The following is a 56,724-nucleotide window of genomic DNA, read 5'->3' as shown; positions in this document are numbered from 1 at the left end:
CACCCCGGTCGCAGGGCGTGCGGCGGCGCTGGAGCGGACCCGGCAGCGGCTGACCGCCGAGCAGACCTGGCCGTACGACGCCGCGACCGCCACCGGGCTCGGCAGCCTGCTGGTCTGCCTGGACTGGCCGCGCGAGCCGGTGCCGCCGACGCCGTCGGCGCACCGCAAGCTGCCCGACGTGCCGGTGCTGCTGCTCGGCGGCGACCGGGACCTCTCCACGCCGAACGAGTGGCTGTACCAGCAGGCCGCGTCGGCCCACGACCCGCAGATCGTGATCGTGCCCGGGGCCGCGCACTCGGTGCAGACCCGGGCGGCGAACCCGGTCGGGCGGCAGGCGGTCTACGACTTCCTGCTGAAGCAGGGGTGAGGTAGCGGGAGACCGGGGCCCGGGGAGACCGGGGCCGAGGACCCGGCGACGGTCCGTGCCACACGGGGGTGGGGACGGGGCGCCACCGGGCTTCCACGGACCGGGCGGGCGGACCGGGGGGGGGGGGGGGGGGGGGGGGGGGGGGGGGGGGGGGGGGTGCCCCCCCCCCCCCCCGCGCCCGGTTCAGCGTTCGGTCGCGCCCCAGCCGTCGTCCGGCAGCGTGCGGTCCGGTTCGGGGCAGTCGACGTGCTCGTAGCCCCACAGCATCGCCTTGTGCAGCACCCACTCCTCCAGCGGCGGCTGGTCGTAGGCCTCCCGGTTGGTCAGGACCAGCTCCACCCGGACCTCCTCGGCCGGCGAGAACAGCAGGTTCCGCTGGTGCGGGAGGTTCTCGTACGTCACCGTCTGCCAGACGCAACCGGCGGCGGTGAGCGCGGCCGTCAACTCGGCCTCGGTCACGCGGGTGTCGAGCGTCACCGACTCGCCGCCAGGCCGCGGGAGTTCCAGCTCTCCGTGCCAGACCGGCAGGGACAGCGAATGGAGCTGCCGGCAGCGGCAGAACACCGTCTGCACGTCGCCCCAGCCGAAGCCGTGCGGCCAGCGGTTGTCGCGGCGGATCCGGCCGCCGTCCCAGGGATCGCCGTAGCGGGCGGCGAGTTCGGGCAGCGAGGCGCCGTGGCGCAGGTCGCCGAGGCCGCCGGTGGAGACCAGGCCGGTGAGGACGGTGAGGAAGTCCGTCATCCCAGGCACCCGCGTACCGCGTCGATCAGCCGGTTCGCCCGGGCGTCGCCGTGGCCGATCATCCGGTTGGCGACGTAGGCGAAGCCGACGCCGAACTCGTCGTCACCGAAGGCGAACTGGCCCCCGGCGCCGTCGTTGCCGAAGCTGCGCCCACCGAGCAGCGGACGGAACGCGGGGGAGTCGAGCAGCACGCCGGAGCCCCAGCGGGCGCCCATGTCGAAGCCCAGGAAGCCCGCGCCGGAGGAGACTTCGCGCACCGCGTCGGTGACCGTGTCGGGGGAGAGCAGCCGCTCGCCGCCGTCCAGACCGGTGACCGCTGCCGCGTACAGGCCGGCCAGCCCGGTGGCGGAGGCGACGGCACCCGCGCCGGGCAGCTCGATCGCGTGCAGGGCCGGGTCGTTCCAGCCGTGCGGCACGTCCAGGCCGGGGAAGACCAGTGCGCCGTTCATCGTCACGATCCTGGTGAGCAGGTGCTCCGGGCCGGGCATCGGGCGGCGGCCCTCGGCCTCCACCAGCCGTGCCAGGCGCGGGAGTTCGCTCTCCGGAAGGCCGATCCAGACCGGCAGGCCGAGCGGATCGGCGAGCTCCTTGCGCAGGAACGCGCCGGGGGTCAGACCGGTGATCCGGCGGATCACCTCGCCGACCGCGAAGCCGAACACATGGCCGTGGTACTCGTAGGTCGTGCCCGGCTCCCAGAGCGGCTCCTGGGCCTCGATCGCCCGGATCACCGGCTCCCAGGCGGCGACCTCCTCGAAGGGGAGCACCGCGTCCAGCGCCGGCAGGCCGGCCCGGTGGCCGAGGACCATCCGGGTGGTGACGGACTGCTTGCCGTGCTGCGCGAACTCGGGCCAGTAGCGGGCGATCGGCGCGTCCAGGTCGAGTCGGCCCTGCTGGGCGAGCAGGTGCGCACAGATGCTCACCGCGCCCTTGGCGCACGAGAAGACCGGCACCACGGTGTCCTGCGTCCAGGCGCGGCCGGTGCGCTCGTCGGCCGTGCCGCCCCACAGCTCGACCACCTTGCGGCCGCCGGCGTACACCGTGACGGCGGCGCCCAGCTCGGGGAACTCCTCGAAGTTGGCGGCGAAGACGTCCGCGACTGCGCCGTAGTGCTCGTCCGCCCACCCCTGGTACTGCTGCATGGTGCGTGTCTGCCCTTCCCTGGTCAAGATCACCGACCGGTCCACGGTACGGCGTCGGCGCGGCCGCGACGAATGATTTGACCGGGGCTGGGGCGGGTGGGGCAAATGTGACGGTCCGACATGCCCTCCTGCTCCGAGGGGACCTGTTGGTACAGCGGGTTCTGCCGGCCTCCCGCGGTCGGTACTGCGGTGTCGAGGTGCGACGGTGCAGCGGTGCTCCGGGTCCGCACTATGCTGTCCGGCGGTCCTGGGACCGACGGGACCGGACACCGGGGGAGGAACATGAGCGACGAACGTGCCGGGACGGGCTTCGGCGCCCATCCGGCGAAGCCCGGGGCTGCAGGGTTGCCGCAGCAGCGCCGGGGGGTGTGACGGTGGCCGACCACGATGCGCACCCGCTGGGGGAGAAGCCGGGTAGTCAGCGCCAGCAGGTGGAGCGGTTGAAGAAGACGATCGACGAGTCGCACGGCATGTGGGGCGCCGGCGATCTCAAGTACGCCGTCCATGACGCCCTTCAGCTGCCCGCTCCGAAGGGGGACGCGGGCAAGCTCGGCGAACTCGCGGCCGCCTACGCCGCGGCGGTCGGGCAGATCGACCAGGTCCAGATGAAGGTGGAACGCGTCGGCTCCCAGCATCTGCCCGACGCCTGGACCGGCCAGGTCGGCGAGAAGGCGGCCGAGGTGGTCAAGGCCTCCGCCGACGACCTGACGCGCTGCCGGGACGCGTTGGACAAGGGGCGGCTGCACCTCACGGCGCTGGCCACCGCGCTGAGCGAGGCGCAGACCCTGCACGGGCAGGGGGCCGCGCCGCTGGGCGAGGCACTGAGCCTGCTGCACGAGATCACCGTCGCCGGCGCGCCCGACCTCGTCCACTGGGACGACGACACCATGCACACCGCGCACGCGAAGGCGAAGGACGGCATCAAGTCGATCTTCGACGCGGCGGTGAAGGCCGAGACCGCCGGCCGCGCGGCCGCCCGCGAGCTGAACGCGCTGGCGGGCAAGGCGCTGGCGGGCAAGTTCACGAACAAGGGCCTGGGCGCGACCCCGCCTGGCTGGCCGAGCGGATCTCCCCGGTGCAACTCGACGCGGCCTCCCCGGACTTCGCACCGACGGGCTACCAGGGCGTCAGGTGGGACCAGGGCAACCGCGGGACCTGCGTGCCCGCGTCGACGGTGACCGCCCGGGCGATGGTCGACCCGCTGTTCGCCTTCCAGCTCACCACCGGCGGCCACCCCGGCGACCCGAAGTTCGACAACGGCAAGGCCGCGTACGAGCGTTGGCTGTCGGAGACGGACCGCGTCCACGACAAGCGCGGTTGGTGGCACAAGTGGACCGACGGCATGCTGGACTACGAGTCCAAGGACGTCGCCGACGACGAGATCGGCGCGCACACCGGCGCCGGCTACAAGAACGTCGACCTCGACAGCCGGGACCAGCGCCAGAACGCGCTGGCCGAGATCGAGCGGAAGGTCGACGAGGGCAAGCCCGTGCCGATCTCGGTGGACAGCGGCCACTGGTACCAGTCCGGCAGCCACCAGATGGTGATCATCGCGCACCGCGGTGACCTGCTGGAGCTCTACAATCCGTGGGGCGCCACGGTCTGGGTCAGCGAGAGCGACTTCGTCGACAACCACATGCAGGGCGCGTCCGACGACCGGTTCCCGGCCGTGTCGAGCGTCCGAATGCCCAAGTGAGGCCCGAAGTGACCACCCCGCAGCCCCGGAGCGGCCGCGTGACGCGCCGCCGGATCCTCCTCGCCCTGACCGCGGTGCTGGCCGTCGCGATCACCGTGGGAGCGGTGGTCGTGCACCGGATGACCACCGGCAGGCTCGACCACGGCACGGTGTTCGGCGCGACCTCGGACCGGCTCACCGTCAGGCCCGGCGAACTCTTCTCCATCGAGGTGTTCGGGTACCAGGGGTCGCGCGACGCCTGGGCGGTGTCCGACCCCGGTCCCGACCCGGCGGTCGTGCGGGCGTCCGGGGACGAGTACGTCGACAATGTCGGCATCGAGGACCTGGCCGCCCACGTCTTCGTCGGTTCCCTCGGCTCGGGCGGCCACTACTACTTCACGTTCCGCGCCCAGAGCCCGGGCCGGACCACCGTCACGCTGCACGACGGGGCCCCCGGCCACGGGGGCGGGAAGTTCGCCCACGGCGCCGACCGGGCCGAACGGCAGTTCACCGTCGACGTCCGCTGAGCCTCCTCCTCCGGTTCGGGACGGCTAGCGGAGCGCGGGTGTGGGCAGGCTCGGTCGGAACGTCCGCACACGCTGCACCGGACGGCACGAGCCGCACCGGACGAAGGAGCCCAGGATGACCGCAGTGCACGAATCCGTCCTCGACGCGATCGGCGGGACGCCGCTGTTCCGGCTCGCCCGGCTCGGTGCCGGCCTCGCCGCGCCGGTGTACGCCAAGGCCGAGTTCCTCAACATCGGCGGCAGCGTCAAGGACCGCGCCGCGCTGTCCATGATCCTCGCCGCCGAGCGGGACGGGCTGCTGAAGCCGGGCGGGACGGTCGTCGAGGCGACCTCCGGCAACACCGGCATCGGCCTGGCCGTCGTCGGACGGCAGCGCGGGTACCGGGTGATCGCCGGGGTGTCGGACAGGTCGGCCGCCGAGAAGTCGGACATCCTGCGGGCGTACGGCGCGGAGGTGGTGCTCGCCCCGACCGCCCTGCCGCGGGAGGACCCGCGGCACCTGTTCAACGTGGTGCAGCGGCTCGCCGAGGAGATCCCCGGTGCCTGGCTCGCCAACCAGTACGACAACCCGGCCAATCCCGATGCCCATGTCCGGACCACCGGCCCCGAGGTCTGGGAGCAGACCGGCGGCCGGGTGACCCACTTCGTGGCGGGCGTCGGCACGGGCGGCACCGTCACCGGCACCGGCGGGTACCTGAAGCAGGTGTCCGGTGGCACGGTGACCGTCGTCGGCGCGGATCCGGAGTCCTCCTCGTACGGGGGCGGGGACGGCAGCCCCTGGTACGTCGAGAGCATCGGGCACTTCCTGCACCCCGGGACGGTCGAGGACCGCTTGCCGCAGGCCTACCGCCCGGAGGTGGTCGACTCCTTCGAGCGGATCCCGGACCGCGAGTCGCTGCTGACGGCGCGCCGGCTCGCCCGGGAGGAGGGCATCCTGGCCGGCCCGTCCTCGGGTGCTGCGGTGGCGGCGGCGCTGCGGGTGGCGCGGCGGCTGGGCCCGGACGACCTGGTGGTCGTGCTGCTGCCGGACTCGGGCCGCTCGTACCTGTCGAAGGTGCACAGCGACGCGTGGATGCGGGAGTGGGGCTTCCTGGAGGAGCCGGGGGAGACCGCGGTGCGGGAGGCGCTGGCGGCGGCCGGCCCGCTGGTGGCGGTTCCCGCCGACGCGACGGTCGGCGGGGCGGTGGAGGCGCTGCGCGACGTGCCGGGCGGCGTGGCCCCGGCGGTGCTGGCGCGGGCGGCGCGCCCGTACGGGGTGAGCGCGACCGAGGTGGTGGGCTCGGTGTCGCGGGAGGTGCTGGTGGCGGCGCTCGCGGACGGCGGCGCGAAGCCGGGCGATCCGCTGGGCGGGCTGCTCGGCCCGGCGCTGCCGACCGTGGGCGTCGGGCAGTCGGCGGCCGAGGCGCGGGCGGCACTGGCGGGCGGGCACCCGGCCGTCCTGGTGCTGGTGGACGGGCGGGTGGCCGGGCTGCTGCCGGGCGGGGCGGTTACGACCTGACGGACCGTCAGGAGTTCTATGTGGGGGCCAGGATGGCGGAGATCACCCGGTCCAGGGTGCGGTCGAAGGCCTTGTCCGGATCGGCCGGTGGGCCGGCGGTGGCGAACGCCTGGGCCAGGTGCGGGAAGTCGCCGCTCGCTGCCGCCTGGCCGAGGTAACCGACCAGCTCCGCCTGCCACTTGGCGCCCGCGGCCGCCGTCTGTTCGTACTGGGCGAACTGGGTGATGAACCCGTTGAACAGCGCCATCGCCTCCATCCGGGCCCCGCCGCCCAGGCCGGTGGGGGCGGTGACGGCCAGGAAGTGGTCGGTGTAGCGCAGCGCGTTGGGGCCCAGGCTGGGGCGGGCCAGCAGCAGTGCGGGCAGCCAGGGGTGGCGGCGGCAGATGCCGAGCTGCTGATGGGCGAGGTCGGCGAGGTCGGCCCGGACGTCGCCGCTCGGCGCGGGTGGCAGTCGGTACTCGCCGGTGACCGCGTCGAGCATCAGGTCGAGCAGGTGCTCCTTCTTCGGCACGTAGTTGTAGAGCGACATGGTGCCCGCGCCGAGCGCCGCCGCGACCCGGCGCATGGAGACCGCGTCCAGGCCCTCGGCGTCGGCGATCCCGATGGCCGCGGCGGCGATCGAGTCACGGCTGTGCGCCGGGCGCGGGCCGCGACCGGTGCGCTCGGGGCGCAGCCAGATCAGCTCGGGCGCCTCGGGGGGAGTGGGCCTGCCCGGCTGCTGTGGCGCGTCGGGGCTCAAGTGGCTCTCGGAGCCGGTGGGGGGCTTGCTGGACGGCACTGGAAGATCACCTCGCGCTCCCATCTTAGATACGTACGGCGTACGTAGTACGATGGCGTCCACATGCGCTTCTACGTACGCTGTACCTAGAGAAGGGGCAGAGCCATGTCCGACACCAACCGGCCCGCCATCGAGATGGCGGGCGTGGAGAAACACTTCGGTGCCACCCGGGCCCTGCGCGGCCTCGACCTCAGCGTCCCGGCCGGCACCGTGTGCGGCCTCCTCGGCCCCAACGGCGCCGGCAAGAGCACCGCCGTCCGCGTCCTCGCCACCCTGGTCGCCCCCGACCGGGGCACCGCCCGCGTGGCCGGGCACGACGTCGTCCGCGCCGCCGAGGACGTCCGGCGCTCCATCGGCCTCGCCGGGCAGCACGCGGCCGTCGACGAGGGCATCACCGGCCGCGACAACCTCCACCTGCTCGGCCGGCTGCACCGCCTCGGCGCCCGCCGGGCCCGGGCGCGCGCCGACGAGCTGCTCACCCGCTTCGACCTCGACGAGGCCGCCGACCGGCTGGTGCGCACCTACTCCGGCGGCATGCGGCGGCGCCTCGACCTCATCGCCAGCCTCGTCACCAGCCCGCCCGTGCTCTTCCTGGACGAGCCGACCACCGGGCTCGACCCGCGCAGCCGCCAGGAGATCTGGGACACCGTCAAGGGGCTGGCCGACGACGGCACCACGGTGCTGCTCACCACGCAGTACCTGGAGGAGGCCGACCGGCTCGCCGACGACATCGTGGTCGTCGACCACGGCGCCGCGATCGCCACCGGGCCGCCGGACCGGCTCAAGGCGGCGATCGGCAGCCAGGTCTCCGTCACCCTGGCCGATCCGGTTCAACTCGCCCACACCGCCGTGGTGCTGTCCGCGCTGACCGGGGGTGATGCGCAGGTGGACGTGGCCGAGCGGACCGTCACGGTGCTGACGGCCCCGAGCGTGTCCGTCCTGCTGCCCTCGCTGGTACGGGAGTTGGACGGTGCGGGGGTCGTCGCCGAGGACGTCGCGGTGCGGGCGCCGTCGCTGGACGACGTCTTCCTGGCGCTGACGGACCGGGCGGCCGCGCAGTCCGTCGGGGGTGCGCAGGCCGCCGCGGCCGGGCAGTCCGTCGGTGGTGCGCAGTCGGTCGAGGGTGCGCAGGCCGCCGAGGCCGGGAGGGCCGCCTGATGGCCACCGTCGCGTACCCCGCTCCGCGCCCGTCCAACGTCGCCCGGCTGGTCTCCGACACCTGGACGTCCATGCTGCGCATCCTGCTCAACTACCGTCACTCGCCGGGCCTGTTGGCCGCCTCGCTGGGCGTGCCGGTGATCATGGTGGTGGTCTTCGGATACGTCTTCGGCAGCGCCATGCAGGTGCCGGGCGGCGGTGACTACCGGGAGTTCCTGATGCCCGGACTGTTCGCCATGGTCGCCACCAACGGCGTCATGCCCACCATGGTCGGCGCCGCCCGCGACGTCGGGCGCGGCGTCACCGACCGGCTGCGCTCCATGCCCGTCTCGCGCACCGGTCTGCTGCTCGGACAGACCCTCGCCGACCTGCTGGTCAGCGTGGCCGTCCTGGCCCTGATGGCGCTGGTCGGACTCGCCGCCGGCTGGCGCGCCCGGCACGGACTCGCCGACACCGCAGGGGCGTTCGCGTTGCTGCTGCTCTTCCGGTTCGTGATGACCTGGGTCGGCACGCTGCTCGGCCTCATCGTCGGGAAGGAGGAGGCCGCCGGCCAACTCGCGGTCGCGGTGTTCCCGGTGGCGATGGTCACCAACGCCTACGTGCCGACCCTCGGCATGCCCGGCTGGCTGCGCGCCGTCGCCGACTGGAACCCGATCAGCTCCGTCGTGCAGGCCTGCCGGGAGCTCTTCGGCAACCCCTCGGCGCCCGGCACCGCCTGGCCGATGCAGCACCCCGCGCTCGCCGCGCTGCTCTGGAGCGCGGTGCTGCTCGCGCTCTGCATGCCGCTCGCGGTACGGAAGTTCGCCACCCACGGGCGGTGACCAGGGGGCTCCGGCACGCCTGTGGAATGTACTGGACAGCGGGGCCGGTGTGGTCTTGGGTGGGGCGCCATGGAGTACACCCACCTCGGCCGCACCGGCCTGACCGTCTCCCGCCTCTGCCTCGGCACCATGAACTTCGGCCCGCACACCGAAGAGGCCGACGCCCACCGCCTCATGGACACCGCCCACGAACGCGGCATCAACTTCTTCGACACCGCCAACGCCTACGGCCGTGACAGCGAGGGCAACCTCAAGGGCCGCACCGAGGAGATCATCGGCCGCTGGTTCGCCCAGGGCGGCGGCCGCCGCGAGCGCACCGTCCTCGCCACCAAGGCCTACGCCGACATGGGCGACTGGCCCAACGAGGGCAAGCTCTCCGCGCTGGCCATCCGCCGGGCCGTCGAGGCCAGCCTCCGCCGGCTGCAGACCGACCACATCGACCTCTACCAGATGCACCACATCGACCGGGCCACGCCCTGGGAGGAGATCTGGCAGGCGATGGAGGTCCTGGTCGCCCAGGGCAAGATCATCTATGTCGGCTCCAGCAACTTCGCGGGCTGGCACATCGCCCAGGCCCAGGAGGCCGCCCGCTCCCGCCACTTCCTCGGCCTGGTCAGCGAGCAGTCCCTCTACAACCTGCTCGACCGCACGATCGAGCTGGAGGTCATCCCCGCCCTCCAGCACTACGGCCTCGGCCTCATCCCGTGGTCCCCGCTGCGCAGCGGCCTGCTCGGCGGCGTCCTCCGCAAGGAGCGCGAGGGCACCCGCGGCCGCAGCGCCATGGGGTACGCGAGCGAGCTCCTCACCAAACACCGCGACCGCATCCAGGCCTACGAGGACTTCGCCGACGAACTCGGCACCGACCCCGCCGACCTCGCCCTGGCCTGGCTCCTCTCCCGCCCCGCCGTCACCGCCCCCATCATCGGCCCCCGCACCGCGGCCCAGCTCGACACCGCCCTGGCCGCGCTCGACCTCACGCTCGACCGGAAGACCCTGGACCGCCTCGACGAGCTCTTCCCGGGCCACCAGCCCGCCCCGGAGGACTACGCCTGGTGACCCCCGCGCACCCTGCCGGGGCCCGGTGCGCGTCCGGGCCCCGGCAGGGTGCGAGTGAGGCGGTGGACGGGCGGGCCGGCGGGGTCGGCCGTACGGGGGTGGGTGCCGGTCGGCTGTGGTAGCAAGGCAGGCATGAGGGAGACGCGGGAGCGGGGGGCGTACCACCACGGGGCGTTGCCGGAGGCGCTGGTGGCGGCGGCGTTCGAGGTGCTGGACGAGCAGGGGCAGGAGAAGGTGAGTGTGCGGGAGGTGGCGCGGCGGGCGGGGGTGTCGGCGGGCGCGCCGTTCCGGCACTTCGCCGACCGGCAGGCGTTGTTGACCGCGTTGGCGGACCGCGTGCTGGCGGACTTCGTGCGCTGGCAGGAGGTGCAGGTGGCGGCCGCCGGACCGGACGGGGGGTCGGTGATGCGGGCGACCGGCCTGGGATTCGTCCGCTATGCGGTGCGGCACCCGCGGCGGTTCGAACTGGTGCGCTCGCGGGTGTTCACCGCCTCGCGGGAACCGGAGCTGCGCGAGCAACTGGACGGGATCGACCGGGCGTTGACGGATGTGATCGTCGCGGACCAGGAGGCCGGCCGGCTGCGCCCCGGGGATCCGGCGCTGGTCGGCCTGGCCGGGCAGGCGCTGGTGTACGGGCTGGCGCAGATGATCGTGGACGGCTACCTGCCGGCGGAGAAGGCGGAGGAGCTGGCCGCGCAGGTGCTCGACACCTTCGGCCAGGGTGTCGCCAACCGGCCTGCGCAGTAGTCGATTTGTGGCTGTGGCGAGCATTGACCGGGTCGTCGCGCGCTGATGTAATCGCTGATTACATGGGTTCGGTTCGGTTCGGTTCGGCTGCGGCGCGGGGAGGCCGGGATGTCCACGGGGTCGACGGGCTCGACTGGCTCGACGGAGGAGACAGGACCGACGCGGAAGACCGCGAAAGCCGCGGCGACCGGGGCGACCGGGGCGACCGGAAAGGCCGGGGCAACAGGATCGGCCGGTTCGCTGTTCGCCAAGCCGCTGCGGGGCTACACCACCGCTGGCGCCACCGGCGACACCGTGGTGCTGCTCATCGGCATGCGGATCAACCGGTTCTGGGCCGTGCACCACTGGGGCCCGGTGATGTTCGCGATGTTCCGGATGCTGTACGAGCTGCGCCGCGGTTCCGAGCGCGGCGCCGAACGCGGGCTCCTCGGCCGCATCCTGCTCACCGCCTCGCCGCGCACCTACTACGTCGTCCAGTACTGGGAGTCGAAGGAGAAGCTGTACGGCTACGCGAGCGCGCCGGACGGCTTCCACCACACCGTGTGGGGCATCGCCAACCGCAAGCTGCGCGAGGGCAAGGCGCGCGGTCACGTCGGGCTCTGGCACGAGACGTACATCGTGCCGGAGGGCGGGTACGAGTCGATCTACTTCGACATGCCGCCCTTCGGCCTGGCCGGGGCCACCGGTGCGCTCCCGGTGGAGCAGCGCGGACGGCACGCCGCGCAGCGGCTGGCCTACCGGTCGAGCGAGACCGGCGGGGCGGGGGACACCGCCGGTGCCGGGAAGCGGCTCGGGGACGCGGCGGTCGGGGACGGCGCGACGGGCGCGTAGGTGGCGGTGGTCGGCGAGTCGGGCGAGTCCGGTCCCATGGCGACCGCCAGGTAGATCCACGGCGCGACGACGATCAGCGCGCCCGCCGCCAGTACGGCCAGTACTCCCAGGACGACCTTCATCGCCGCTGCCTCCCACGTCCTCGGCTGTCCTTGTCCACGGCGGGCCCTTGTCCACGGCGGGCCCTTGTCTACGGCGGGCCCTTGTCCACGGCGGGCCCGTGTCCACGGCGGGACCACGTCGTGGTCGCGCCGCGACGACGCTACGGAAAGCCGCAGGTCGGACGCCTGAGTACGGGTACTCAAGAGTGTCGTGAGTCGGTCGGTCGGTCCGGCGTGAGAGCGTCGGGGGATGGTGGATCAGGGCAGCGCCGCGAGGCCGGCGCGGGTGGTGCACGAGGTGCCGTACCGGGCGCAGTGGGAGTCGCCCGAGCTCGTGCGGGAGATCGTCGACGGGCGGCTGGACGCGTCCGCGGACCCGCGTTGGGGGCAGTCCGGGGCGGCCGGCCCGGAGGAGTACGCGTGGTGGTCGTGGCGGCTGTGCGGGGTGGCCTGCCTGCGGATGGCGCTGGAGCACTGGTGGGGCGTGACGCCGACCGCGATGGCGCTCGCCGGTGAGTGCGTGGCGGCCGGCGCGTACGTGCGGGACGGCGACAGCCTGCACGGCCTGGTCCACGCACCGTTCGCCGACTACGTCCGGCGGCGGTGGGGACTGGCTGCGCAGGAACGGGAGTTGACGCCCGAGGAGGTGTCGGCCGAGGTGGCCGGCGGGCGGCTGGTGATGGTGTCGGTGCACCCGTCGATCCGGGAGCCGGGCGGGCCGGAGCCGGTGCGGCGCGGCGGGCACCTGGTGCTGGCGGTCGGCGCCACGGACACGGCGCTGCTGATCCACAACCCGTCCGGTTTCCCGGGGGAGTCGCAGGCCTTCGCGCGCGTGCCGTGGCGGTCGTTCGGGGCGTTCTACGCCGGGCGGGGGATCGTGCTGGGGCCGCCCGAGGTCCGCGCGCCCTAGCAGCCCCGCGGGCGGCAGCGGCTCGGCAGGCGGCAGCCGCTCGGCAGACCGAAAGCAATGCCGACCGCCACGGGCCGGCGGCCGGCCTACACGCTGTCCGGCAGCCCCGCCGGGTTGACCGGCAACTGGCTGCGACACAACGCCGAAATCGGCTTCAACGCTGCTGCCAGCCGGTCGAGTTCGGCACGCGGGTAGTCCTCCCACACCCGGGTGGCGGCCAGGTCGGTGGCCGCCTCCAGAGCCTGGTGCCGGATCCGGCCGAGCTCGGTCACCGAGCCCTCCGCCGTCAGCCAGCCGCGTTCGACCAGGCGCCCGGCGGCGGCCTCCCACTCGGCGTCCGTCCACCCGCGCAGCGGCTGGATCATCTCGCGCCGCATGTCCATCGCGCAGCGGACCACCAGGGCCTCGCAGCCGTCCAGCCCGGCCGCCACCAGCGCGGCCACGTGGCCGTCCCCGCGGTGCTCGCGCATCACGGTGGCGGCCTGCCAGAGCCGCTCGTACAGGCCGGTCGGCCGGGGGAGCGCGGCGTTGGCGGCCGCCAGCACCCGGCCCGCGCAGTCCAGCCGGGACGCGGCCTGCTCCAGGGTCTCGGCGACCAGCTCGACCTGGTCCGGGTCCACGTGCTCCAACAGCCGGGCCAGCGTCGCCGCCGAACCCTTCAGCCGCGCCACCAGAGCCTCCTCCGGGCTCGCGTGCGTCCACACCTCCGGCAGGGCGCGCTCGACCATCGCCGGGGAGAAGTTGAAGAACGCGGCGACCACCGGCGCCGCGTCCACCGCGCCGAGCGGGGCCGAGCGGCTCGCGAAGTAGCCGTGCAGGCGGCCGTGCAGCCCGGCCTCCTCGAAGGCGGCGCGCCCCTCGGGCAGGAAGTAGGTGACGGCGTGCACCGGCTCGAAGAGCCACCACAGCGCGCGGGCGGGGTGGACGAGATCGGTCATCGGGAGACCTTCCTCGGACGGAGCTCCGGGTGGGAGCGGGAGCTCGACTGGTCGGGACGGCCCGGCAGGTGCCGTGACGGCCGCTGGCGCGGACCGCACGGGCGGGCGCGTGGACCGCTTCCAGGGCTGATGACCATCGCGGCGGCCCCGGTAACCCCGGGCGGGGTGTGATGACGGTCACGCACGGGAGGCGGTGTGCGGCCGGTGGCCGCGCGGCACGAGATGATGGGGCGAGGTGCCCGTTCCCGGGGCGCCCCAGCCCTCATGTGAAGGTAGTCGGTCATGGCCCAGATCAACCCCAGCATCCTGTCCGCGGACTTCGCCCGGCTCGCCGACGAGGCCGAGGCCGTCCGGGGTTCCGACTGGCTGCACGTGGACGTCATGGACAACCACTTCGTGCCCAACCTGACCCTGGGCGTCCCGATCGTCGAGTCGCTCGCCCGCGCCACCGACATCCCGCTGGACTGCCACCTGATGATCGAGGACCCGGACCGCTGGGCCCCCCAGTACGTCGAGGCCGGCGCCGGTTCCGTCACCTTCCACGTCGAGGCCGCCGCCGCGCCCGTCCGGCTCGCCCGCGAGATCCGTGCCAAGGGCGCCCGGGCGTCGATGGCGCTCAAGCCCGGCACGCCGATCGAGCCGTACGAGGACCTGCTGCCCGAGCTCGACATGGTGCTGATCATGACCGTCGAGCCCGGCTTCGGCGGCCAGGCGTTCCTCGACATCATGCTGCCGAAGATCCGCCGCACCCGGGAGCTGATCGCCAAGCACGACCTGGAGCTGTGGCTGCAGGTGGACGGCGGCGTCGCCGCCGGCACCATCGAGCGCTGCGCCGAGGCCGGCGCGGACGTCTTCGTGGCCGGCTCGGCCGTGTACGGGGCGGAGGACCCGGCGGAGGCGGTCCGCAAGCTGCGGGGGCTCGCCGACAAGGCCTCGGCGGACGCCTGGTGGGCCTGCGCGCACTGAGCCGCCGCAGCTCACGAGGGGCGCCGGGGCACCGGGTCGCCGACCGCCGGATGGCCGGGTGCGGGTGGAGGAACGTCGGACCGTGATGGATGATCGGTGACGACGAACCCCTCTCCGCCCGGCCTCCCTCGTACGGTGGTGGAACCGCGATGAGCAACCTCGACCTCAAGCCGACCCCGACCGCCTGCGGCCGCGAGGCCAGTGCCGGGCCGGTGAAGGACCTGCTGACGGCCCGTCAAGTCCCGCTCGGCGGAAGCACGGTGGTGCGACGCCTGCTCCCCAACCTCGGCCGCCGGATGGTCGGCGCCTGGTGCTTCGTCGACCACTACGGACCCGACGACATCGCCGACGAGCCCGGTATGCAGGTCCCGCCGCACCCGCACATGGGCCTGCAGACGGTCAGCTGGCTGCACCAGGGCGAGGTGCTGCACCGCGACAGCCTCGGCAGCCTGCAGACCGTCCGCCCGTACGAACTGGGCCTGATGACCTCCGGCCGGGCGATCTCCCACTCCGAGGAGTCCCCGCGCCCGCACGCCCGCTACCTGCACGGCGCCCAGCTCTGGGTCGCCCTCCCGGAGGCCCACCGGCACACCGCCCCGGCCTTCGAGCACCACCCGGACCTGCCCGTCGTCACCGCCCCGGGCCTGCGCGCCACCGTCATCCTCGGCACCCTCGACACCGCCACCTCGCCGGGCACCACCCACACCCCCCTCGTCGGCGCCGACCTCGCCCTCGCCGGGGGCGCGGACCTCCGCCTCCCCCTCGTCCCCGACTTCGAGTACGCCGTCCTCGCGATGTCCGGCCACGTCGACGTCGACGGCGTCCCCGTCGAACCCGGCTCCATGCTCTACCTCGGCTGCGGCCGCCCCGACCTCCCCCTCCACGCCCGCACCGACGCCGCCGTCCTCCTCCTCGGCGGGGAACCCTTCGACGAGAAGATCGTCATGTGGTGGAACTTCATCGGCCGCTCCACCGAGGACATCGCCCAGGCGCGCACCGACTGGATGGCCGGCACCCGCTTCGGCGCCGTGCACGGCTACGCCGGTGACCGCCTCCCCGCCCCCGAGCTGCCCGCCACCCCGCTGAAGCCGCGGGGGCGCGAGCGCTGACCCGGTGATTCGAATGGCGGGTGGAGCAGCAGACGGGGCGTCGCACCACCTTCAGGCGGTCTCAACGAGGGATCACGCCGAGCCCCCGGCCGTCATCACCCTGTCTTCCGGTCCGGGTCTACTCGGTCGTATCTGTGGAACCTGGAGCTTCGCCGGCCCGCGCATTCCCTGGTCGTTCCGTGCGAGTTCGGCCGAATGCGAAGCTCCAGTTCGAGCTGTCGGAGATCTCGACTGCTACTCCCCTGCATCAGGGCAGCAGGGGCCCAGGCCAGTCACTTCCCAGAGCGGGGCGGAAGATGTGAATGGTGATCGTCCATGAAGAAGTAGGACCGTTGAAGGGCTGCTGACACCTCACCGTGACCCTCACGTTCTGCCCCTGCGGCGGAACGTGGGAGAAGGCCACAGGTCCGTAATGGCCGAATGATCCGATGACGTTTGTGACAGGAACGGTCGATGGCGTCCCTCCCTGCATGGTCACCGAGACCGGAGATGCCGTCGGGCCCACCCTTGCACAGCTGACAGGACCGGCGACCCGCACATGGGGGTCGGTAATCGTCGCGCCGGCCGGCGTTGCAATCGCAAAGGTTGCCGCACTCGCCAACATGCCGACCGCACACGTCAGGGAATATGACCGTCTCGTAGATTTCATCGGAAAAACCTCCTCTTTCGCTGATCGGCGGCAAGAGGAGAAGCCGCCGGAACGAACAGTGTTCACATGTGTCCGGAGGTTCGGCCCTTCCCATGTCGCGGCGATATTCCCCATTCCCGTTTGCGTCGCGCCTGCCTTCCATTGGTGGCGTCCCCCGAAGCGACCTGTTACTTTCCAGGGTACTTCGCTGTCAACGAGTCGTGGCCTCCAACTCCATGGAACGCCCGTTCACTTCGGGAGTCAATGCTTCGAGGCGGGTCTACTTGATGGATGCTTCAATCTCCGAGGGGCGGGCGTTCGACGTCCCATGCCATCCCGTGATTTCTGATGCTTCATTATTGGCATCTCGCCCGGGTCGATTATTCGACACGGCCGGAAGCAGTGGACCTCGTGATCGGTGGAGTGCGATCGTTCCGGTCGGCGAACAGGTCGCAGTCGCGCCTGCCCGGATAGAATTTCCGAACGTGAGCGATCGCGGATCGCGATATTCTAGTCTCCCTTTTTGATCAGGAGTTCTCGCCCGGCCGGAACTGGTGGGCGCGCGGGGCACCGTCGCGGTCCTGGACGTTCGCGTGGCGATGCGTGCGGCCGTGACCAGGCCCGTGCTCGGCTCGATGACGCGGTCGTCGGCCCGGCGGAGCCGGCCGTGTGGGCTACGCGGCGGGGTGAACGGGGGTGGCGGTCCTTGTCGCAGAGTTGTGACAGATCGGTACCGGATCTCTTACGGGTTCCTCATGACGTGCACGTAGGGTCCTTGTCCATGGCACAGGAGCGGGCGGGGGCGGGAATGCGGAAGTTCGGGCACGGGTTGCGGCTGATCGGGATCAGTGTGGTCGCGGGTGTGGTGGCGGCGGGGATCGCCCTGCCGGCCGTGGCGGCGGCCGGGCTGGGGGCCCAGTCGGCGGCGGACGACTTCCAGAGCCTGCCCGACGACTTCAAGACGCCGGCGCTGTCGCAGGCCTCGACGATCCTCGACGCCCAGGGCGGCACGATCGCCACCGTGTACGACCGTGACCGCACCGTGGTCCCGGCGGACCAGATATCCCCGCTGGTGAAGACCGCGCTGGTGGACATCGAGGACAACCGCTTCTACGAGCACGGCGCGATCGACCTCAAGGGCGTGCTGCGGGCCCTGGACAAGAACGCCTCCTCCGGCACCACGGCGCAGGGCGCGTCCACGCTGACCCAGCAGTACGTGAAGAACGTGTTCGTCGACGAGGCGGGCGACGACCCGCAGAAGGTCCAGGAGGCGCAGCGGCAGACCGTCGGCCGCAAGATCCAGGAGCTGAAGTACGCGATCAAGCTTGAGGAGACCCTGAGCAAGGACCAGATCCTCACCAACTACCTGAACATCACCTTCTTCGGGGAGAAGGCCTACGGCATCGAGTCGGCCGCGCGGCGCTACTTCGGCGTGCACGCCAAGGACCTCACCCTGCCGCAGGCCGCGATGCTGGCCGGTCTGGAGCAGTCGCCCACCAACTACGACCCGGTGGTCAACCCGACCGCGGCCAAGGACCGGCGGGACACGGTGCTCCGGAAGATGGCCGAGTACGGGCACATCACCAAGGAGCAGGCCCAGCAGGCGATCGCGACCCCGCTGGGGCTCAACGTCCAGGCGCCGCAGCAGGGTTGCATCCTGGCCAAGCAGGGCGAGGGCTTCTTCTGCGACTACGTGCGCAAGGTGGTGCTCACCGACCCGGCGTTCGGGAAGTCGGCGGCCGAGCGGCAGGCGGTGTGGAAGCGCGGGGGGCTGCAGATCCACACCACGCTCGATCCCAAGGCGCAGGCGGCGCTGTACACCTCGGTCACCGGGCACGTGAACGCCGGGGACCAGGCGGCGACCGCGATGAGCATCGTCGAGCCGGGCACCGGCAAGATCCTCGCGATGGGGCAGAGCCGTCCGTACGGCGTCGACGACAAGCAGCACCAGACCCAGATCAACTACAACGCCACCAAGGCCATGGGCGGCGGGCTGGGCTTCCCGACCGGTTCGACGTTCAAGCCGATCGTCGCGGCGGCGGCCCTGGAGAACGGCCTGACGCCGGCCCAGAGCTACACCACCGACTACAGCATCCCGTGGCCGGCGATGAAGGACTGCTCGGGCGCGAAGTTCCCGTCGTCCGGGCAGGTGCACAACGACAGCCCGACCCTCACCGGCCAGTTCACCATGAAGACGGCCATGGCGCAGTCGGTCAACACCTACTTCGCGAAGCTGGAGGCCGACACCGGGCTCTGCAACGTCGCGCAGATGACCAACAAGCTCGGCATCACCGAGCAGGCGGGCGGCGAGAAGCTCCAGGTGGTGCCGTCGATGACGCTCGGCAGCAACGACCTGACCCCGCTGGCGATGGCGGGCGTCTACGCGGCCTTCGCCGCCCACGGCACCTACTGCGCGCCGACCGCGCTCACCTCGGTGACCGGCCCCGACGGCAAGCAGCTGGCCGTGCCGCAGGCGAACTGCTCGTCCGTGATGTCCGCCGACACCGCGGACACCGTGACCGCGATGCTCAAGGGCGTCGTGGACGACGGCACCGGGAAGATGGCCGGCCTCACCGGCCGCGACAGCGCGGGCAAGACCGGCACCACCAACGAGAGCCGCCAGGTCTGGTTCGTCGGTTACACCCCGGAGATGGCCGGTGCCACCGTCGTCAGCGACACCGACAACCCGAAGCCGCTGGACGGCCAGAAGATCGGCGGCAAGGTGATCGACCAGGCCTTCGGCGGCACCCTGGCGGGCCCGATCTGGCGCGACGCGATGGACGGCGCCCTGGACGGCACCCGGGCCGGCACCTTCCCCTCGGTCCAGCTGCCGTAACGGTCCGTCATTCCGGCGAAGGCCGTCGACCCACTCGACCCCACGGGGCGGGTGGGTCGACGGCCTTCGCCGTTCTGCCGCCGTACCTCACTGAACAGCGCGGATGGCGCCGGTAGAGGTGCGAGCACCGAAAGGACACACACGCCCACAAGCCCCCCGGACATCGAGTCGATGGCGTCGGTTCTCCGCGACGGTCACTGACGGTCGTGGCGGGTGCGGATCCGCAAACCTTTCCGCGGCGTGACCTTCCCCACGTGGGGATGGGCAGTTCGTCCGCCTTTAATCGGACTGATCCACTCCGGATGATGTGCCAGCAGGGCGGGATTTCTCATGCTTTTCTGATGGAACGTTGACAGTTCTTTCATCTGTCCGTGAAGATCCGCTCCACACTTCGCCCACATACCGGAAGTCGGAGCTTACGCACAGTGAGAACAGCAGCAAGACGGTCGGGCAGCCTGCTCGCCGCGGCACTCGCCGCGGTCGCGCTGGCCGCGACCGCGGTGGTGCCGGCCGCCGCCGCCCCCGGCGGGACACCCCCGCCCGGCGCGGCGGGGGTGCGGGACGACGCCGAGACCCAGGCGGTCCACGAGGCCGCCCGCACCGGCAGGCCGGTGGAGGTGCTCGCCAAGCGCAGCGAGACCAGCGACACCGTTGCCCAGCCCGACGGCAAGCTGAAGACCACCACCTACGTCCAGCCCCAGCGGGTGCGCAGGAACGGCGCCTGGGTGGACCTCGACCCGACGCTGCAGACGCTGCCCGGCGGCACCGTCGCCCCCAAGGGGTCCACCGCGGACCTGCGGTTCTCCGGCGGCGGCAGCGCGCCGCTGGTCACAATGGCCCGCGCCGGCAAGGAGCTGAAGCTCAGCTGGCCGAAGCCGCTGCCCAAGCCGACGGTCAAGGGTGCGACCGCCGAGTACCCGTCGATCCTGCCGGACGTGGACCTGCGACTCTCCGCCACCAAGACCGGGTTCACCCAGGTCATCGTGGTGCACACGGCCGAGGCCGCGAAGAACCCCGAGCTGGACCGGCTCCGACTCGGACTCCAGGGCAACGGCCTGACCTTCAGCCAGGAGGCGGACGGCACCCTGAAGGCCAAGGACCCGGCCGGCGGCGGCACCGTCTTCGAGGCGCCCGTCCCGGTGATGTGGGACTCCTCCAAGCCGGCCGCGGCCCCGGCGCAGAGCGCGCCCCCCGCGGCCCCGGCGCAGAGCGCCCCCGCTGCCCCGAAGGCCCTCAAGGCCGCCCCGCAGGCTGCGCCGCAGGCCGAGGCCCCCGCCGCCGCTCCCGCGCAGAGCGCCGCCGCTCCCCCGCAGAACGCCGCCGCTCCCGCGCAGAACGCCGCCGCTCCCGCGCAGAGCGCCCCCGAAGCCGGCTACGGCGACCTGCCCGGCGAGGGCGCCAAGATGACCCGCCTCAAGGTCGAGCTGCCCAAGGACGGCCTGCTGCTCTCGCCCGACCAGGGCATGCTGGACGCCCCGGACACGGTCTATCCGGTGATGATCGACCCGGCGTGGAACACCCCGCACGCGGGCGACTGGGCGGGTGTCTCGCGCACCTACCCGAACCAGGCGTACTGGCACTTCACGTACAACAGCAACTACGTCCACGACTGGGGCGTCGGCTACTGCGGCGACACCTCGCGGTGCGCGCCGACCGACGTGAAGCGGGCGTTCTTCCAGATGTCGAACCCGTTCGTCGGCAAGCAGATCCTCAGTGCCACCTTCGGCACCTACGAGAGCTGGTCGTACTCCTGCGACTCCCGGCCCGTCGAGCTCTGGAACACCGGCTACATCTCTCCCAGTCTGAACTGGAACGCCCAGAACGCCTCCGGTTTCTGGGGCCGCTACCTGCAGACCATCAACACCGCGAAGGGCTGGAGCAGCAGTTGCCCCGGTGGGTGGCTGGAGTACGGCGAGGACGGCGCGGTGCGCAACCTCGTCCAGGACGCCGCCAACTGGGGCTGGCCGACCATCAGCTTCGGCCTGAAGGCCCAGAACGAGGGCGACACCCTCGCCTGGAAGCGGTTCACCGACGACGCGTACCTGTCGGTGTACTACAACCTGCGGCCCAACCAGATCCCGATGTCCGACATGACGATGTCGCCGGGCTCGGTCTGCCAGTACCCGGGCATCAAGATCAACAAGATGCCGCAGGTCACCACCCGGGCCAGTGACCCGGACGGCGAGGCGATCGGCGTCCAGTTCGCGGTCGGCTGGGACGACGGCACCGGCCTGCGCCGCCGCTGGTGGTCCACCGGTTCGGAGGACGCCGCCCCGGCGGGCAACACCTTCAAGGGCTCCGGCTCGATGTTCTCCTGGCCGCTGCCGACGAGCCTGCCGCAGAACATCCAGCTCGACTGGGAGGCCCGCGCCTGGGACGGAGCGCAGTGGGGGCCGTGGTCCTCCGACGGCGACCCGACGGGCTGCTACTTCGTCGTCGACACCTCCGCGCCGGACGGCCCGGCGATCACCTCGGACGTCTACCCGGGTTCCAAGGACGCCACCGCGGCGCTGCCGTGGACCGACGGCGTCGGCAAGAACGGCCTGTTCACCCTCAAGTCGGCCGCCACCGACGTGGTCAAGTACCAGTGGGGCATCGACACTTCGCCGTCCGCGGCGAACGAGGTGGCGACCAGTGGCGGCGCCGGGCAGGCCGTGCGCGTCCAGCCGCAGACCGCCGGCGCGCACTTCCTCTCCGCCAGGGCGATCGACGGCGCGGGCAACGCCTCGCAGCCCGAGACGTACTACTTCAACGTGCTCTCCGGGCAGACCCAGCGCACCGGTTGGTCGATGGACGACACGGGCGGCACCACCGTCACCGGCACCGGCGGCAGCTTCGACGCCACCCTCGGCTCCGGCGCCACCCCGAAGGCGCCGGGCCACCTCGGCGACGCGCTCGCCCTGGACGGCACCCCCAACGGCTACGCCGAAACCCAGGGCAACGTCCTGGACACCACCCGCGGCTTCACCGTCTCCGCCTGGGTCAACCTCACCGGCGACACCACCCGCAACCGGGTCGCGGTCAGTGAGAACGGCAACTTCGCGGCCCGCTTCGCCCTCGGCCTGATGGGCGGCAAGTGGGCGATGTGGACCTCCACCCAGGACACCAACGCCGTCTACACCCTGGAGACGGCGAGCTCGGACGTCCCGGTGGTGCTCAACCAGTGGACCCACCTGACGGGCGTCTACGACCCGGTCGCCAAGACCGGCACCCTGTACGTCAACGGCGTGCCCGGCACCCCGGTGGCCGTCACCGCCGCCTGGGACGCCCGCGGCCCGCTGGAGTTCGGCCGCTCGAAGTGGCACGGCAACATGACCGACCCGTGGAAGGGCTCGATCGACGAGGTCCGGCTCTGGGACCGCAACCTGACCGCGGCCGAGGCCGCCGGCGTCGCCGCCGACAGGCAGCTCGCCACCGGCCGCCCCGCCAAGGCGGTCTGGCACCTGGACGGCGCCGACGCCAAGCCGGCCGGCACCACCGAGACCGACAACCTGACCGCCTACAGCGGCGTCGCGCTCGGCCGCCCGGGCATCGCCGGCCAGGCGATCCACCTGGACGGTGTGGACGACTACCTGCGCGGCACCCGCCCGCAGGTGGACGGCAGCCGGGACTTCTCCGTCTCCACCTGGGTGAAGCTCCCCACGCCCACCGCCGGCGACACCAATCCCAAGATGGCGGTCACCCAGATCGGCCAGCACAACAACGAGTTCTCGCTGTACTACTCGCCCTACTGGAAGCGCTGGATCTTCGGCCGCTACAAGGAGGACACCTCCGCCGACACCCTGGTCCGGACCTCGCAGCCCGACTGCACCCCGGGCACCCCGGTGAACGGTGTGCCCTGCTTCGCCGGCACCACCGGCGAGTGGACCCACCTGCTGGGCGTCTCCGACACCGCCGCCAAGAAGCTGCGCCTCTACATCAACGGCTACCTGGTCGGTGAGTCCGACTACACCCAGAACGCGCCGTGGGCCAACCCCGGCCCGCTGCAGATCGGCGCGGTCAACCGCGAGGGCGTCAACGCCGAGTTCTTCGGCGGTGACATCGACGACGTGCGGATCTACGACCGGGTCGTCACCGGCCCCGAGGCCACCTCGATGGTCCAGCAGCGCCCGCAGCTGGCCGGCCGCTGGAAGCTCTCCGCCGCCACCGGCGCCCCGGCCGTCACCCCGGACGAGGGCCCGGCCAAGGCCGGCGCCCAGCTCGGCGGCGGCGCCTCGATCAAGGGCGACGGCGGCGTGCTGCCCAACCCGGGCACCCTGCTGCTGGACGGTTCCACCGGCTACGCCGCCACCGCCTCGACGCCGCTGCACACCGGCCAGAGCTTCACCCTGGCCGCCTGGGCGAACACCGCGGGCGTCCCGACCCGGGACATGACGGTCCTGTCGGTGGCAGGGGCCGCCAACAGTGCGGTCACCCTGCGCTGGCACGCCCTCGGCCAGGACGCCACCGGACAGCCCACCGGCCAGTGGCAGGCCGAGGTGCGCGACTCCGACGCCAACGGCGCGGTGCGCACCCTGACCGCACACACCCCGGCCACCTCCGTCCTGGAGAACTGGACGCACCTGGCGGTCAGCTACGACGCCTTCGCGGACCGGCTGGTGCTGTACGTCAACGGCCAGCCGGAGAACCAGGGCTGCCCGGACGGCTCGACCGGCTGCGTCCCGCACATCTCCTGGACCGGCGCCCCGCAGCCCTACGAGGCGGGCGGCGGCGTGCAGTTCGGCCGCAACCGGGCGGCCGGCGCCTGGGGCGAGTACTTCTCCGGTCAGCTGGACGACGTCTGGCTGTACCAGGGCGTGCTGAGTCCGGCGCAGATCGCCAAGCTCGCCGACTACAACGTCGAGCCGGCCACCGCCACCGGCGTCTGATCCCCAACCTCCATGGGCCGGGCGGCTACCTGCCGCCCGGCCCATGGTCTGTCATATCCACCTTCTCCCGAGGGAGTCGTTCCACCATGAGCAGGAAGAGGTCGGTGCTGCGGCCGGCCCGCTCCAGGGTGTCCGCGGTCATCGCGGGCGCGCTGGTCGGGTCGCTGCTGCCGGCACTGCCGTTGGCCGCCGTCGCGGCGGCGGCCGAACCGTACACCAAGCCGTCCGCGGTCTCACCGGAGAAGCCGGTCAAGGGCTCGGACGCCAAGTCCAGGGGTCGCAAGGGCGACACCACCGTCAGCAAGGTCGACGGCAAGCACGGCGCCCTGCCCGGCGCGGGCAGTGCCACCGTCGACGTCCCCGGCGAGAAGGGCAAGGCGGTCAAGGCCGACAAGCTGCCCGTCGCCGTCTCCTCCGCGGGCCGGGCGGGCAAGGCGAAGGTCGAACTGCTCGGCCAGGACGCCGCGGCCAAGGCCGGGATCAACGGTGTGCTGCTGACCGTCTCGGGCGCCGACGAGGACAGCGGACTGGCCGTCGACTACTCGTCCTTCGCGCAGGCGGCGGGCTCGGGCTTCGGCTCGCGGCTGAAGCTGGTGCGCCTGCCCGAGTGCGCGCTGACCACGCCCGACCGGCCCGAGTGCCGGGTGCAGACCCCGCTGCCGGGCGGCAACGACCCGGAGCACCAGACCGTCGCCGCGGACGCCCTCACCACGGCCCCGGCCGGGTCGATGCGCCTGGCGGCCGCGCCGGGCGCGATGGTGGTCGCCGCCACCACCGGAACGGCCGGCCCGAGCGGCGACTACAAGGCGACGCCGCTCACCTCGGCCTCCTCGTGGTCGACCTCGCTGAACAGCGGGTCGTTCAGCTGGTCGTACGACATGCCGCTGACGGCGATGCCGGGCGGTCTCACGCCGAAGATCGGCCTGTCCTACAGCTCGGGCAGCGTCGACGGACGGACCGCGAACAGCAACAACCAGGCCTCCTGGGCCGGTGACGGCTTCGAGCTCTCGCCCGGCTTCGTCGAGCGCAGCTACAAGGCGTGCGCCGACGACGGCGCACCCAAGACCGGCACCACCAGCCCGGGCGACCTGTGCTGGGGCACCGACAACGTGACCATCAGCTTCACGGGGCACTCCGGTGAGCTGATCCCGGTCTCCGGTGACGAGTGGCGGATCAAGGGCGACGACAACACCAAGGTCACCCGCCTGCGCGACACCGGCCGGGGCAACGGCGACAACGACGGCGAGTACTTCCGCGCCCTGACCGCCGACGGCACCAGCTACTGGTTCGGCTACAACCGCCTGCCCAACTGGAGCGCCGGAAAGCCGGAGACCAAGTCGGTCTACACCGTGCCGGTCTACGGCAACAACGCGGGCGAGCCGTGCAACGGCGCCGACTTCGCGTCCTCGTGGTGCCAGCAGGGCTGGCGGTGGAACCTCGACCTGGTGATCGACGCCCACGGCAACGACATCACCTACTGGTACACCCCCGAGACCAACAACTACGGCCGCAACCTGAAGGCTTCGGACCGCACCCCGTACGTCCGGGGCGGCCGGCTGGACCACATCGAGTACGGCCAGCAGCAGGGCGACCTCTACTCCGCCACCGTCAAGCCGATGGGCCGGGTCGAGTTCGGCACCGCCGAGCGCTGCCTGGAGACCAACGCCGCGCTCTGCGACCCGGCGAAGATCGACGCCAACCGGCAGTACTGGTACGACACCCCGTGGGACCAGAACTGTGCCGACGGCACCGACTGCACCGGCAAGAGCTCGCCGACCTACTTCACGCGGACCCGCCTCACCTCCGTCACCGCCAAGACGCTGCAGGCCGACGGGAGCTACGCCGCCGTCGACACCTGGACGCTGAACCACAAGTGGGGCACCGCCGACTTCGACTACCAGCTGCTGCTGGACTCGATCCAGCACACCGGCTCCTCCGCCACCCCGTCCGTCGCGCTGCCGAAGACCACCTTCGCGTACAAGCAGCTGGCCAACCGGCTCGACAAGGTCGGTGACGGTCGCATGCCCTTCGTCAAGCAGCGGATCGGCACCATCACCGACGAACTCGGCGGCCAGCTCGACGTCAACTACTCGGCCGCGACCTGCGACTGGAACGCCCTGCCCACGCCGCAGAGCAACACCACCCGCTGCTTCCCGCAGATGTACCAGCCGTCCAACGACGTGCCGGTGACCACCGAGTGGTTCAACAAGTACGTCGTCGAGTCGGTCATCGCCACCGACCGCACCGGCGGCGCACCCGACATGGTCACCCACTACACCTACCTCGGCGACGCCGCCTGGCACTTCGACGACGAGGACGGCCTGACCCCGGCCAAGCTGAAGACCTGGTCCCAGTGGCGCGGCTACGCCCACGCCCGGGTCGAGACCGGCGGCGTCACCGGCATGTCCACCCAGGCCGACCACTACTACCTGCGCGGCATGGACCAGGACCGCAACGATCCTGCCGACAAGAACGCAAGGCGCAGCGTCACCGTCGACGACGGCCAGGGCACCGTCCTGACCGACGACCAGGCCTGGGCCGGCTTCGAGTACCGCAGCGAGCAGTACGACAAGCCCGGCGGCGCGATGCTCGCCAAGTCCGTCAGCACTCCCTGGAAGAAGGAGACCGCCAAGCGCTCCAACGACTGGGGCACCACCACCGCCAACCTCACCGGCACCCAGGCCACCCGCTCCTTCACCTCGCTCGACAAGGGCGCGGGAGCCGCCTGGCGCGAGACCCGCACCGACACGACCCTCGACGGCTACGGCCGCACGACGCAGATCGAGGACCTGGGCGACGTCGCGGTCGGCACCGACGACACGTGCACCCGCACGACGTACGCCGACAACACGGCGGCCTGGATCCTGACCGGCACCGTCCAGGTCGAGACGGTCGCCGCCGGCTGCGCCGCGGCCGTCAACCGCGACACCCAGGCGGACGGGACCTCCGCCGTCCTGTCGGACGTCCGCACCCACTACGACGGCCAGGCCTACGGCGCCGCCCCCGTCAAGGGCGATCCCACCACGGTGCACGTCCTGAAGTCCCGCACCGGCAACCAGGCCACCTACCTGGACGGGACGACCCACTACGACGGCTACGGCCGCCCCGACAGCACCACGAAGCTGGCGTCCACCACGGTGTTCGACACCACGGGCGCCGCGGCACCCGTGACCACGCCCAGCCCGCTGGCGCAGACCACCACGACCGGCTACGCCCCGGCGACCGGCCGGCCCACCAGGATCACCACCACCGGCCCGCCGGCGGTCGCGGGCAACTCCGCCACCGCCATGGTCACCGTCGCCGACCTCGACCTGCTGCGCGGCCTGACCGTCGACACCGTCGACGCCAACAACCGCCGCACCGACAGCCAGTACGACGCGCTCGGCCGCACCCTCAAGGTCTGGCTGCCGAACCGCTCCAAGGCCGGCGGCCAGACCCCGAACCACGAGTTCGGCTACACCGACGACGACGCCCGGATCCGGGTCGTCTCGACGAAGGCGCTCCTCGCCGACGGCTCCCAGGCCACCGCGTACACCCTGTACGACGGCTTCGGCCGGATCCGGCAGACCCAGGACCCGGGTGACAACGGCGGGCGCGTCCTGACCGACACCTTCTTCGACGAGCACGGCCAGGCCGCGCTCGCCTACGCCGCCTACTACGCGACGGGCGCACCCTCCACCGCCCTGTTCAAGGTCGAGGACGCCACCGGCGTCGAGACCCAGACCGCCAACACCTACGACGGCCTGGGCCGCGTCACCAACTCCACCACGCTGGCGGGCAACGGCGTCGGCACCCCGATCGCCACCACGCTCACCGAGTACGGCGGCGACCGGGTCACCGTCACCCCGCCCAAGGGCGGCACCCCGTCGACGACCATCACCGACGCCCGCGGCCGGACCACCGAGGTCCGTCAGTACCGCGGGGGCTCCGCCACCGGTGACTACGACCGGATCACCTACGCCCAGGACGCGGCCGGGCACACCACCCGGCTGACGGACCAGTCCGGGACGCAGTGGAGCTGGACGTACGACCAGCAGGGCCACCTGGTCAGGACCGTCGACCCGGACTCCGGCACGTCGGTCAAGACCTACGACGACCGCGGCCGGCTGGCCACCAGCCGGGACGGCAACAACCGGACCCTGGCGTACGTCTACGACAACCTCGACCGGCAGACCGAGCTGCACTCCGGCTCCGCGTCGGGCCCGCTGCTCACCTCGCAGACCTGGGACCCGGCGGGGAACAAGGGCCTGATCTCCTCGGCGACCCGGTACCTCACCGTCGGCGGCACCTCGTACCCGTACAAGACGACCTGGTCGCTGTACGACGCGCTGGGCCGCGCGACCCGCACCACGCTGAGCGTCCCGTCCGTCCCCGGCCAGGAGCCGCTCGCCGGGAACTACGTCAGCGGCACGATCTACCGGCTCGACGGCAAGCCGCAGAGCACCAGCTACCCGGCGGCGGGCAACCTCGCGGCCGAGTCGGTGGCGTACGGCTACGACGCCCTCACCCGGATGACCACGGCCCAGGGGCTGAGCACCTACCTCACCGGACAGACGTACAGCCTGACCAGCAAGCCGCTGCAGGCGACGCTGTCCGACGGCACGGCGAACAACCAGCTCTACGTCACCAACGCCTACGAGTGGGGCACCCAGCGACTCGCCTCCTCGCGGACCGACCAGTACGGCGTCGCGACTCCGCTGCGCGCGGCCGTCTACGGCTACGACCAGGTCGGCAACGTCACCTCGATCACCGACAGCTCGCGCTCCGGCACCGACCGGCAGTGCTTCCGGTACGACTACCTGGCCCGGCTCACCGAGGCGTTCACGCCGAGCGGCACCGGCTGCCCGGCCACGCCCGACGCCAAGGCCCTCGGCGGCCCGGCCCCGTACTGGACCAGCTGGAACTTCAACCCCGACAGCACCCGTGACACCCAGACCCGGCACGACACCACGGGCGACGCGACGAAGGACGTCACCACCAAGTACAACTACCCCGGCGCGGCGGCCGCCCAGCCGCACACCCTGAAGGGCACCAGCGGCAGCGGCGTCCTCGCCGAGACCGACGGCTACGACCCGGCGGGCAACACCATCGCCCGCCACCGGGAGCTCGCCGGCGGCGGCACCAGCGACCAGGCCCTGACCTGGGACGCCGAGGGCAAGCTCGGCAAGGTCGTCGACACCGTCAAGAACGGACCCGTCACCAGCACCAGGACGACGGACTACCTCTACGACCCGGCCGGCAGCCGGCTGACCTCGCACGTCCTGGACAGCGCCAACCCGGGCGCCGAAAGCTGGACGGTCTACCTCGGCGCCACCGAGCTGACCCTGACCAAGGGCGCGGCCAAGCCCGCCGCCACGCGCTACTACTCGCTGGGCTCGGCGGTCGCCGTCCGCACGGACGACAACAAGCTCGGCTTCCAGGTCACCGACCATCACGGCACGTCCGAGCTCAACGTCGACGCCTCCACGGGCACGGTGGCGCAGCGCCGGACGACCCCGTACGGCGAGCAGCGCGGCACCGCGCCGACATCGTGGGCGGGCAGCCGGGGCTTCCTCGGCGGCGTCAACGAGCCGACCGGCATGGTCCACCTCGGGGCGCGCGACTACGACCCGACCCTCGGCCGGTTCCTCAGCATCGACCCGGAGTTCAACCCGGCGAGCCCCAAGGAGCTGAACGGCTACGCCTACTCGGGCGGCAACCCGATCAGCACGAGCGACCCCGACGGCCGCAAGATGTGCGCCGACGACTGCTCGGGCAGCGACATGGCGCTGCACGGCTGGGTCGGCCCGGACGGCACCTTCCACGACCCGGTCAGGGGCCCCGAGTGCGTCACCAACTGCAGCGACGACGGCGGCGACGACGGCGACGGCGGCGGGGATGACGACGGCGGTGGCGGTGGCGGTGGCGGCGGTGGAGGCGGCGGTGGTGGCGGACACCCGAGCAGCTCCACGGCCGGCTCCCCGGAGGAGCGCCACAAGTGGTACGAGGCCCGGGTGGCCTGGCTGATGCAGAAGGACAACCCGATCATCGGCGAGTACCTGGAGAAGATCCGGGAGATCAACAAGAAGTACTGCCGCCCCTCGGCCAAGGACGGCTGCCAGTTCGCCAACATGGCCCAGGACATCCTGGACCGGAAGATGGTCGAGGACGCCGCCGCCCTGATCGACGAGAGCGCCAACCCGTTCAACCCGCTGGACTTCAAGCGGCTGTCGAAGGGCAAGCAGACCCAGGGCGGGTTCAGCGTCGGCGAGTACCGGATCGCGTTCGACCTGGCCCGGGGCGGCCACTCGGTGGTGGCGATTCCCGAGATCAGGGTGAAGGGCGGTGACGATCCCGAGGTGGCGGACGCCTACGTGGACGGCGTGCCGTCGGAGTTCAAGGCGTCCACCGGCGGCAGCAAGGACGCCGTCAAGGACTCGCTCAGGGCCGTGAAGGAAGGCAAGGGCGCCGTCCGGGCCTATGTGACCCTCAAGGACGGCTACGACGCCAAGACGGCCATGAGCAGCCTCAACAGCTTCCTGCACAACAACACGGCCTACTTCCAGGAGTACCAGATCTGGTCCCGAGGCGACCTCCGGGGCGGCTGGGTGATCAGCGGTAAGATCGGCAGCGAACCCAAGTGCAGTGGCGGGGGGTGCTGACCATGTCGGTCGACGCCGTGCTGGCCGTCCGACGCCCCGACGGGCCTCCGCTGACCGCGGAGGAGATCGGGTCGGCCCTCGGCTTCCGGAACGGCCCGGCGGAACGGACCCGGCACGGGGCGACGGGCCCGGACGGCTCGCGGCTCAGCCTCTGGCTGAGCACCGACCCCGGCGACCTGTCGGGCCCGGCCGTCGGAGTGATCCGCGACGACTGGTACGCGGAGCGCCTGTACGACGGCCGGCTGTACGTCGGCGTCAGCGAGTCGGCGGGCGAGGACGTCGTCGCCGCGCTCCGCTCCTACTGCCGCTTCGCGACCACCCGGCTGCACGGCACGCTCGGGGACCTGGAGACGGCCTCCTACGTCGACGTCGACGGGAACTACAGCTACCGGGTCGATCGCCCGGCTCTGCCGGAGGCCGTGGTCGACCTGCGGCTGGGGAGCGAGGCCGCGCCCGCGGCGCCGGGCTTCTGCCTGGTCGGGGCGGCCAACCGTGCCGGGTCGGGCACCGGGTTGGTCTTCACCGAGGACGAGCCCGGCCGGCACGTCATCCCGTCGGAGGGCGCGGGTGACTCGGTGACCTACACCGTCGCCCACCGGGCGGAGGAACTCCCCTTCGCCGCCGCGGTGCGCTCCGGTGCCGCCCCGGTCGACGCCCGGGTGCTGGGCGAGTTCACCGAGCGGCTGCTCACCGAACTCGCCGGGACCACCAGCGGCGCCGACCTGGCCTGCTGGGTGAACGACCGCCTCTACCGCTACGAGGTGGAGCTGTCACCGCCCGCCTGACCGGGAGGTAGCCGGTAGGCCCCGGTGTTCACGCAGTCCGAAGCCGTCGACCCACGCGCCCCACGGGGTGGGTGGGTCGACGGCTTCGTCGTGCCGTGGCGCCGTCGGGCGGGAAAGGGCGGGCGGGGTGTGGGCGGGCGGCAGTAGTCTGCTGGGCTGCGGAGTTGACTGGGTGTCCGGTGGGGACAGGGACCGCGTGGGGGAAGTGGCGTGACGTACGGGGAGCAGAACCCTTTCTCGTGGCCGGGACAGGGGCCGGGATACGGACAGGGATACGGTCCGGGGCCGGGATACGGTCCGGGGCAGGGATACGGACAGGGCCAGTGGCAGGGCCAGCCGCCGTGGCAGCCGCAGGGCCGTGTTCCGTTGTGGCAGCGCTTCCGGGGCGAGGAGTGGCCCACCCTGCGGGAGGTGGTGGCGCCCGCTCGGCGGGCGCTCGGCGGGTGGGTGTGGCTGCCGCTGCTGTTGTGCGTGTGGCCGTTCCTGCTGTTGCTGGGGCTCTACCCGATGGCGCGGTCGGCGCGGCAGCTGGCGCGGCGGGTGTTCGTGGCGCCCGGGCCGCGGGGGATCAGCGATCCGGTGGTGCTGCGGGTGCAGCGGATCCGGGGGTGGCTGGCGCTCGCCGCGGGGTTCACGGTGCTGGCGGTGTACGGGTCGCCCGGGGACTGGAGCGAGGCCAACGACCAGTGGGAGCTGCGGCTGGTGATCACGCCGTGGCTGGTGCTGGTGACGGCGCCGGCGGTGGTGGGGGTGCTGTTCCGGCTGGCCGGGCCCGCCGCGCGGCCCGCGATGCGGGCGCAGGTGCGCCCGGCGGTGCTGATGGCGCTGCGGTACGTGGGCGCGTGCACGGCGGTGCCGGTGCTGCTCTTTCTCGCCCAGAAGGTGCAGGGGTCGGTCCAGGTGCTGTTCGTCGGCCAGCTGGTCGACATCCTGATGCTGGCGGTGCCGATCTGGGCGCTGATGTTCGTGGCGTTCGCCTCGCCGACGGTCGTCCGGACGGCCTTCACGATGGACCGGGTGCACGCGGTGTTCCCGCCCGTGCTGACCGGGGTGCTGGTGTGGGAGCTGGCCCTGATCGGCCTGGCGATCGGCGGGCTGCCGCCCGGTCCGCCGGCCGTGCAGCTGTGTTCGATCGTCGGCGGTCCGGCGACGGTCACCGCGGTGGCCTGGTGGGAGGTGCACCGGCTGCGTACGCGCTTCGGGGTGTCCCTGCGCGGGAGGGCGGCGGGCGGGAGCGGCCGCTAGGCCAGGGCCAGCGCCAGGGCCAGGTGCCCCGCCCGGGCGGGGCACCGCGGTGGTACCCGTACGGTCCGGCGCAAGGGTCGATCGTGCCGGCCGGCACTCAGAACCGTTGTGTGGACGCCGGAACGGCGCCTCACCCCCGATCGGGCGAGGCGCCGTTCCGGCGTCACGTCGGCTGCCCGGCGGGCGCTACAGCAGCGCCTCGGAGCCGTGAAGCTCCACGAAGCCGACCACGCGCCGCAGCTGGTCGAAGTTCGTCACGTTGTTGCCGATCAGCCGCACCGAGGCCGGCTGGCCCTGCCGCCAGCTGTGGGCGGCCCGGGAGAGCGCGCCCCACTGGTTCTCCATGTCGCGGTAGTCCACGCTCAGTTGGACGTCGGCCCAGGAGCTGATGTTTCCGTGGACCCGGTTGAAGATCGGCCCGAACCGGGCGGCCTCGGAGAAGACGGTGATGGCCATCAGCATGCCCCGGTCGATGCGGGTCTGGTCCCAGGTGCCGACGTTGTTCAGGTCCCGGAGCGCGTTGAAGATGTTCTGGGCGCCGAGGTGCAGGTTCTCGCGCGTGGTGCCGCCGTTGAGGCTGAGGTAGCTGCCGTTGCGCGGCATGAGCCGCGCCGTCACGCCCAGGTCGTTCTGGAACTGCTGCTGGCGGCCGTCCTGGAAGGCCCAGTGCTGGTTGGCGCTCGGCGAGTAGAAGCCCGCGACGTAGAGGTTGTCGGCCCACAGGTAGACGGAGACGAGGTGGGAGCCGTTGTTGTTGACCCGCACCTGGATCAGCCGGTTGGTGTTCCGGGTGGTCTGCTGGAGGGTCCCGTCGGGGGCGTCGGTCGCATCGCCGTAGCTGTTGCGGTGGATCGCGTCGATCAGGTTCCAGTAGCGGTTCGCGTGCTCCGCCCCACCGGCGGTGATGTTGGTGATGTCCCAGTCGATGACGGGCCAGTTCACCAGCGCTGCGGCCCGGTTCACCGCCGCCGGGCCCGCCTGGCTCACCGCGGCCGGGTGGACGGCGGGGGCGGTCGCCGCGGACGCGGTGCCCGCCAGGGAGACGAGGAGTGCGGTGGCCGCGGAGATCGACAGCAGCACGGAGGAGGTCTTCTTGAGCACGGGTTCCTTCTCGGATGACGGGTGATCGGAGGGGGCTGGTCACCGCGACCGGGCGCGGTCCCAGCGTTCCGATCCAGCATCCGGGCATTCCTGCTGCCGCATTTGTCCTGTCGTGCATGCCCTTTGACCTGCGGGCGAACGGCCGCGAAGGGGCGGCTCGGGTGTGGCGGGCCGGGCGGGTGCCCGGCCTCCTGCCCTGTGCGCTCGCAGCCGCTCCGGCTGCCGTGCCTTGCCGGGGGGAGTCGCTTCCCCCCGGCGGGTGTCATTCGCCCGTCTTCGGGGCCTCGTCGGCGGTGCGAGCGTCAGCGGTGGGAGCGGCGGCGGTGCCGGTGGCGGTGCCGGTGCCGGTGCCGGTGGCGGCGTCGGCGGCCTCCGGCGCGGGGGCCTCGGCCCGGGGGGTCTCCATCGCCGTCATCCGGGGGAGCAGGAACAGCACCGCGACCAGCAGGGCGAGCAGCAGGGTGCCGGCCAGCACGATCGGGGTCCGGATGCTGGCGACGGAGGCGATCCAACCGCTCAGGGCGGCACCGGTCATGATGCCGAGTCGGGTCAGCAGCATGTAGCAGCTGTTGACCCGGCCGAGCAGCTCCTTCGGGACGGCCTGCTGGCGCAGCGAGATCGCCTGGATGTTCCAGGTCACGATGCCGAAGCCGATCACGCCGTACAGCGCGGCGATCTCGAACACCGAGTTGCTCAGCGACATCAGGATCAGCGAGACGCCCATCAGCAGGAAGGCGAGGGCGATCCTGGTGCCCCGGTTGAGCAGGCCGCTGAGCCGGCCGGCCAGGGTGCTCGCGGCGGTGCCGCCGATGGCGCCGGCCGCGAGGACGATGCCGTACGAGGCGGCGGGGGCGTGCACGACCCGGGTGACCATCAGGACCATCATGGTGGTGCCCATGAAGCAGGTCATCGCGCCGAGGGCGGAGAGCACGGCGAGCATCCGCACCTCGCGGTGGCGGACCAGCCAGTTGACGCCCTCGCGGATCTCGGTGAGCACCGGGCGGCCGGCCTTGGCCCGGGCGGTGGTGGAGCGGCCGGTCGCGGCGACCAGGACGGCGGCGAGCGCGAAGGAGGCGCCGTCCACCGTGAAGGGGAAGCCGGCGGCCACGGCGAACAGCGCCGAGCCGAGCAGCGGGCCGATCAGGTTCCCGCCGACGAGCATGTTGGCCTGCATCCGGCCGTTGGCGGCGTCGAGCTGGTCCGGGCGGACCACCTCCGGGACGACCGAGGTGGCGGCGTTGGAGAAGACCGTCTCGCCGCAGCCGAGCAGGAAGGCCACCGCGGCGAGCGCGACCAGCGGCGGGTCGGCGACGAAGACCCAGGCGGCGAAGCCCAGGACGACGACGGCGCGCAGGGCGTCGATCGTCCACATCAGCCGCCGCCGGTCGGACCGGTCGGCGAGCACGCCGCCGTACAGGGACATCAGCAGGTAGGGCAGCGAGGTGGCGACGGAGACCACCGAGACCGCGCTGGGCGAGTCGGAGACCGCCACTGCCAGGAGGGGCAGGGCCGATTCCCGCATGCCGTCGCCGACCGAGGAGATCGCCGAGGCGGACCACAGCAGGGTGAACTTCCGGCCCAGTCGCGGACGGCTTTTGGGTGGCTTCTCTGCCAGGTCTGCTGCGGTCACCGACGCAGTATGTCATGTCCGCGGAGGACCGTTCGGGCGGATTCCGAACTGCCCGGGGTGTCCCGAACTGACCGTGTCGGCAAGGAAGTCGGGGACGTCCTGAGCTGTCCGGACTGTCCTGCGGGTTTGCGGACCCCGGGGTGCCTCCCGGCCGGCCGCGGCCCCGGGCTAGCCGAGACCGGAGACGCCCTTGACGAGCGTGGTCAGCCCGCCCGCCAGTGCCAGGCCGAGCACCACCAGCCGGGCGCGGTCCTCCGCCACCCGCTCGGCGAGCAGCCGGCCGATCACCGCTCCGCCCGCGAGCGCGGCGGCCACCAGGCACCACGCGGACGCGCCCAGTCCGGGCAGGCCCTTGGTGGCCAGTGAGACGGCGTTCACCACCACGCCGTAGAACTGTGCATTGGGTACGAACTGCCGGGCCGTCCAGCCGGTGTTGACGGCGTACAGGGACACGGCCGGGCCGCCCACCCCGGCGGCCGAGTTCATGAACCCGCTGGTCGCGCCGGCGACCAGCGCCCCGCCGACCCCGCGCAGCGCGGACGCCCTGGCCCCGCGCAGGACCAGCAGGGAGGCCAGGCTGACCAGGAGGCCGATGCCGATCAGCAGTGCGGGCTCCGGCACCTCCGCCGCGACCCACGCCCCGGCCGGGACGGTGCAGGTCGCCGCGAGGATCAGCGGGAGCATTGCCGTCAGCCGCACCTGCCGCCAACTGCCCGGCAGGCCGACGGCGCTGATGACGCCGGCGGCGAGGTTCGACAGGGTGACCCCGCCGTTCGGGCCGAGGAGGAGGACCAGGACGGGCGCGGCGACGAGGGCGAAGCCCATGCCGGTCAGCCGCTGGACGGAGGCGCCCGCGAGGACGGTGCAGCCGAGGAGGAGGACGGTGATCCAGCCGTGGTCCATCGGGCTCCTCGGTCGGCGGGCGGTCCGTACCGATCATGCCGCACCGGCGAGTTGCGGGCGGCGCGGGGCAGGCCGGGCCGGTGCGGGAAGGCGGCTCGGGGAGGCCGGCTCGGGGAGGGCAATGGGGGCCCGCGGCGTGGGGGAGGCCACGGGCCCGTCGGTCGTTCGCGGCGCGGGTCGGCGGTTCCGTCGTCAGTGGGCAGGGGGTACGGCGTCGGCGGTGTCCGGGAGCGGGTAGGCGGCGGGGTCGACCGGTCCCGGGAGGTCGGTCGCGGGGCGGGCGGGGGCGGTCGGGTCGGGCAGGGACGGTTGCGCGGGCGGGGCCGGGACCTGGCTGAACGGGATGCCGGGCGGCGCCTGGACCGGGCTGGTGCGGCCGGCGGGCACCGGTCCGCGGCCCTGGACCCCGCAGCCCGCCACCGTCTCCAGGTTCTCCGGGCTCTGCACGGCGGGCTGGTTGCCGCTGAAGCAGTTGGCCGGGTCGACGGAGGCCAGGGCGAGGTCGGTGCCGTTGCCGGTGGCGCGGTTGCCCTCGACGCGGTTGCCGCTCGCCGGGTGGCCGGGCGGGTCGGTGATGACGATGCCGACGGCGCGGTTGCCCCGGACGAGGTTGCGCTGCACCTGGTTCGCCGTGCCACCGCCGATGCCGATGCCGATGCCGAAGCCGCCGTCGGCCTGCTCGGGGGTGTCGGCGGCGTTGTTGTCGGTGACGACGTTGCCCGCGATCACCGCGCCGTGCTGCGGGGCGAGGGCCTCCAGGTCGTTGGAGTTGACGGTGACGCCGACCCGGTTGCCGGTGACCTTGTTGCCGAGGATGGTCAACCCGTCGGAGGCGTTGGTGAGTTCGATGCCGACGGCGTTGCGCTCGACGGTGTTGCCGCGCACCAGGGTGTCGCAGGGCTTGCACTGCCCGACGTAGATGCCGGAGTCGGCCTGCCCGGAGGCGTACGAGTCCTCGATGACGCCGCCGCGCGCGTCGAAGGCGTAGATGCCGTACAGGCCGTTGTCGTAGGCGGTGACGCGGGTCGCCCGGAAGCCCTGGACGGCCGGGAAACGGGCGGTGTCCAGGGGGTCGTAGGCGGAGCCGCCGGCGCCGCGCTGCTGCAGCTTCTCGTCGGTGACGCCGGTGAACAGGACGCCGTTGGCGAGGTAGCCGTGGACGGTGAGGTTCTCGACCACCGAGCCCGGACCGGTGACGGTGACGCCGTTGGCGAGGCGCACGCCGCCGTCGAGCACCACCGTGTTGCGGTCGGTGCCGCGCAGCACGATCCGGGGCTTGGTGATCCGGACGCTCTCGCGGTACGTGCCCGGGTCGACCAGGACGGTGTCGCCCTCGCGGGCCACGTCCACGGCCTGCTGGACGGTCGGGAAGTGCTGTGGGACCCGAACGACCGTTCCTTCCGGGTGTTTTGCATCGGACGAGGTCGAACCTCCGGACGAGCAGCCGGAGATGACGAGCGCGGCGGCACTGAGCAGGGCGGGGAGGAGGGTCCGGACCGCCTTTCCGGGGCGTCGGGTTGTGGTGGAGCGGAATTGACGTGTGGTCAAAAGTTGCATAAGGCGTGTTCTATCGTCTCCAATGTCGCCCATGCATGCCGAAACCGGAAAGGCGCAGGACCGGCCACGAACTGTCGGCCCCGGGGTGGACCGGAGGGCCCTGCTGGCGGGCGGGGCGGCGCTGGCCGCCGGGGTCGGTGCGGGGGTCGGCGCCGGCCTCACGGCGCTCGCCCGCGGGGGCGACGGCGGACGGGCCGCGGCGCCGCCGCCCGAGCCGTCGGTTCCCTTCCACGGCGAGCGGCAGGCCGGAGTGACGGCCCCGCAGCAGCCGGCCACCCAGCTGCTCGCCTTCGACCTGCCGCCCGCCGCCACCTCGGACGGCCGGACCGCCCTGCGGGGCCTGCTCGGGGAGCTGACCCGGGTGCTGGCCGAAGCGAGCAGCGGGACGTCGGCGGACGCGCGCCTGCAGGGCGGCGAACCGGCCCGGCTCAGCAGCCTGGTGGGGGTCGGGCCGGGGCTCGCCTCCCGGCTGGGGCTGAACGTTCCGGCGCCGGTGCTGGCGGAGCTGCCCGCCTTCCCGGGGGACCGGCTCGACCCGGCGCGCGGCGGCGGCGACCTGCTGGTCCAGCTGTGCGCCGCGGACCGGTGGCCGCTGTCCGTCGTCGCCGAGCAGGTCGGCGCGGCGGCCGGGGCGGCGGGCGCCTCGGTGCGGTGGACGCAGTCCGGTTTCCTGCCCCGCACGGCCGCGGGGACGACGCCGAGGAACCTGTTCGGCTTCAAGGACGGCACCGCGAACCCGGACGAGGAGGCCGCCCGGCAGTGGGTCTGGGGCCCGCCCGGCCCGCACCGGCACGGGACCGTCCTGGTCTACCGGCGGATCCGGATGGACACGGCGGCCTTCGGCGCCCTCCCCGCGGACCGCCGGGACCTGGCGATGGGCCGCCGGGAGGGCGACGGCGCGCCGCTCACCGGCTCGGCGGAGCACGACGAGCCGGACATCTACGCGAAGAACCCCGACGGTTCGTACCTCATCCCGGCCACCGCCCACGTCCGGCTCTCCAGCCCCCGGCTGGACGGCGGCGCCCGGATGCTGCGGCGCGGCTACAGCTACGACGACGGGCCGGGCGACCGGGGCCTGCTGTTCTGCGCCTTCGTGCGGGACCCGGCGCAGTTCACCCGGGTGCAGAACCGGCTGGCCGCGCGGGACGCGCTCAACCCGTTCCTGGAGCACACGGCGTCGGCGGTGGTGTACGTGCTGCCGGGGACGGAGGAGGGCGGGGTGCTGGGGGCGGGACTGTTCGGCTGAACGCCCGCGGGCCGTAGCGCCGTACCGGGCCGGCGCCCGCGGGGCGTGCCGCTGTACCGGGCCGTACCCGCCGTCCGCGGGCCGTACCCGCCGTCCGCGGGCGTGGTGCCTGGCGCGGGCGTGGTGCCGCGCGCGGGCCGTACCGCCTGCGGTCGGGGCGGTACGGCCCGGTGCGGTTCACCAGTCGACCGGAATCCGGGCCGGGCTCCGGGTGGTGCTGCCGAGCTGCCACGCGAGCTCCGCGACCGGGGTGGTGAGGCGCAGGCCGGGCAGGGCGGCGGCCAGGCGCCGGAGGGACTCGCGCATTTCGAGGCGGACGCGCCAGGCGCCGATGCAGTAGTGCGGACCGGCGCTGAAGGCGAGGGTGGGCGCGGCGAGGGGGAGGTCGAGGTCGGCGTCGAGGCCCTCGGGGTAGACGTCCGGGTCGCGGTTGGCGCTGCCGAGGCTGATGGCGACGACGGCGTCGGCCGGGATGGTGGCACCGCCGAGTTCGATCGGGGCGGTGGCGCGGCGGATGGTCGCCTCGTCGTCGCCGAGCGGGATGAAGTGCAGCAGGCGTTCGGCGGTCCGCTCGGCGGTGACCGGGTCGGCGAGCCGGGGCCAGTGCTCGGCGCGTTCGCCGAGGAGGTAGACGAGGGCGTTGCCGAGGGCGCCGGCGACGCTCTCGTTGCCGCTGGCGGTGAGGCCGGCGACGAGGTGGACGAGGGACTCCTCGGGGATGCCGCCGTCGTGGTCGGCGGCCTGGACGAGGCGGCTGACCAGGTCGTCGCCGGGCTCGCGGCGGCGGCGTTCGATCAGCTCGGTGGTGAACGCGCCGTACTCGGCGAGGGCTTCGGCGTGGTCTTCGGCGTCGTCCGCGTCCGCCTCGCCGTGCGCGGCGTCGTCCGCGCTCGTGTCGCCGTTCGCGTCGCCGTCCCCGTCCCGGTCCGCGGAACCGTCCGCGGAACCGTCGCCCGGGGCGCCGCCCTGGGCGAGCAGTGCGAGGGTCCAGCGGTGCAGTCGTTCCTCGTCCAGGCTGTCCGGACCGTCGCCGTCGAGCCCCATCAGCCGGGTGGTGACGGCGAACGGCACCGGCCGGGTGAACGCGGCGACGAGGTCGGCCGGCGGGCCTGCCGCGACCAGCGCGTCCACCGACTGCTGGACGGCGGCCGCGACCCAGGGCTGCCAGCCGGCGATGGCGCGCGGGGTGAAGGCCCGCTGGACGGTGGCGCGCAGGCGGCGGTGGGCGGGGCCGTCCTGGTTGAACAGGGACGCCGGGTTGGCGGCGACGTCGGCGGTGGCGCCCGCGGTGCCCACGTCGTGCAGGTCGGCCCGGGTGATCCGGGGGTCGCCGAGGACCTGCCGGACGTCGTGGTAGCGGGTGACCAGCCAGGCGGGGGTGCCGTCGGGGAGGGTGGTCGGGTGGGGCGGCCGGACGGGGGAGACGGGGAGCCGGTGGAGCGGGGGGAGGGCGGTCCTGGTGGCGGCGGGGGAGTCCATGGGTCCCTTCGGGGGTCGGCGGGCGGCGGGTGGCGGGTGGGCGGGCCGGCTGGTCGACGGGAGAAGGGAGTGGGGAGCAGGAGAACGGACGATCCAACTGTCATATTTTCATGGGGAATTGGAGGCTTAGGGCGCTTCTCCCGTTGTGCCCGATGGTATGCCCCCGAACAGCGCGCCGGGCAGGAACGGCCGCAGCGCGCCCAGGACGGCGCCGATGCAGGCGTCGCGCAGCTCGTCGCGGGTGCAGCTCTCCTCGGTCAGCCAGTCGATGACCAGCACCCGGACGAACACCAGCCAGCTGCGCAGGATCTGTGACACGGCCCGCCGCGCCGTCTCGTCCGCGAGCGGGAGGACGCCGAGCAGTCGGCCACGCAGGGCGTCGAGCTCCTCGGTGATGATCGTCTGGATCACCTGGTCCCCGGCCAGGACCCGGTTGGCGGCGAGCACGGCGTGCCGGTTGGCGACGAAGTAGTCCAGGTGGGCGTCCATGCCCTCGACCAGCTGCTCGATCAGGGAGTCGGCGGGATCGAACCGGGACTTGGCGAGCAGCTCGTCGGCCGCCTGCCGGTAGACCTCGGCGAACAGGTCGTGCTTGCTCGGGAAGTGACGGTAGAGCAGCGCACGCGAGACCCCGGCCTGCTCGGCGACCTCCTCCATCAGCACCTCCTCGTACGGGCGGGCGGCGAAGAGCCGGGCGCCGACGGAGAGCAGCTGGGCGCGCCGCTCGGCGGGGGAGAGCCGGCGGCGTCGTTCGTGGACTGGCATGCGCGCCAGGTTACTTGACACGTGTCCACTGGTGGTCGAGCTTAGTAGACGCGTGTCAACTAGGGCGTGCGTCGTGAGGGCGCATGCCGGTGAGCGCGTGCGCCGAGCGGGCGCGCTCCGACGGGACCGACGACGGGTGGACGGGTCATGGCCAAGACGCTGCGGGTGCTCGTGTGGGCGATGGGGGTCGCCGATGTGGCGATCGGGTTCTTCCACATCCTGGTGGGGAACGCCGCGGTGCCCGGGGCCGCGGACGCCGGCCCCACGATCGACAGCTTCGGCCGCTTCATGGGCGCGATCTTCGCGGGGTACGGCGCCGCCTGGATCTGGGCCGCCCGGCAGGCGCCGGTGCCGGCCCGGGTGGTGCGGTGGCTGGCGGCGGTGTTCCTGCTGGGCGGCCTCGGGCGGGTGCTGTCCATTGCGGTGGACGGGTGGCCGCACGGCTTCCAGGTGGTGCTGATGGGGATCGAACTCGGGCTCGCGCCGGTCTACTTCTGGCTCGCCGACGCGGACGAACGGGCGCGGGCCGAGGCGTCGTCGCGGCTCTCCGCCCCGGCTCAGGCCACCGGGGCGTAGCCCCCGGGGTGCCCGGCGGCGCCCGGGTCGGTGGCACCCGGGTCGGCGGCGCCCGGGTCGGTGGCACCCGGGTCGCCGGTGGCGCCGGTCAGCGCGACGTAGCCGTCCGGCCGGACGAGGACGACGGCGCCGCCGCGCAGCCCGTACGCCCGGGCCAGGTGGCCGTCGGGGTCGAGGACGGCGGCCCGGCGCAGCTCGACGGAGCGCAGGTCGAGCAGGTCGAGCAGGTCGGGCAGGTCGACCGGACCGGGCGGACCGGCCGGATCGGTGGGCCCGCCGATGGTCAGCAGGGTGAAGTGCGGGCCGCGGAAGAGGTCGAACAGCCGGGTCGGCCTGCCGTCGGCGGTGGTGCAGGGCGCGTCGGGGGCGCGGTCGCCGGCCCGGACGCCGGTGGCGTCGTCGAGGTTCCGGCCGAGCGGCCCGCTCCGGTAGCCGACGGAGAGTCCGGTGAAGTCGGAGCCGGCGGCGGCCGGGTTGACGAACTGGTCGGTCAGCGCGCGGGCGCCGTCCGCGCCGAACAGCGCCTTGTGCTGGGCGGAGGTGGCGGCGAGGACGGCGCGGGCGACGGGCAGGCGCTCGTCCTGGTAGCTGTCGAGCAGTGCGTCGGGCGCGCCGCGCAGGACGGCGGCCAGCTTCCAGCTCAGGTTGTGCGCGTCCTGGATGCCGGTGTTCATGCCCTGGCCGCCCGCCGCGGAGTGGCAGTGCGCGGCGTCGCCGGCGAGCAGTACCCGGCCGTCGCGGTAGCGCTCGACCATGCGGACCGTCGGCCGCCAGACGGTGGACCAGCTCGGTTCGTGCAGCGTGACCCCGGGCAGTGCGGCGCGTTCGGCGAACAGCCGGCGGAAGGTCTCCGCGGTCGGGTCGGGGATCGCGCCGTGCTCGTCCGGCGCGACGGAGGCGTGCACCGCCCAGTTGGCGTCGGCCCGCATCGGGATCATGGCCAGGGCGCCGACGCCGAGCCGGGGGTCGTTCCAGATGTGCATGGCGTCGGTGTCCAGGCCGTCGACTTCCATCGAGGCCATGAGGAATCGTTCCTCCTCCCAGGTCTCGCCGAGGAAGGGGATCCCGGTCAGCTTCCGGACGGAGCTGCGGCCGCCGTCGCATCCGACCAGGAAGCGGGCGCCCAGCCGTTCGGTCCGGCCGGAGCGCCGGACGGTGGCCAGCACGCCGTCCGCGTCCTGGGTGAAGCCGACCAGTTCGGTGTCCGTCTCGACGGTGACGCCGAGTTCGGCGAGCCGTCCGCGCAGCACCTCCTCGGTGTGGTGCTGGCCGAGCAGCAGCATGCCGGCGTACGGGCGGTCGGGGGTGGGGCGGTTGCCGGGTGCCGGGTCCACCTCGCCGACGAGCCGACTCCCCTCGTACGTCCGGACCTTGAGGTCGAGCGTGCCGCGGTCGAGGATCGCGTCCACGACGCCGAGGTCGTCGAACACCTCCAGTGTGCGCGGGTTGATCCCCTTGCCGCGGACGCCGCGGTCGCGGAACTGCGGCTCCCGCTCGATGACGCGGCAGTCCACCCCGGCGCGGGCCAGCCCGAGGGCGAGCGCGAGGCCCACCGGGCCGGCGCCGACCACCAGGACCTCGGCCCGGCCGGTGTCGCCGGCGGGCCGTGCGGCGTGCGGGGTGGTGCGTTCGGTGTGCGCGGCGTGCGTGGTGTGCGTGGTGTGCGGGGTGGTGCGTGTGGCGTTGTGCGTGACAGCAGGCGTGACGTTGCGCATGACGGACCCCCTGGGTACCCATCCATCCGGCCATAAGATACGGCGCGTTTCTTGTCTCTGACTGTAGACTCGAATCGATAAGAAACGCAACGTATCTACGAGCGTGGGTGCGACGGACGCGGGAGGCGCGGGACCCGGTGGTGAGCGAGAGAGCGGGATCGGGATCGGCAACCGGACCGGCGGCGGGGCCGGCCGGCGCGTCACGGCGGCGCGGGAGCGAGCTGGAACGGGCGATCCTGGACGCCGTCTGGGCCGAACTCGCCGACCACGGGTACGACCGGCTCACCATGGAAGGCGTCGCCGCCCGGGCGCGGACCAGCAAGCCGGTGCTCTACCGCCGCTGGCCGAACCGGGCCGCCCTGGTCATCGCCGCCCTCGGCCGCAACGCCCCCGACTACCAGGAGCCGCCGGACACCGGCGAGTTGCGCACCGACCTCGCACTCTTCATGGCCAGTCTGCTGCACCGCTTCGACGACCTGCCGACCGACGCCGTCCACGGCTTCCTGGTCGACCTGCTGCGCGATCCCGAACTGCGGGCCGGCTTCACCGGCGGGCTCACCGCCGAGGGGCCGGTCGGCAGCCTGGGCGCGATGATGCGCCGCGCGGCCGACCGGGGCGAGATCAACCCCGACCGGATCACCCCGCGCGTCGTCTCGCTCCCGCTCGACCTGCTGCGCGACGCCTTCCTGACGGGCGGCGCCGTACCGTCCGACGACGTGGTGGCGGAGGTGCTGGACGAGGTCGTGATGCCGCTGCTGCGCTCCCCGTCCGGGAACTGACGGTCAGTCGGTCCCGCCGCGCACCGATCCCACCGGCCCGCCGGGCATCGATCCCGTCGACCCGTCAGGCCTGGCCTATGCTCGGGGCCCATCGAACGTGCGTCCGCGAGGAGGGTCCGAAGCATGAGCGGCACCGTGGTGGCGGTCAGCAGCAACGCCGAGTACGCGTTCACCAAGCCGAACCGGGCCGGCATCAGGTTGCTCGCCGGGCTCGGCGTGGAGGGCGATGTGCACGCCGGGGTGACGGTCAGGCACCGCTCGCGCGTCGCCCAGGACCCGACCCTGCCCAACCTGCGGCAGGTCCACCTGATCCACCGCGAACTGCTCACCGAGCTCGCCGGATCCGGGTTCGACGTGGCGCCGGGTGCGCTCGGCGAGAACATCACCACCGAGGGCGTGGACCTGCTCGGCCTGCCGGTCGGCGCGCTGCTGCGGATCGGTCCGGAGGCCGAGGTGGAGATCACCGGCCTGCGCAACCCGTGCGCACAGATCGAGAACTACCGGACGGGCCTTCTGAAGCAGGTTGTCGGCCGCGCCGCGGACGGGACGATCGTCCGCCGGGCCGGGATCATGGGCACCGTCCGTACGGGCGGCGCGGTCCGGCCCGGCGACGCGATCGCCGTCGAACTGCCGGACGGGCCGCACCGGGCGCTCGACCGGGTCTGACGGTCCGCGACCGGGCTGAGGTCGTGCCCGGGCGCGACGGTTCACGACCGGACGTCAGGGGGCGCGCGGACCGTCAGCGCGGCGGTTGCCCGTCGACCCGGCGCAGGTCGTAGAGGTGCGACTTCCCGGCCTTTCCGGCTGTGCCAGGCGCAGAGCGGCGGGACCGGATCCCCGGCCGTTCCCTCGGGCAGCGGCGCGGAGTTGGGCGCCCCGGCGGCGTCGACGGTGCACCAGCCGCACTGGTCGAAGTGGTAGACCAGACCGTCCAGTCGGCGGACGAACTCGATCGACGCCGCGGCGGATCCCCCAACTCGTCTGCCCCGCAGGCCCGAAGGGCTTCGAGGATACCCCTGGTCCGATACCCCCCACCCGTACCCGGCTTCCGCCTCCCCGGGGTTCCACTCTCCCGGGTTCGGCCGTGGGCCCGTTCTCGCGGGCCCCGTGCGCGGAGCGGGTGTCGTGCCGGTCGGATCAGGACCGGACGAGGCGGGCGATCGCCTGGTTGGCCTCGCGGATCTTGACGCCCGCCTCCTGGCCGCCCTCGGCGATGGCGTCGCGGACGCAGCACTCGATGTGCTCGTCCAGGAGTTGGAGGGCGAAGGACTGGAGTGCGCGGCTGGCGGCGGAGACCTGGGTGAGGACGTCGATGCAGTAGGTGTCCTGCTCGACCATGCGCTGCAGGCCGCGGATCTGTCCCTCGATGCGGCGGAGCCGCTTGAGGAAGTCGTCCTTGTGGGAGCTGTAGCTGGCCATGGCCGTCTCCGGTTCCTGTGCGGTGAGGAGGGTGCTCACTCTACCGGCGCGCTCCGGCGGGGGAGTCGGCCCGGACGGGCGGTGGCGCCCGCCCGTCCGTCCGGGCCTCGGGGGTCAGCCGTCGAGGCGGCCGACCAGGTCGTAGCCGGCCTCGTCGACGGCGGCGGCCACGTCGGCGTCGGCCAGCGGCCGGGTGCTGCGGACGGTGACCCTGCCGGAGGCGAGGTCCACGGCGACGTCGGTGACGCCCTCGACCTTCTTCAACTCGGCCGTGACCGAGGTGACGCAGTGGCCGCAGGTCATGCCCTTGACCTGGAAGGCCGAGGTCAGGGCGGACGCGTCCTCGGGGGTCGCGTCGCCGCCGGTGCTGCACGAGCCGCAGCAGGAGGAGGCCCCGGCGGTGGTCGACTCGACGGTGAGGGTGGTCTCGCTGGTCTCGCTCATGGGTGTGCTCCTGTCGTCAGTGCCCGGCGCCTTCCGGAGTGGCCCGGTCGGCCGGCTGCTTCCTTCATGCGAGAAGGTACCATACCCCCCTAGGGTATCCAAGGGGTCGGGCGGGCCCCTGTTCGGCGGCCGCCTCCACCCGCCCCGGATACGTCAACGCCGCGCTGTGGCGCCCCTGTTGCGGGTGGTCGGGCAGGGTGGGAGGGCGCCGTCCCGACCCCGCCCACCACACGAGGTGAACCCCATGGACCAGACCACCCGACCCGGCCCGCGCGGCCTGCGCGAGATCCTCGCCGCCGGCGAACGGACGTACTCCTTCGAGTTCTTCCCCGCCAAGGACGACTCCGGCGAGCGCGCCCTGTGGGCCGCGATCCGGCGGGTGGAGGCGGCCGCGCCGACCTTCGTCTCGGTCACCTACGGTGCCGGCGGCTCCTCGCGCGACCGCACCATCGAGACCACCGAGCGGATCGCCGCGCAGACCACGCTGCGCCCGGTCGCCCACCTGACCGCCGTCGGCCACTCCACCGCCGAACTGCAGGCCGTCCTGCGGCGCTACGCGGACGTCGGGATCCGTGACGTGCTCGCCCTGCGCGGCGACCCGCCCGGCAACCCCAACGGCGTCTGGGAGCAGCACCCGCAGGGCCTGCGGCACGCCGTCGACCTGGTCCGGCTGGTCAAGCAGTGCGGCGCGTTCACCGTCGGCGTGGCGGCCTTCCCCGAGCGCCACCCGCGCTCCGCGGACTGGGACGACGACGTCCGGCACTTCGTCGCCAAGTGCCGGGCGGGCGCCGACTACGCCGTCACCCAGATGTTCTTCGAGGTCGAGCACTACCTGCGGCTGCGGGACCGGCTGGCCGCGGCGGGCTGCGGGACCCCGGTCATCCCGGAGATCATGCCCGCCACCGACGTGCGCCAGATCAGCCGCTTCGCCGAGCTCAGCGGGGCGTCCTTCCCGGCCGGCCTGGCGCTGCGGCTGGAGGCGGCCCGCGGCGACCGGGCGGCCGCGCACCGCATCGGCGTCGACCACGCCACCCGGATGGCCGAGCGCCTACTGAGCGAGGGCGCGCCCGGCCTGCACTACATCACCCTGAACCGCTCCACCGCCGCACTGGAGATCCACCGCAACCTCGGGCTCGACCGGTCGGCGGGGGAGGAGGCGCCGGCTCCGGAGGCCCGGCCGCTGATCGGCAGCCGCATCTGACGCGAGCGCGCGCGGCGATCACGTGACCGGGGGCGTCCGGTCGGACTTCCTCACGTCGAGCGGGAGCCCTTGATCAGTGCACGGTGACCTGGATGCTCTTGGAGATATCGCACCTTTCCAAGTCGTACGTCGGTACGCCGTCGTGGCAGCCCCCCTCGCCGAACAACCACGTCAGTGTGGTGGTTCCGGGCGCCAGGGCGGTGAAGGTCAGGTCGAACTCGGAGCCGCAGCCCGCTTTGGGCTCGTCCGTGGGGCAGGGAGTGATGACGAAGTCCTTGCCGGGGCGCAGCACGCTGCCGTCGCCCGCCGAGGAGAGGTACCACCACAGTGGCCGGGCACCCCCGGTCGTCCTGACACCGAGCTGCTGTCCGACCGCCAGGGTCACCGTGCTGGGCGGGTACGGGGACCGGCCGTCTCCCGCGTCGTCGGGGAGGGAAACCTCCACCTGCGGCCGGGTGGCGGTGGCGGCCGCGGGACCGGCCGGGTCGGAGTCGGACCACCAGTCGTCGAGGTAGGAGAAGAGCAGCAGGGCGACGGCCACGAGTGCCACCACGCTCGTGATGGTTCGGCGCATCAGGTGTTCCCTTCCCGGACGTGGCGACGCATGGCGATCAGGAGCGCTACCTCGGCCAGCCAGCGTGCGAACAGGACCTCGCGGCCGAGGTCCGCCCCGCCGGCCGCGGCGGCGCGCAGCCAGCCGCGGACCAGCTCGCCCGGTTCCCGGCCGATCACCGGTTCGGGCAGGTCGAGCGCGGCGGCGAAGCCGCCGGCGCGCACGTACTGGGCCAGGACGCCCAGGGGGTCGGGGCCGATGCGCAGGGCCTCGGCCTGGTAGGAGGCGGCGATGGCCGCCTCGCCGAAGAGCACCCGGCGTGGGACTCCGTCGATCAGCAGGCCACGGGTGAGGGCGGACTCGACGTCGTAGCCGGTCATCAGTTCGGTGTCGGGGAGGAAATCGGTCATTTCGGAAGCTCCGCGCCGTAGGGCCGGTTGATCTTCGCATCGCCGGTGAGGCCACCGGTATTGATGCTGTTGTGGATGAACTGGTCCTCGGTCACCCACACCGACTGGCCCCAGGGGTTGTAGACCTGCAGGCGGTCGCCGTCCCGGGCCACGATCACCATCTGGTGGTAGCCGCCGTCCTTGCCGGCCGCCTTGCTGGCCTCGTCGAAGGCGCAGAACGGCACCGGCTTGCCCTCGTCCAGGGCCTTCTCGATCCGGGTGACGGCCGCGCGCCGGTCGTCGTCGGTGTCCAGGTTGACGTACTCGTAGGTCGAGCCCGTGGCCTTCCCGAGGTTCTGGTTGGCGAGGAAGGTGTTGCCCTTGGGGCCGATTCCGCCGCCGTTCTCCGGGTAGACCTTGGTGCCGCCGTCGGCCAACTGGCCCTGCTGGTACTGGCCGATGAAGAGCTGCTGGAGGCGTTGCTGGAAGTACTGGGGCGAGTCGGCTCCCGGGACGTCGGTCATGTTGCCGGTGGTGAGCTGCAGCATCGTCACCGGGTCGAGCTTGAGGCTCGCGACCATCGTGGAGGCGGCTACGCAGTCGCCGACGTTGCGCTGGCTGTAGATGTCGTAGCCGTCGACGATCTGGGTGCCCTTGTAGTTCAGGAGGATCGTGTGGGTGGTGGACTCCTCCTGCAGGGGGTCCGTGGCGAGCGCCGGGACCAGGTGTTCGGACAGCCAGCGCGGGTCGTCGCCGTGGGGGTGGATCAGCGCGGCGAACTGCTGGACGTCGGCCACCGGGTGGCCGGCCGCCAGGGCCTTCCAGAGGTAGGCGGCCTCCTCCGGCGACTTGGCGTCGGACAGGAGCTTCTGGAAGGCCAGCTGGTCGGTGCCGTTCATCACGGACATGAACTGCTCGGCGCGGTCGAGCTGGCCGTCCGTCAGGATGTAGTCGCCGTCCGCACCGCCGCCGGGGCCCTTCTCGTTCGCCAGTACCAGCGCCGCGAGGGGGTCGATCGGCCCCTGTCCGGCGCGCTCGGTGCGGGCCCTGGCGGCGAGCTGGTTGAGCATGCTCGCGGCGTGGGTGCCGCTGCTCTCCGCCCGCTGGGCGGCCGAGATCCTGGTTCCCACGGCCGTGTTGGCGGGTTCGATGGCGGCGATGGCTGTGCCCATGTCGAAGGCGTCGTGGGCGAGGGACTTCTGCACGTTCTCCAGGGCGGTCACGCCCTGCGCGTCGGTGCTCTGGGCCCCTTCCAGGTTGTCTGCCCAGGTGTTCAGCTCGGTGGCGGCCTGCTCCAACGACTTCTGGGAGACGCTCAGTTCGTTCGCCAGCGCCCGGATGGACTGGGTGGCGTTCTCGGCGACCGAGCCGGTCCAGGCGTTCGGAAGGCGGTTGTCGGCGACCTCCCCGAGGTCGGTGGACGCCTTGGCGTAGGCCTTGGCGGTCTCCGCGTACGCCTTGGCCCGCTCTCGTATCGCGCCCGGGTTCCCGGCCGGCCGGGGCACTGCCAGGGCCTTGCCGATCGCACCGAGCAGGACGGGGCCGATGAAGAAGCTGTCGCCGGGGTGGGTGATGGCCTGCTGCGCCTTCTGCAGGTCCGCGACCTTGCTCATCGCGTCTGCGCCGGGGTCAGTGACGCGGCGAGCTTCGACTCCGCGGCACGGTAGTTGGCGTTGGTGGCCGACATCTTCTGGACCAGTTGCGCCACGGCGCGCTGGGTGACGTGCAGTTCCTGGCTCCAGTTGCTGTCGAAGCCCGCCCAGGCCTGGTCCACGCCGAACTCGCCGAAGTCGGCGGACTGGACGGGCGTCTGCGCGGTGTAGGACTGGTTGGCCGAGGCCAGGTCGGTCGCGACGTTGTTGAGTGCCGTCGTCACGTGCTCCAACGCGTCGGGCTGGACGGTGTACCCCACCGAGTCGGGCATCGGCTGCTCTCCCCCAAGAAGCTCCATGGCTCGCCGTGATCGGACGAGCACGGTCGACGAGCATAGACGTAACCGGGGGAGCGCCGGTTCCGGGGTCGGTCCGGGGAGGGATGTCGGCGCGCCACGCAGGCCAATACCCCGTACGGGTATATCGTGGCCGCGCCCAGCGGACTCCCACGGCACGGTGCCCGGCCCGGGCGCCAACCGGGAAGGCGGACCACCATGCACGCGATCCTGCACGCGCTGTCCATCGCCGGATCGATGACCTGGGAGATCACCTGGGCGCTGATCCTCGGCTTCCTGCTCTCCGCCGTCGTCCAGGCCGTCGTCCACAAGGCCACCGTGGTCCGGCTGCTGGGCGACGACCGCCCCCGCACCCTCGCTGCCGCGGCCGGCCTCGGCGTCGCCTCCTCGTCCTGCTCCTACGCCGCCGTCGCCCTGGCCCGCTCGCTGTTCCGCAAGGGCGCGGACTTCACCGCCGCGATGGCCTTCGAGATCGCCTCGACCAACCTGGTGATCGAACTCGGCATCATCCTCGCCCTGTTGCTCGGCTGGCAGTTCACCGCGGCCGAGTTCGTCGGCGGGCCGGTGATGATCCTGCTGCTCGCCGTGCTGTTCCGGCGGCTGCTGACCGACCGGCTGCTGCGGGAGGCCCGCGAGCAGGCCGAGCACGGCCGGGCGGGCTCGATGGAGGGCCACGCGGCGATGGACATGTCGGTGGCGGGGGAGGGCTCCTTCGCCCGCCGGCTGCTCACGGGGAAGGGATTCACCTCGGTCTCCCACGTCTTCGTGATGGAGTGGGCGGCGATCCTGCGGGACCTCGTCCTCGGCCTGCTCATCGCCGGCGCCATCGCCGCCTGGGTGCCCGACTCCTTCTGGCAGTCCTTCTTCTTCGTCGACCACCCGCTCGCGAGCAAGCTCTGGGGCCCACTGGTCGGCCCGCTGGTGGCGATCGCGTCGTTCGTCTGCTCGATCGGCAACGTGCCGCTGGCGGTGGTGCTGTGGAAGGGCGGGATCAGCTTCGGCGGAGTGGTCGCGTTCATCTTCGCGGACCTGCTGATCCTGCCGATCCTGAACATCTACCGGAAGTACTACGGTCGGCGGACGGCGCTGTTCCTGCTCGGCACCTTCTATGTGGCGATGGTCCTCGCCGGCTACTTCGTCGAGCTCGTCTTCGGTGCCCTCGGCCTGATCCCGGACAACCGCGACGTGGAGATCCCGATGTCCGGCGTCCAGTGGAACTACACGACCTGGCTCAACATCGTCTTCCTGCTGCTCGCCGCCGCCCTGCTGGTCCGCTTCTTCCGCACCGGCGGCCGGGCGATGCTCCGCATGATGGGCAGCGCCCCCGATGCGGGTGGGCGCACGGGCCACGGTCACCGCTGATGAAGTTTGCGCGAGAAGTCGGCCAGGCCGACTTCTCGCGCAGGGAGTTCAGACGCTGGGGATGTCCCCGGTCTTGATGGCGGTGACGAACGCCGTCCATGCGTCGGAGGGGAAGACGAGCGCGGGGCCGTTGGGGTCCTTGGAGTCGCGGACCGGGACGGTGTCAAGGAAGCCGTCCGCGACCTCGACACAGTTCCCCTGGTTGGCGCTGAACTTGCTCTTGCGCCATACGGCACGGCTCAGATCCATAGCACTCCGATCGGTGTCCTTCGCGTAACTGCCGTTGAACTCGCGTGGGAAGTCGGACGGGCCGACTTCCCACGCGGGGTTGTTCACGCGCTGGGGATGTCCCCGGTCTTGATGGCGGTGAGGAAGGCCGTCCAGGCGTCGGTGAGGAAGGCGAGCGTCGGGCCGTTGGGGTCCTTGGAATCTCGTACGGCCATTCCACCGACGGTGATGTGCCCTGTTTCTACGCACTCAGTCGCCTGAGCGCTGTAGCTGCTCTTGTACCAGCCCCGAGCTGAGATCTCCGGCATGGTTACACTCTCACCCTCTTGTCGGATCCGGCACTCACGTCTCTGCCGCGATGGCGGTGATCATATCGAGCGACTGGGTCGGGTTCAGAGCTGACGACCGCAGGTAGTCGAAGACGAGCCCGTAGCCGGCCAGCTCCGCCTCTTTCTCCAGGTAGTGACTGCTGGTCAGCGTCTCCAGGGCCACCGCGCCGGAAGTGGACGAGTCCGTGAACCCGAGCATCACGAACCCGCCGCACGCTCCGGCAACTGCCCCCACCTCCAGTGGCACGACCTGCATTGTGAGGTTGGGGAGCTGCGATGCCTCGGCGAGGTAATGCAACTGTGCTCGGTGTACGTCAGCCCCACCCACAGGGCATCGGAGGGCGGGTTCCCAGATGATTGCCCAGAAGCGTGCCGGGTCCGGCTTGGTCAAGACCGCCTTGCGTTCCATTCGCACCTTGACCAACTGATCGATGCGCTCCGGCCGAACAGCGGCGGGGTTCGCTTCCAGCAAAGCCTGGGCGTAGTCCTCGGTCTGCAAGAGGCCTGGGATGACCAGAGGTTGCCACGTTCGGATGTACCGGGCGTCGCCCTCCAGGTCAAGGTAGTCGGCGTAGGCGGGCGGAATCGTGTCGCCGTAGTCGTGCCACCAGCCGCGCTTCTTGCTTTCCCGAGCGAGTGTTTCGAGGGCGTCCCTGTCCCGGGGCTCGGTCACTCCATAGACGTCCAGCAGGATGCCGAGGTCCAAACGCCGGATCCCGACAACGCCGGTCTCTATGCGGCTGATCTTCGCGCGCGAGCACTTCAGAGCACCTGCGGCGTCGTCTGTGCTCTTGCTCGCCGACTCCCGAAGCCGGCGAAGCTCTGAGCCAAGACGGCGGCCGCGCACGGTCGGCCTTGATTCGTCAGTCACGGCGTTCCTTCCCTGAGGCCTGTCCAGTCTGCCTTGTGACGTGGCATCTGATCCAGGCTAGCCAATCTGCACTGATGCAGAACGGCATGTTGCGATGAGCACTGATGCGGTGCATGCTACTTGGCGTAGTGCGATGCGACACACAGCGTGATCAATGCGGCTCATCGCTCGGGCATCCCTTTGCCCTCCGCCGCCTTCGGATCGCGAACTTTCCCACCACCCCCGGAGGAGGCCCCGCCATGCCCGGAAAGTTGGAGAAGCCGCCCGCCCCCACCAGCCCGTACTCGTGGTGGCTGCCCAGGCACCACAAGTCCGCCGGGTTCGCCCGGCGGTTGCTCCGCACCTTCCTCGCCGGCCAGCCTGACGGTGAACGGTTCCTCGACACCGGCGAGTTGCTGCTCGGGGAGCTCGTCACCAACGCGGTCCTGCACGCCAAGACCCCGCCGGGGCGGCTCATCTTCATCCGGTTCGAACTCGACCCCGACTCGCTTCGCATCGAGGTGCACGACGCCGACGCCAACCAGCCGTCCGTGCCGCACCCCGCCACCGAGCAGGACGAGAGCGGGCGCGGGCTCTGGCTCGTTTCCCAGCTGGCGTCCGGCTGGGGCTGCGGCCCCCGCGCCGGTGGCATCGGCAAGATGGTGTGGGCGTTGATCGACGGGGGCTCGCAGTGAGCGTCGAACTCCCCTTCCCCGTCAGCGTCGAGATCAAGGGCGTCGCGAAGGTCGCCACCTTCGCCAAGCTCCCCGATGCCCTCGACGCCGTCCGCGCCAGCCTCGCCCGGCTCCCGTTGGACGAGGACCAGGCCGGCTACCTCGCCGATTACTTCTCCCCGGCCTCTGCCAAGCGGATCGCCCACCAGTTGATCCACGTCGGCGCGGTGCGAGTGCTCGCCTTCGTGGGGATCGAGTCCCACCTCATTGACCTCCGGCCGGCCGCCGAGTGATCCGGCGACTCACCTGGGCCCGCATCGAGATGTGGTGGTGTCTCAGCGCCCAGTTCTCCCGCCCGGTCCGCGCCGTCAGCCCGCGCCGCCAGGCCGCCCATGCCGAGATGCAGCTCTGGGCGGCCACCCCGGGCAACGCCGAAGCCCTTCTCCGCACGGTGCTCCGGCAAGCCGCCCGAGGGTGAGCAGCGGTGCCGGGCGATCCCTCCCGGACCGCCCGGCACTTTCCGTCTGGGCATGTTCATCCGAGTAATCTGCGCACCTGTGAACGACACCTACGGCCTGCTCGCTGGCCTGGCGCAAGCCGGGAGCATCACCGCACTGCGCGGCCTACTGCCCGAAGTCGTGCCATGGGTTGTGTCCCTGCCCAGTGAGGACATCGAGACCCTGCTCACCGAACTGACCGACACGGCACACAATGAGGCGGATCCGGACAACCTCGCCCCGATCGCGGTGCTGCTCGCCCAGTGGAAGCGCAGCGCCGAGATCCACGCGGACCCCGCGTTGCATGCCCGTCTCGCCTGCGAGCCCGAGGGTGACCTCGGGCCCGTCCCCGTCCCCGAGTTGGCCGACTGACCCGATCAAGGGTGTGAACAAGACCATGCCGGGCGATCCCAGATTCGGGATCGCCCGGCATCTTCCGTTGGGAAGCGCGTTCAGTGCTGGTGGACGCCCGTGTCCCCCGTGGCAGCGATGGTGGCGCCGTCGGCTGTCAGGGTGAAGGCCGCCGTGCGGACGGTGTCCTGGTGCTTGAAGTCCAGGAAGAGGCGGTAGCTGCCGGCGCTCGGGGCGGTGGTGGTGAAGCCGATCTCCGGGCCCGGGGCGGTGGTGTCCGGGTGGACGTGCAGGTAGGCGAGGTCGCCGGCGCGGAGGGCGACCAGGTGGCCGTACGCCCCGAGGTAGGGCTGGAGGTCGGTGACCGGCCGGCCGTCCTTGCTGACGCTCAGGGTGAGCCGGCCGCTGCGCCCGGGGGCGAGGTCGCCGCCGAGGGTGACGGTGTAGCCGTCGACGGTGACGGTCCGTCCGATCTGCGGGAGCGGGGCCGGGCGCAGGTCGCCGGCGGCGTGCAGGTCGGCGCCGAGGGTGAGGCCCTCGGCGGCGCCGGCCGGGGTGAAGTCGGCGAACACCCGGTACTCCCCGGCTGCGGGGACGGCGGTCGGGGCGCTCCAGGTGCCATCGGCGCCGAGGGTCGGGTGCAGGTGCTGGTAGGTGGAGAGGTCGCGCGGGGCGACGATCAGGTGCAGGTCCTTCTCGTGCTGCTGCTGGTAGGAGGTGACCGGCCGGCCGTCGGCGCCGAGGATGCGGAACCGCAGGTCGGTGGGGGAGCCGGCGGTGACGAAGGGGTTCTCGACGCTGAGCGTGTAGCCGCGTTCGGAGATCTGCAGCCCGCCGGGCAGGTGCTCGCCGGCGGCACCGTCGCCCGCCTCCTCGGCGTGTCCGGTGTGTCCGGCGTTCCCGGCGTTCCCGCTGTTCCCGGTGTCGTGTCCGCCGTGCCGGGCCGTGGCGGGCTGGGGGGAGGTGCCGCTGCCGGTGGCGTTGCCGACGCCGAGGGCGAGGCCGAACGCGGCGGCGAGGCCGGCGGTGAAGGCGGTGATGCGCAGCGCGGTGTTCATGGCGGGGTTCTCCTCGGGCGGGCGGGCGTACGGGCAGTCCGGCGCGGGGCCCGGCCCCGCTCGACGTCCATGAGTGAATACCCCATGGGGGTATCAAGTCAAGCGGATCGAAGCGGCGAAAAATACCTATGGGGGGTATCTGCCAGGGCTTGCTCTCGATACCCCTCGGGGGTATAAATGAACCCGGCACCGCCCGATACCCCTGCGAGGTATGACGGCCCGGCCCGCCGAACGCACCGCACGACCGGCAAGACGACTGTCACGAGGAGCGACGATGACTACGCAGGCACCCGCCTCCGCGGAGGTGGAACTCTCGATCGGCGGAATGACGTGCGCCTCGTGCGCGGCCCGCATCGAGAAGAAGCTCAACCGGATGGACGGGGTCACCGCCAGCGTCAACTACGCCACCGAGAAGGCGAAGGTCTCCTTCGAGGACGGTGTCGAGGTCGCCGACCTGATCGCCACCGTCGAGGCCACCGGCTACACCGCGGCGCTGCCCGAGCCCCCGGTCACCGAGGGCCCGGCCGGCGAGCGGACCCGGCCGGCGGACGAACTGGCCCCGCTGCGCGCCCGGTTGTTCACCGCGGTGGCGCTCGCCGTGCCGGTGATCGCGATGGCGATGGTCCCGGCCCTGCAGTTCGACAACTGGCAGTGGCTGTCCCTGACCCTGGCCGCCCCGGTCGTCACCTACGCCGCCTGGCCGTTCCACCGGGCCGCGTTCACCAACGCCCGGCACGGCGCCGCGACGATGGACACCCTGGTCTCGCTCGGCACCGGCGCCGCGTTCCTGTGGTCGCTGTGGGCGCTGTTCCTCGGCGACGCCGGGATGCCGGGCATGCGGCACGGCTTCGAGTTCACCATCGCCCGCAGCGACGGCGCGTCGAACATCTACCTGGAGGCGGCGGCCGGCGTCACCGCCTTCATCCTGGCCGGGCGCTACTTCGAGGCCCGCTCCAAGCGCACCGCCGGTGCCGCGCTCAAGGCGCTGCTGGAACTGGGCGCCAAGGACGTGACGGTGCTGCGCGGCGCGGCCGAGGTGCGCATCCCGATCGCCGAGCTCGCCGTGGGCGACCGCTTCGTGGTCCGGCCGGGCGAGAAGATCGCCACCGACGGCCTGGTGGTCGAGGGGGCGTCGGCGGTGGACGCCTCGATGCTGACCGGTGAGTCCGTCCCGGTCGAGGTCGGGGTCGGCGGCAGCGTCACCGGCGCCACCGTCAACGCCGGCGGCCGGCTGGTGGTCGAGGCCACCCGGGTCGGCGCCGACACCCAGCTGTCCCGGATGGCCAAGCTGGTCGAGGACGCGCA

49 protein-coding genes (2 of these 49 cut by a window edge) are annotated in these 56,724 nt (G+C 72.4%); 28 read left to right on the top strand and 21 right to left on the bottom strand.

The genetic code is table 11. The annotated features are described in order from the left end of the window. Window positions 1-367, top strand: the 3' end of a protein-coding gene (locus ACIRST_RS05945) for an alpha/beta fold hydrolase (protein WP_402800408.1). 1,028 nt of this gene lie to the left of the window's left edge; 367 of the gene's 1,395 nt are visible here — the last part of the coding sequence; its start codon lies off the left edge, out of view; the stop codon is at window positions 365-367. A gap of 183 nt (window positions 368-550) precedes the next feature. Here the strand turns inward: ACIRST_RS05945 and ACIRST_RS05940 are convergent, their stop codons facing one another. Beyond that, complete coding sequence (locus ACIRST_RS05940) at window positions 551-1,108, bottom strand: hypothetical protein (RefSeq protein ID WP_402800406.1); 558 nt, start codon at window positions 1,106-1,108, stop codon at window positions 551-553. Beyond that, the gene (locus ACIRST_RS05935) at window positions 1,105-2,247 is read right to left on the bottom strand and encodes a serine hydrolase domain-containing protein (RefSeq protein ID WP_402800404.1); all 1,143 of its coding nucleotides are present in this window, start codon (window positions 2,245-2,247) and stop codon (window positions 1,105-1,107) included. Before ACIRST_RS05935 ends, ACIRST_RS05940 begins: the two co-directional genes overlap by 4 nt. Window positions 2,248-2,621: 374 nt before the next feature. Between ACIRST_RS05935 and ACIRST_RS05930 the strand changes: the two genes are divergently transcribed. From ACIRST_RS05930 to ACIRST_RS05915, 4 genes are all read left to right on the top strand, one after another. Further along, window positions 2,622-3,425, top strand: coding sequence for a hypothetical protein (locus ACIRST_RS05930; RefSeq protein WP_402800402.1), 804 nt, complete (start codon window positions 2,622-2,624; stop codon window positions 3,423-3,425). Continuing rightward, a complete protein-coding gene (locus ACIRST_RS05925) occupies window positions 3,407-3,943 on the top strand; it encodes a hypothetical protein (RefSeq protein WP_402800399.1) in 537 nt (178 codons plus the stop codon). Before ACIRST_RS05930 ends, ACIRST_RS05925 begins: the two co-directional genes overlap by 19 nt. A gap of 38 nt (window positions 3,944-3,981) precedes the next feature. After that, window positions 3,982-4,449: a protease inhibitor I42 family protein gene (locus ACIRST_RS05920; RefSeq protein WP_402800397.1), complete on the top strand. Its 468-nt coding sequence runs from the start codon at window positions 3,982-3,984 to the stop codon at window positions 4,447-4,449. Between the two features lie 115 nt (window positions 4,450-4,564). Continuing rightward, the gene (locus ACIRST_RS05915) at window positions 4,565-5,947 is read left to right on the top strand and encodes a pyridoxal-phosphate dependent enzyme (protein WP_402800395.1); all 1,383 of its coding nucleotides are present in this window, start codon (window positions 4,565-4,567) and stop codon (window positions 5,945-5,947) included. A 16-nt stretch (window positions 5,948-5,963) separates the two neighbouring features. Here ACIRST_RS05915 and ACIRST_RS05910 read toward each other — a convergent pair whose 3' ends face one another. After that, window positions 5,964-6,725, bottom strand: coding sequence for a TetR/AcrR family transcriptional regulator (locus ACIRST_RS05910; protein ID WP_402800393.1), 762 nt, complete (start codon window positions 6,723-6,725; stop codon window positions 5,964-5,966). 105 nt (window positions 6,726-6,830) lie between these two features. On the opposite strand from ACIRST_RS05910, the gene ACIRST_RS05905 reads away from it, so the two are divergent. From ACIRST_RS05905 to ACIRST_RS05880, 6 genes are all read left to right on the top strand, one after another. After that, window positions 6,831-7,883, top strand: coding sequence for an ATP-binding cassette domain-containing protein (locus ACIRST_RS05905; RefSeq protein WP_402800391.1), 1,053 nt, complete (start codon window positions 6,831-6,833; stop codon window positions 7,881-7,883). After that, window positions 7,883-8,704 (top strand): ABC transporter permease, encoded by an 822-nt coding sequence (locus tag ACIRST_RS05900; protein ID WP_402800389.1) that lies wholly within the window; start codon window positions 7,883-7,885, stop codon window positions 8,702-8,704. Before ACIRST_RS05905 ends, ACIRST_RS05900 begins: the two co-directional genes overlap by 1 nt. A 69-nt stretch (window positions 8,705-8,773) precedes the next feature. Continuing rightward, window positions 8,774-9,760: an aldo/keto reductase gene (locus ACIRST_RS05895; protein ID WP_350521181.1), complete on the top strand. Its 987-nt coding sequence runs from the start codon at window positions 8,774-8,776 to the stop codon at window positions 9,758-9,760. 132 nt (window positions 9,761-9,892) lie between these two features. Beyond that, window positions 9,893-10,507, top strand: a complete 615-nt coding sequence (locus ACIRST_RS05890) for a TetR/AcrR family transcriptional regulator (protein ID WP_396550331.1) — start codon at window positions 9,893-9,895, stop codon at window positions 10,505-10,507. Between the two features lie 240 nt (window positions 10,508-10,747). Continuing rightward, complete coding sequence (locus tag ACIRST_RS05885) at window positions 10,748-11,338, top strand: DUF4188 domain-containing protein (RefSeq protein WP_350521303.1); 591 nt, start codon at window positions 10,748-10,750, stop codon at window positions 11,336-11,338. A gap of 351 nt (window positions 11,339-11,689) precedes the next feature. Continuing rightward, window positions 11,690-12,349 (top strand): C39 family peptidase, encoded by a 660-nt coding sequence (locus ACIRST_RS05880; protein ID WP_402800387.1) that lies wholly within the window; start codon window positions 11,690-11,692, stop codon window positions 12,347-12,349. An 86-nt stretch (window positions 12,350-12,435) separates the two neighbouring features. Here ACIRST_RS05880 and ACIRST_RS05875 read toward each other — a convergent pair whose 3' ends face one another. Continuing rightward, window positions 12,436-13,287, bottom strand: a complete 852-nt coding sequence (locus ACIRST_RS05875) for a hypothetical protein (protein ID WP_402800385.1) — start codon at window positions 13,285-13,287, stop codon at window positions 12,436-12,438. A 282-nt stretch (window positions 13,288-13,569) separates the two neighbouring features. Between ACIRST_RS05875 and rpe the strand changes: the two genes are divergently transcribed. From rpe to ACIRST_RS05840, 7 genes are all read left to right on the top strand, one after another. Next, on the top strand, window positions 13,570-14,253 hold the full coding sequence (gene rpe, locus ACIRST_RS05870) for a ribulose-phosphate 3-epimerase (RefSeq protein WP_396550325.1): 684 nt from the start codon (window positions 13,570-13,572) through the stop codon (window positions 14,251-14,253). A gap of 149 nt (window positions 14,254-14,402) precedes the next feature. Further along, on the top strand, window positions 14,403-15,362 hold the full coding sequence (locus ACIRST_RS05865) for a pirin family protein (protein ID WP_402800382.1): 960 nt from the start codon (window positions 14,403-14,405) through the stop codon (window positions 15,360-15,362). A 1,409-nt stretch (window positions 15,363-16,771) separates the two neighbouring features. Then, complete coding sequence (locus ACIRST_RS05860) at window positions 16,772-18,826, top strand: transglycosylase domain-containing protein (RefSeq protein WP_350521175.1); 2,055 nt, start codon at window positions 16,772-16,774, stop codon at window positions 18,824-18,826. Window positions 18,827-19,251: 425 nt separating this feature from the next. Beyond that, complete coding sequence (locus ACIRST_RS05855) at window positions 19,252-23,694, top strand: LamG-like jellyroll fold domain-containing protein (RefSeq protein WP_402800380.1); 4,443 nt, start codon at window positions 19,252-19,254, stop codon at window positions 23,692-23,694. 86 nt (window positions 23,695-23,780) lie between these two features. Further along, entirely contained in the window at window positions 23,781-30,335 is a 6,555-nt protein-coding gene (locus tag ACIRST_RS05850; protein WP_402800377.1) for an RHS repeat domain-containing protein, read from the top strand. 2 nt (window positions 30,336-30,337) lie between these two features. Then, on the top strand, window positions 30,338-31,120 hold the full coding sequence (locus ACIRST_RS05845) for a hypothetical protein (protein WP_402800375.1): 783 nt from the start codon (window positions 30,338-30,340) through the stop codon (window positions 31,118-31,120). 411 nt (window positions 31,121-31,531) lie between these two features. Continuing rightward, window positions 31,532-32,365 (top strand): hypothetical protein, encoded by an 834-nt coding sequence (locus ACIRST_RS05840; protein WP_402800372.1) that lies wholly within the window; start codon window positions 31,532-31,534, stop codon window positions 32,363-32,365. Window positions 32,366-32,551: 186 nt separating this feature from the next. On the opposite strand, the gene ACIRST_RS05835 is transcribed toward ACIRST_RS05840, so the two are convergent. The 4 genes from ACIRST_RS05835 to ACIRST_RS05820 form a co-directional block, all read right to left on the bottom strand. Next, window positions 32,552-33,466: a ribosome-inactivating family protein gene (locus ACIRST_RS05835; protein WP_350521170.1), complete on the bottom strand. Its 915-nt coding sequence runs from the start codon at window positions 33,464-33,466 to the stop codon at window positions 32,552-32,554. 262 nt (window positions 33,467-33,728) lie between these two features. Beyond that, on the bottom strand, window positions 33,729-35,096 hold the full coding sequence (locus ACIRST_RS05830) for an MFS transporter (RefSeq protein ID WP_402800368.1): 1,368 nt from the start codon (window positions 35,094-35,096) through the stop codon (window positions 33,729-33,731). A gap of 168 nt (window positions 35,097-35,264) precedes the next feature. Then, window positions 35,265-35,999 (bottom strand): TSUP family transporter, encoded by a 735-nt coding sequence (locus ACIRST_RS05825; protein ID WP_402800365.1) that lies wholly within the window; start codon window positions 35,997-35,999, stop codon window positions 35,265-35,267. Window positions 36,000-36,191: 192 nt separating this feature from the next. After that, window positions 36,192-37,349, bottom strand: coding sequence for a right-handed parallel beta-helix repeat-containing protein (locus tag ACIRST_RS05820; protein WP_402800363.1), 1,158 nt, complete (start codon window positions 37,347-37,349; stop codon window positions 36,192-36,194). A 238-nt stretch (window positions 37,350-37,587) separates the two neighbouring features. Here ACIRST_RS05820 and ACIRST_RS05815 point away from each other — a divergent pair, with 238 nt between their 5' ends. Further along, window positions 37,588-38,802: a Dyp-type peroxidase gene (locus ACIRST_RS05815; RefSeq protein ID WP_402800361.1), complete on the top strand. Its 1,215-nt coding sequence runs from the start codon at window positions 37,588-37,590 to the stop codon at window positions 38,800-38,802. Window positions 38,803-38,979: 177 nt separating this feature from the next. On the opposite strand, the gene ACIRST_RS05810 is transcribed toward ACIRST_RS05815, so the two are convergent. Both ACIRST_RS05810 and ACIRST_RS05805 read right to left on the bottom strand, forming a co-directional pair. Then, window positions 38,980-40,281, bottom strand: coding sequence for a cytochrome P450 (locus tag ACIRST_RS05810; RefSeq protein WP_402800359.1), 1,302 nt, complete (start codon window positions 40,279-40,281; stop codon window positions 38,980-38,982). 126 nt (window positions 40,282-40,407) lie between these two features. Continuing rightward, on the bottom strand, window positions 40,408-41,046 hold the full coding sequence (locus ACIRST_RS05805; protein ID WP_350521164.1) for a helix-turn-helix domain-containing protein: 639 nt from the start codon (window positions 41,044-41,046) through the stop codon (window positions 40,408-40,410). Window positions 41,047-41,193: 147 nt separating this feature from the next. Between ACIRST_RS05805 and ACIRST_RS05800 the strand changes: the two genes are divergently transcribed. Beyond that, window positions 41,194-41,622, top strand: a complete 429-nt coding sequence (locus tag ACIRST_RS05800) for a DUF4345 domain-containing protein (RefSeq protein WP_350521163.1) — start codon at window positions 41,194-41,196, stop codon at window positions 41,620-41,622. Here ACIRST_RS05800 and ACIRST_RS05795 read toward each other — a convergent pair. Next, window positions 41,604-43,337, bottom strand: a complete 1,734-nt coding sequence (locus ACIRST_RS05795; protein WP_402800357.1) for an FAD-dependent monooxygenase — start codon at window positions 43,335-43,337, stop codon at window positions 41,604-41,606. The genes ACIRST_RS05800 and ACIRST_RS05795 overlap by 19 nt on opposite strands. Before the next feature lie 140 nt (window positions 43,338-43,477). On the opposite strand from ACIRST_RS05795, the gene ACIRST_RS05790 reads away from it, so the two are divergent. Together ACIRST_RS05790 and ACIRST_RS05785 are read left to right on the top strand one after the other, a co-directional pair. Beyond that, complete coding sequence (locus ACIRST_RS05790) at window positions 43,478-44,116, top strand: TetR/AcrR family transcriptional regulator (RefSeq protein ID WP_350521161.1); 639 nt, start codon at window positions 43,478-43,480, stop codon at window positions 44,114-44,116. A gap of 123 nt (window positions 44,117-44,239) precedes the next feature. Next, entirely contained in the window at window positions 44,240-44,782 is a 543-nt protein-coding gene (locus ACIRST_RS05785; protein ID WP_350521160.1) for an MOSC domain-containing protein, read from the top strand. A gap of 471 nt (window positions 44,783-45,253) precedes the next feature. On the opposite strand, the gene ACIRST_RS05780 is transcribed toward ACIRST_RS05785, so the two are convergent. Next, complete coding sequence (locus tag ACIRST_RS05780; RefSeq protein WP_350521159.1) at window positions 45,254-45,535, bottom strand: metal-sensitive transcriptional regulator; 282 nt, start codon at window positions 45,533-45,535, stop codon at window positions 45,254-45,256. A gap of 114 nt (window positions 45,536-45,649) precedes the next feature. Beyond that, complete coding sequence (locus ACIRST_RS05775) at window positions 45,650-45,979, bottom strand: heavy-metal-associated domain-containing protein (RefSeq protein WP_402800356.1); 330 nt, start codon at window positions 45,977-45,979, stop codon at window positions 45,650-45,652. Window positions 45,980-46,223: 244 nt separating this feature from the next. Here ACIRST_RS05775 and metF point away from each other — a divergent pair, with 244 nt between their 5' ends. Next, window positions 46,224-47,180 carry a methylenetetrahydrofolate reductase [NAD(P)H] gene (gene metF, locus ACIRST_RS05770; protein ID WP_402800353.1) on the top strand — a complete coding sequence of 319 codons (957 nt, stop codon included), beginning with the start codon at window positions 46,224-46,226 and terminating at the stop codon, window positions 47,178-47,180. A 73-nt stretch (window positions 47,181-47,253) separates the two neighbouring features. Here the strand turns inward: metF and ACIRST_RS05765 are convergent, their stop codons facing one another. The 4 genes from ACIRST_RS05765 to ACIRST_RS05750 are packed head-to-tail and all read right to left on the bottom strand — an operon-like array spanning window position 47,254 to window position 50,046. After that, entirely contained in the window at window positions 47,254-47,754 is a 501-nt protein-coding gene (locus ACIRST_RS05765; protein WP_350521156.1) for a hypothetical protein, read from the bottom strand. Then, window positions 47,754-48,143: a hypothetical protein gene (locus ACIRST_RS05760; RefSeq protein ID WP_350521155.1), complete on the bottom strand. Its 390-nt coding sequence runs from the start codon at window positions 48,141-48,143 to the stop codon at window positions 47,754-47,756. The genes ACIRST_RS05765 and ACIRST_RS05760 overlap by 1 nt, the downstream gene beginning before the upstream one ends. After that, a complete protein-coding gene (locus ACIRST_RS05755) occupies window positions 48,140-49,735 on the bottom strand; it encodes a hypothetical protein (RefSeq protein WP_402800351.1) in 1,596 nt (531 codons plus the stop codon). The genes ACIRST_RS05760 and ACIRST_RS05755 overlap by 4 nt, the downstream gene beginning before the upstream one ends. Further along, window positions 49,732-50,046, bottom strand: coding sequence for a hypothetical protein (locus ACIRST_RS05750; RefSeq protein ID WP_402800350.1), 315 nt, complete (start codon window positions 50,044-50,046; stop codon window positions 49,732-49,734). Before ACIRST_RS05750 ends, ACIRST_RS05755 begins: the two co-directional genes overlap by 4 nt. Before the next feature lie 222 nt (window positions 50,047-50,268). Between ACIRST_RS05750 and ACIRST_RS05745 the strand changes: the two genes are divergently transcribed. Next, a complete protein-coding gene (locus ACIRST_RS05745) occupies window positions 50,269-51,432 on the top strand; it encodes a permease (RefSeq protein WP_402800348.1) in 1,164 nt (387 codons plus the stop codon). Between the two features lie 48 nt (window positions 51,433-51,480). On the opposite strand, the gene ACIRST_RS05740 is transcribed toward ACIRST_RS05745, so the two are convergent. From ACIRST_RS05740 to ACIRST_RS05730, 3 genes are all read right to left on the bottom strand, one after another. Then, the gene (locus ACIRST_RS05740) at window positions 51,481-51,681 is read right to left on the bottom strand and encodes a DUF397 domain-containing protein (RefSeq protein WP_350521151.1); all 201 of its coding nucleotides are present in this window, start codon (window positions 51,679-51,681) and stop codon (window positions 51,481-51,483) included. An 83-nt stretch (window positions 51,682-51,764) separates the two neighbouring features. After that, window positions 51,765-51,968, bottom strand: a complete 204-nt coding sequence (locus ACIRST_RS05735; protein ID WP_350521150.1) for a DUF397 domain-containing protein — start codon at window positions 51,966-51,968, stop codon at window positions 51,765-51,767. A 34-nt stretch (window positions 51,969-52,002) separates the two neighbouring features. Beyond that, the gene (locus tag ACIRST_RS05730) at window positions 52,003-52,860 is read right to left on the bottom strand and encodes a helix-turn-helix domain-containing protein (protein ID WP_402800344.1); all 858 of its coding nucleotides are present in this window, start codon (window positions 52,858-52,860) and stop codon (window positions 52,003-52,005) included. Window positions 52,861-53,099: 239 nt separating this feature from the next. On the opposite strand from ACIRST_RS05730, the gene ACIRST_RS05725 reads away from it, so the two are divergent. The 3 genes from ACIRST_RS05725 (at window position 53,100) to ACIRST_RS05715 (ending at window position 54,382) form a co-directional block, all read left to right on the top strand. After that, window positions 53,100-53,534: an ATP-binding protein gene (locus ACIRST_RS05725; protein ID WP_402800342.1), complete on the top strand. Its 435-nt coding sequence runs from the start codon at window positions 53,100-53,102 to the stop codon at window positions 53,532-53,534. Further along, the gene (locus ACIRST_RS05720) at window positions 53,531-53,806 is read left to right on the top strand and encodes a hypothetical protein (RefSeq protein WP_402800340.1); all 276 of its coding nucleotides are present in this window, start codon (window positions 53,531-53,533) and stop codon (window positions 53,804-53,806) included. The genes ACIRST_RS05725 and ACIRST_RS05720 overlap by 4 nt, the downstream gene beginning before the upstream one ends. 264 nt (window positions 53,807-54,070) lie before the next feature. After that, a complete protein-coding gene (locus ACIRST_RS05715; protein WP_350521146.1) occupies window positions 54,071-54,382 on the top strand; it encodes a hypothetical protein in 312 nt (103 codons plus the stop codon). An 80-nt stretch (window positions 54,383-54,462) separates the two neighbouring features. Here the strand turns inward: ACIRST_RS05715 and ACIRST_RS05710 are convergent, their stop codons facing one another. After that, the gene (locus ACIRST_RS05710) at window positions 54,463-55,419 is read right to left on the bottom strand and encodes a hypothetical protein (protein WP_402800338.1); all 957 of its coding nucleotides are present in this window, start codon (window positions 55,417-55,419) and stop codon (window positions 54,463-54,465) included. A 274-nt stretch (window positions 55,420-55,693) separates the two neighbouring features. Here ACIRST_RS05710 and ACIRST_RS05705 point away from each other — a divergent pair, with 274 nt between their 5' ends. Then, on the top strand, window positions 55,694-56,724 hold the 5' end (the start) of the coding sequence (locus ACIRST_RS05705) for a heavy metal translocating P-type ATPase (protein WP_402800336.1). 1,213 nt of this gene lie beyond the right edge of the window; 1,031 of the gene's 2,244 nt are visible here — the first part of the coding sequence; its start codon is at window positions 55,694-55,696; its stop codon lies off the right edge, out of view.

This window comes from Kitasatospora sp. NPDC101447, from assembly GCF_044767225.1.
Classification (GTDB): Bacteria; Actinomycetota; Actinomycetes; order Streptomycetales; family Streptomycetaceae; genus Kitasatospora.
This window is presented reverse-complemented; position numbering and strand designations above follow the sequence as displayed.

Excerpts from the sequence above, each read along its gene's own strand:
- ACIRST_RS05940 (WP_402800406.1), bottom strand. The coding sequence starts at position 1,108 with ATGACGGACTTCCTCACCGTCCTCACCGGCCTGGTCTCCACCGGCGGC.
- ACIRST_RS05935 (WP_402800404.1), bottom strand. The coding sequence starts at position 2,247 with ATGCAGCAGTACCAGGGGTGGGCGGACGAGCACTACGGCGCAGTCGCG.
- ACIRST_RS05915 (WP_402800395.1), top strand. The coding sequence starts at position 4,565 with ATGACCGCAGTGCACGAATCCGTCCTCGACGCGATCGGCGGGACGCCG.
- ACIRST_RS05905 (WP_402800391.1), top strand. The coding sequence starts at position 6,831 with ATGTCCGACACCAACCGGCCCGCCATCGAGATGGCGGGCGTGGAGAAA.
- ACIRST_RS05900 (WP_402800389.1), top strand. The coding sequence starts at position 7,883 with ATGGCCACCGTCGCGTACCCCGCTCCGCGCCCGTCCAACGTCGCCCGG.
- ACIRST_RS05895 (WP_350521181.1), top strand. The coding sequence starts at position 8,774 with ATGGAGTACACCCACCTCGGCCGCACCGGCCTGACCGTCTCCCGCCTC.
- ACIRST_RS05890 (WP_396550331.1), top strand. The coding sequence starts at position 9,893 with ATGAGGGAGACGCGGGAGCGGGGGGCGTACCACCACGGGGCGTTGCCG.
- ACIRST_RS05880 (WP_402800387.1), top strand. The coding sequence starts at position 11,690 with ATGGTGGATCAGGGCAGCGCCGCGAGGCCGGCGCGGGTGGTGCACGAG.
- ACIRST_RS05875 (WP_402800385.1), bottom strand. The coding sequence starts at position 13,287 with ATGACCGATCTCGTCCACCCCGCCCGCGCGCTGTGGTGGCTCTTCGAG.
- rpe (WP_396550325.1), top strand. The coding sequence starts at position 13,570 with ATGGCCCAGATCAACCCCAGCATCCTGTCCGCGGACTTCGCCCGGCTC.
- ACIRST_RS05865 (WP_402800382.1), top strand. The coding sequence starts at position 14,403 with ATGAGCAACCTCGACCTCAAGCCGACCCCGACCGCCTGCGGCCGCGAG.
- ACIRST_RS05860 (WP_350521175.1), top strand. The coding sequence starts at position 16,772 with ATGGCACAGGAGCGGGCGGGGGCGGGAATGCGGAAGTTCGGGCACGGG.
- ACIRST_RS05850 (WP_402800377.1), top strand. The coding sequence starts at position 23,781 with ATGAGCAGGAAGAGGTCGGTGCTGCGGCCGGCCCGCTCCAGGGTGTCC.
- ACIRST_RS05845 (WP_402800375.1), top strand. The coding sequence starts at position 30,338 with ATGTCGGTCGACGCCGTGCTGGCCGTCCGACGCCCCGACGGGCCTCCG.
- ACIRST_RS05825 (WP_402800365.1), bottom strand. The coding sequence starts at position 35,999 with ATGGACCACGGCTGGATCACCGTCCTCCTCCTCGGCTGCACCGTCCTC.
- ACIRST_RS05815 (WP_402800361.1), top strand. The coding sequence starts at position 37,588 with ATGCATGCCGAAACCGGAAAGGCGCAGGACCGGCCACGAACTGTCGGC.
- ACIRST_RS05810 (WP_402800359.1), bottom strand. The coding sequence starts at position 40,281 with ATGGACTCCCCCGCCGCCACCAGGACCGCCCTCCCCCCGCTCCACCGG.
- ACIRST_RS05805 (WP_350521164.1), bottom strand. The coding sequence starts at position 41,046 with ATGCCAGTCCACGAACGACGCCGCCGGCTCTCCCCCGCCGAGCGGCGC.
- ACIRST_RS05800 (WP_350521163.1), top strand. The coding sequence starts at position 41,194 with ATGGCCAAGACGCTGCGGGTGCTCGTGTGGGCGATGGGGGTCGCCGAT.
- ACIRST_RS05795 (WP_402800357.1), bottom strand. The coding sequence starts at position 43,337 with ATGCGCAACGTCACGCCTGCTGTCACGCACAACGCCACACGCACCACC.
- ACIRST_RS05785 (WP_350521160.1), top strand. The coding sequence starts at position 44,240 with ATGAGCGGCACCGTGGTGGCGGTCAGCAGCAACGCCGAGTACGCGTTC.
- ACIRST_RS05780 (WP_350521159.1), bottom strand. The coding sequence starts at position 45,535 with ATGGCCAGCTACAGCTCCCACAAGGACGACTTCCTCAAGCGGCTCCGC.
- ACIRST_RS05775 (WP_402800356.1), bottom strand. The coding sequence starts at position 45,979 with ATGAGCGAGACCAGCGAGACCACCCTCACCGTCGAGTCGACCACCGCC.
- metF (WP_402800353.1), top strand. The coding sequence starts at position 46,224 with ATGGACCAGACCACCCGACCCGGCCCGCGCGGCCTGCGCGAGATCCTC.
- ACIRST_RS05765 (WP_350521156.1), bottom strand. The coding sequence starts at position 47,754 with ATGCGCCGAACCATCACGAGCGTGGTGGCACTCGTGGCCGTCGCCCTG.
- ACIRST_RS05760 (WP_350521155.1), bottom strand. The coding sequence starts at position 48,143 with ATGACCGATTTCCTCCCCGACACCGAACTGATGACCGGCTACGACGTC.
- ACIRST_RS05755 (WP_402800351.1), bottom strand. The coding sequence starts at position 49,735 with ATGAGCAAGGTCGCGGACCTGCAGAAGGCGCAGCAGGCCATCACCCAC.
- ACIRST_RS05750 (WP_402800350.1), bottom strand. The coding sequence starts at position 50,046 with ATGCCCGACTCGGTGGGGTACACCGTCCAGCCCGACGCGTTGGAGCAC.
- ACIRST_RS05745 (WP_402800348.1), top strand. The coding sequence starts at position 50,269 with ATGCACGCGATCCTGCACGCGCTGTCCATCGCCGGATCGATGACCTGG.
- ACIRST_RS05740 (WP_350521151.1), bottom strand. The coding sequence starts at position 51,681 with ATGGATCTGAGCCGTGCCGTATGGCGCAAGAGCAAGTTCAGCGCCAAC.
- ACIRST_RS05735 (WP_350521150.1), bottom strand. The coding sequence starts at position 51,968 with ATGCCGGAGATCTCAGCTCGGGGCTGGTACAAGAGCAGCTACAGCGCT.
- ACIRST_RS05725 (WP_402800342.1), top strand. The coding sequence starts at position 53,100 with ATGCCCGGAAAGTTGGAGAAGCCGCCCGCCCCCACCAGCCCGTACTCG.
- ACIRST_RS05710 (WP_402800338.1), bottom strand. The coding sequence starts at position 55,419 with ATGAACACCGCGCTGCGCATCACCGCCTTCACCGCCGGCCTCGCCGCC.